Below are 56,479 nucleotides of genomic sequence, written 5' to 3' on the forward strand. Positions count from 1 at the left end.
AGGCGAAGTCGTGCTGGTCGAGATTTGCCTTCAACAGGTTGATGGCGCCGGCACGGTCGGTCGATTTCCCGGCATGCCCGCGGCCGAGCACACCCGACATCGTCCGGGCAGCGGCGGCGAGCTCTCCGACGCTGCCGGCGATATCGGCGGCAATCGCGCGAGCCTCCGTCTTGGCGCCGTCGAAGACTAGCGTCTCGACACGATCCTGGGTCTGCGAGATGAGAACGAAATTCGACGCGAGCAGCACGAGCCCGATTGTCCCGCCCGTGACGGCGATCAGCTTGGTGGCTAGCGATTTGGCATGGAAGTTGAACATGAAATCCTCACGCACGAGAGGTCCGCAGGTTTGTGCCTGCGGCATGACATTCCAAAATATGGGTGAAGCTCCCTCATGGAGCGCGTGATGCCGACCGGCACGAACGAAGCGGCCCGCTGCGCGTGGGTCGCTCGCAATCTGGATAGATCATCAAAGATTAAAATACGGCCAATATCCGGGCCAATTCCTGGCCCTCCAAAGTGGATTCTGCGCGGCAAGCATCGTTGCCGCGCCAAATCCTATCCAGATTGCGAAACGGGCAGAAATTGGCGGTCGCGGGTCAAAGACGCGCGGCGACCTCGGAGTCGAGCGGTATGGACGGCTGCGCTCCCGCTTTCAGGCAGGCGAGCGACCCGGCAACCGCGGCGCGGCGCAGCGCATCGGGGAAGGCGAGGCCCGCGTCCAGGCTGGCCGCGAGATAGCCGCAGAACGTATCGCCGGCCCCGACAGTGTCGACCGGCTCAATGGCCAGCCCCCTGGCGCGATGGATTTCGCCCTGATGGGCGGCGGCAACCCCTTCGGCGCCGAGCGTGACGATGACGGTTTGTCCGGTTTCATCGTGGAGGCCTTTTATCGCCGCTTCCCGTTCGGCGCCGGCGATCCCGCTTCTGCCCGCGAGCAGCTCAAACTCGGTCTCGTTGGCGATCACGATATCGGCCATGCGGCCGAGGCGGGCGGCCTCCGGCGTCAGCGGCGCGATATTAATGATCGAGCGGATGCCGCGGCGTTTTGCCTCTACGAGCGCCTTTTCCACCGAGGCAGCGGGAATTTCGAGCTGCAGCATCAGCGTGTCGCCGGCCGACATCTGCTCGACGGCGGAAACCGCGTCGCCCTCGCTCACCGTGGCATTGGCGCTGGCGACGACGACGATGACGTTCTCGCCATCGCCGCCGACCAGGATATGCGCGGTCCCGGTCGGTGCGCCGACGGTCTTGGTGAGGCCAAGGTCGGTGCCAGCAGCCTTGAGCAGGGCAAGCGCGCCTTCCGCGAAGCTGTCCGAGCCGACGGCGCCGGCCATGCGGACAGAAGCACCGGCGCGACGGGCTGCCAGCGCCTGGTTTGCGCCCTTGCCGCCGGCGGCGGTGGAAAAGCCCGTTCCGGCGACGGTTTCGCCGGGCTTCGGAAGGCGTGCGGTCGTGGCGATCAGGTCCACGTTGATGGACCCAAAGACAGTGATCATGTGAAGGTATCCCGTCGGGTTGCTGATTTTGCCGGAGAGTGCCCGAGCCTGTCAGTCCTCGTCAACCACCCGCAGCTTCAATTGCCCGATGCGGTTGTCGACCGTCCGGTCACCCCTGTCGCCCGCAGCCTTGTCGCCCGCAGCCTTGTCGCCCGTCGCCTTGTCTCCCGCCGCCTTGGCGTCCTGCGCGACCGGCGTGACCGCTTGCAGCTCGAGCGCCTCGATCTTGGCGCCGCGCCGCGTCAGCTTGTCCGAGGAGATCAAGATGTCTTCGACGTCCTTCTGCGTCATGGCGAAGTGCCCCTGCAGCTTTCTGACCCGTTCGTCGAGCCGCGACAAATCCTCCATGAGCCGCACCACCTCGCCCTGGATCAGATGCGCCTGCTCGCGCATGCGGGCATCCTTGAGGATCGCCTGGATCACCTGGATGGAGAGGAGCAGCAGCGACGGCGAGACGATGACGACACGCTGGCGATGGGCCTTCTGCACGATGGCTTCGAAATGCTCGTGGATTTCGGCGAAGATCGATTCGGACGGAACGAAGAGGAAGGCCGTGTCCTGCGTTTCGCCGGCGAGCAGGTATTTGCTGGCGACATCGCGAATGTGCACCTCCATGTCGCGCCGGAAGGACTGCGCCGCCTGTTGGCGCCGCTCGGCACTCGGCGCATCGCGCATGGCGTTCCAGGCTTCGAGCGGGAACTTCGCGTCGATGACGAGCGGCGGCTGGTCGTTCGGCATGCGGATGATGCAATCCGGCCGCGCGCCGTTCGAGAGCGTCGCCTGGAAGGTGAAGGCGCCCATGGGCAGGCCGTCGGCCACGATCGCCTCCATGCGCGACTGGCCGACGGCGCCGCGTGTCTGCTTGTTGGCAAGAATGCTCTGCAGCCCGGCCATGTCTTTCGCGAGCGACTGGATGTTGTTTTGGGCGCTGTCGATGACCGCCAGCCGCTCCTGCAGCCGCCGCAGGTTCTCATGCGTCGCCTTCGTCTGCTCGCTGATCGAGGCGCCGATCCGGTGCGTCATACCGTCGATGCGCTGGCTGAGCGTTTGATTGAGTTCTGTCTGCCGCGTGCCGAACACCTCCGCCATCGCGGCGATGCGTCCCTGCATCTCGGTCTGCGCCGCCAGGAGCGCCGATAGCTGCCGGTCCCGGTCGTCGGCGTCAAGCGCGCGCGCCCTGCGAGCGGATGCAATCGCTAGCAAAACGAACAGGAGAGCGGCAACGGTGACCAGGTGGCCAGCCGTTACGGGAAAGGTGCCGATGAGGAACAACGGCTGGTCGAAGGCAAAGGCATTGGGCTCCATGGCCGCAGCCTAAACAGATTCGCATCCAAAAACCAGATCAAACCAAGAACAAACTGTGGATGCTGTCGCTCGGCAATTTTCTTGCGCCCGCACTGAAAGATCGGCTATGGGAGCAGCATGACGATCAAGCCGCTCATCATTCTTCCCGATCCCGTTCTGCGCCAGGTATCCACGCCGGTAGAGACGATCGACGACGACATTCGCCGCCTTGCCGACGATATGCTCGAGACCATGTATGACGCCCCCGGCATCGGTCTCGCGGCGATCCAGATCGGCGTGCCGAGACGCCTGCTCGTCCTCGACGTCTCGAAAGAGGGCGAAGAGAAGAAGCCTTTGGTTTTCATCAATCCGAAGATCGTCCGGTCCTCCGAGGAGCGCTCGGTCTACGAGGAAGGCTGCCTGTCGATTCCGGACTACTATGCCGAGGTCGAGCGGCCGGCGGCGATCACCGTCGAATTTCGCGACCGCGACGGCAAGGAGCAATCGGTCGAGGCCGACGGTCTGCTCGCCACCTGCCTGCAGCACGAGATCGATCATCTGAACGGCGTTCTGTTCATCGACTATATCTCCAAGCTTAAGCGCGACATGGTGATCCGCAAGTTCACCAAGGCAGCCAAGACACGCGGCGCCAAGGCGATTTGATCGTCGCACACTGCGTCGAGCGACGCTTGAACCGGAGCCGCTGCCCTGTTTCGGGCGACTACTGCATGTCTCCTTAAATCGACTTCGATTTAAGGACAAAGACATGCAGCAATTCAAAGTGCTACAGCGACCTTTGCGCGCCTGATAAGGCGCGCGGCGCTGTAGAGAGACGGAGTTCACCGCCTTGCCGCTTCGCATCATCTTCATGGGCACGCCGGAATTCTCGGTGCCGACGCTCTCCGCCCTCGTCGAGGCCCGCCACGAGATCGCCGCCGTTTATACGCAGCCGCCGCGCCCCGGCGGCCGGCGCGGCCTGGATCTCAAGAAGTCGCCGGTGCATCAGGCGGCCGAACTTCTCGGCGTTCCGGTGTTGACGCCCGTCAACTTCAGGGACGCGGCGGATCGGCAGACCTTTCGCGATTTTGACGCCGATGTCGCGGTCGTCGTCGCCTATGGTCTGCTTTTGCCGGAGGAAATCCTCTCGGGCACCCGCCACGGCTGCTATAACGGTCACGCTTCGCTCCTGCCACGCTGGCGGGGTGCGGCACCGATCCAGCGGGCGATCATGGCCGGCGATCGCGAAACCGGCATGATGGTGATGAAGATGGACAAGGGGCTCGACACCGGCCCCGTCGCCCTCACAAAGACTGTGCCGATCGGCGAGACGATGACGGCCGGCGAACTGCACGACAAGCTGATGCATGTCGGGGCGGCGCTGATGAAGGAAGCGATGGCGAAGCTCGAGGCGGACGAACTGACGCTGACGCCGCAGCCCGAGGAAGGCGTCGTCTACGCCGCCAAGATCGCCAAGGACGAGACGCGCGTCGACTTCACGAGATCGGCGGCCGACGTACACAACCATATCCGCGGTCTGTCGCCTTTTCCGGGCACCTGGTTCGAACTCGAGATCGCCGGACGGATTGAGCGCATCAAGGTGCTGGGCTCGGAGCCTGCGGCAGCGGCCGGCTCGCCCGGCACGGTTCTGGACGATGCCTTGACGATCGCCTGCGGTGAGGGAGCAGTTCGGCCGACGCGCTTGCAGCGGGCGGGCGGCAAGTCGCTTGCCACGCCGGAGTTCCTGCGCGGCACGCCGATCGGCGTCGGCACGAGGATTGCCTGATGCCGCGCTATCGCCTGACCGTCGAATATGACGGGTCCGACTATGTCGGCTGGCAGCGGCAGGAGAACGGCCCCTCCGTCCAGGGGGCAATCGAGAAGGCGGTCCTGTCCTTGACCGGCGAAACCGTCTCGATCCGCGGCGCCGGCCGAACCGATTCCGGCGTTCACGCCATGGGCCAGGTGGCGCATCTCGACCTGACGCGCGAATGGGCGAGCCATACGCTGCGCAATGCGCTCAACGCCCACCTGGCGCTTGCCGCCGAGCGGGTCTCGATCCTCGACGCGGCGGAAGCGCCGCCGGAATTCGACGCGCGCTTCTCGGCCCGCCGCAGGCATTATCTCTATCGCATCATCTCCCGCCGCTCGCCGCTGGCGCTCGAGGCGCGGCGCGCCTGGTGGGTGCCGAAGACGCTCGACCACGAGGCGATGCACACGGCGGCGCAACACCTCGTCGGCCATCACGATTTCACCACGTTTCGGTCGGCCCATTGCCAGGCGACCAGCCCGCTGCGCACCATCGATCGGCTGGACGTGACACGCAGCGGCGAACTGATCGAGATCCGGGCGACGGCGCAGAGCTTCCTGCATAACCAGATCCGCTCCTTCGCCGGCTCGCTGAAGCTTGTCGGCGAGGGCAAGTGGACGCCCGACGACCTCAAGGCGGCACTCGAAGCGCGCGACCGCAAGGCTTGCGGACCCGTCGCCCCGCCGGAAGGTCTTTACTTCATGCAGGTCGATTACTGACCGTCCGGCGCTGATCTCACTCAGCCGGGCATCAACCCGAAGAAGTGCTGAAGATATTGTGCGAGCATCATCGACGGCAGCAGGTAAAGCGCCGTCAGCGCCGAGGCGAGCAGGTTCTGGTTGCCGGTTATCGTGCGCAGCAGCCGGAAGAGCAGGACGACGCCGGCAATAAGGACGATCAGCGAAAAAAGGGCCGTGAGCTGATGGCCTCCTCGAGCGAGAAGGAGGATCGCAGCCGGGATTGCCATGGCATAGGAAAGCGGCACCGAGAGCCAGTTCGTGGTGACGACCACAGGCACGACCAGTGCGCTAAATCCGAGGGGTCGCGAAAGGGCGGCGACCAGCACGATCGGCAGCAGCCAACTGACGAGATCGACGACGAGCAATTTTAGGAAAAAGGCGATGCCGACTGTCGTGCCGCTCGGCATCGCCGAAAGATAGTAGAGCCGCCAGGATGCCCAGGACACGGCCATGGCCGGCAGCGACCAGAGGATCGCCGAGAACGAGCGCCACAGGCCGCCTTCGCTGATGTCCAGCCATTGATAGCCTTCGCGGTTGCCCTGGACCAGCAGCCAGAGCCCCTTGATATAGGCAAGAACCTCATCGATCAGCGGCATGGCCGAACCAGCGGGCGACGAAGGTTTCGTAGATCTCGGTCAAGGTTTCGAGATCGGCGGTGGCGACGCGCTCGTCGACCATGTGCATCGTCTGGCCGACGAGGCCGAATTCGACCACCGGGCAATAGTCCTTGATGAAGCGGGCGTCCGACGTACCGCCGGTGGTGGAGAGCTTCGGCCGCCGCCCGGTCACGGCCTCGACCGCGCCGGAAAGCGAATCGATCAGCGCATTGCTGCGCGTCAAGAAGACGTGGCTCGGCCGCTCGTTCCAGACGATCTCGTATTTGACCGGATCGCGCCCTGGCCGGAGCGCGCCATCGCGCGCGGCGCGATCGAGCCGGGCGACGATCTCCGCCATCAGGCTCTCGGCTGTCCAGCGGTCGTTGAAGCGGATGTTGAAGGCGGCGCTCGCCTTGGCCGGGATGACGTTGACGGCGGCATTGCCGACGTCGATCGTCGTCACCTCCAGATTGGACGGCTGGAAGTTCTCGGTACCGTTGTCGAAGGGCGGATCCATCAGCGCTTGTGTGAGCTGCAGGACGCCGCGCACCGGATTGTCGGCGAGGTGCGGATAGGCCGCGTGGCCCTGCACGCCGCGGACGGTGATCCGGCCGGAAAGCGAACCGCGCCGGCCGATCTTGATCATGTCGCCGAGGCTCTCCGGATTGGTCGGCTCGCCGACGAGGCAGGCGTCCCAGCGCTCGCCTTTTCCAGCAGCCCATTCGAGGAGTTTCACGGTGCCGTTGATCGCCGGGCCTTCCTCGTCGCCGGTGATGAGGAAGGAGATCGAGCCGTTCGGACGGCCATGCTTTTCGATATGGCGGGCGACCGCCGCGACGAAGCAGGCAATGCCGCCCTTCATGTCGACGGCGCCCCGCCCGTACATTTTGCCGCCGGCGATCGCGGCAGAAAAGGGCGGTTGGGTCCAGGCGGCTTCGTCGCCGACCGGCACGACGTCCGTATGGCCGGCGAACATCAGATGCGGGCCCTCGGCGCCGAGCCTGGCATAGAGGTTCTCGATATCCGGCGTTCCCGCCGCCCTCGCGACGACCCGATCGACCGTGAAGCCGAGCGGCGCCAGCATCGTTTCGAGAGCCGTCAACGCGCCGCCTTCGGCCGGAGTGACCGAGGGGCAACGGATGAGAGCGGCGAGATTGGAAATCGGATCGGTCGGGAACATCGAGCGGAATGCCTGCGGAGCCGGTGGGCCAAGGAACTGAGATTGCTGGTTTATCCGATCGGTCCTCAACTGTCACGCCCGATGAGACAGGCGCGAGCCGTTGAAACGAGAGCGGGCCGGACGATCGTCCGGCCCGCTGGATGCCGATGCCGCAGAACGCTATTCGCCCGGGGCGAGATGCGGAGCTTCGATATGGGCGCCTGCGTGCTTCAGCGGACGCTCGCCTGAAAGCTTGCGGATCAGCACGTAGAAGACCGGCGTCATGAAGATGCCGAAGGCAGTGACGCCGATCATCCCGGCAAAGACCGCGACCCCCATCGCCGACCGCATTTCCGCACCGGCGCCGGTCGAGGTGACGAGCGGCACCACGCCCATGATGAACGCCATCGAGGTCATCAGGATCGGCCTGAGGCGCAGCCGGCTCGCCTCGATCGCGGCGCTGACGGCGCTCTTGCCGGAGAGCTCGAGCTCGCGGGCGAACTCGACGATCAGGATCGCGTTCTTCGCCGATAGACCGACGAGAACGATCAGTCCGATCTGCGTGAAGACGTTGTTGTCGCCGCCGGTCAGCCAAACCCCTGTGAGCGCCGCCATGATGCCCATCGGAACGATCAGGATGATCGAGATCGGCAGCAGCAGGCTCTCATACTGGGCCGCGAGGACCAGATAGACGAGCAGCAGCGCCAGCGGGAAGATCAGGATCCCCGAATTGCCCGCGAGGATCTGCTGGTAGGTGAGGTCCGTCCACTCGAAAGAGATGCCGGGCGGCAGCGTCTCGGCGGCGATCCGCTCGATGGCGGCCTGCGCCTGGCCGGAGGAGAAGCCCGGTGCCGGCCCGCCATTGATGTCGGCGGCGAGGAAGCCATTGTAGCGGATCGCCCGCTCGGCGCCGACCGTCTGCTCGACCTTCAACAAGGCCGACAGCGGGATCATTTCGCCCGATTGCGAACGGACCTTCAGCTTGCCGATATCGTCGGCATGGCTGCGATAGTTCGCATCGGCCTGGATGCGCACGCTGTAGGTGCGGCCGAAGGCGTTGAAGTCGTTGACATAGAGCGAGCCCAGATAAATTTGCAGCGTCTCGAACACGTCGGTGACGGCGACGCCGAGCTGGCGCGCCTTGGTACGGTCGAGGTCGGCATAGAGCTGCGGCACGTTGATCTGGTAGCTCGAATAGAGCCCGGCCAGTTCCGGCGTCTGCGCCGCCTGCGCCAGGAAGGCCTTGGCCGCATCGTCGAGCGCCCGGTAGCCGAGTCCGTTCTTGTCCTCGATCTGCAGCTTGAAGCCGCCGGTCGTGCCGAGACCCTGGACGGGCGGCGGCGGAAACATGGCGATGAAGGCATCCTGGATCGCGCCGAACTCCTGGTTCAGTTGCATGGCGATCGCGCCGCCCGAGAGTTCCGGCGTCGTGCGCTCCTCGAATGGCTTCAGCGACACGAAGACGATGCCGGAGTTCGAGGAATTGGTGAAGCCGTTGATCGACAGGCCCGGGAAGGCGATCGCGTGCTCCACGCCCGGATGCTTGAGGGCGATGTCGCTCATGCGCCGGATGACGTCCTCCGAGCGGTCGAGCGTTGCCGCATCCGGCAACTGCGCGAAACCGATCAGATATTGCTTGTCCTGGGCCGGCACGAAGCCGCCGGGGACGGCGCGGAAGAGCGCGAAGGTGACCCCGAGCAGGATGACGTAGACGCCCATGATCAGCGACTTGCGCGTCAGGATACCGCCGACGCCACGGCCATAGGCCTCCGAGCTCGCTCCGAAGAAGCGGTTGAAGCCGCGGAAGAACCAGCCGAACAGCGCATCCATGATGCGCGTCAGACGGTCCTTCGGCGCGTGATGGTCCTTAAGGAGCAGGGCGGCGAGCGCCGGCGACAGCGTCAGCGAGTTCAAGGCGGAGATCACCGTCGAGATCGCGATGGTGAGCGCGAACTGGCGGTAGAACTGCCCGGTCAACCCGGTGATGAAGGCGAGCGGCACGAAGACGGCGACCAGCACCAGCGCGATCGCGATGATCGGGCCGGAGACCTCCTGCATGGCGCGATAGGTCGCCTGCACCGGCGAGAGGCCCTGCGCGATGTTGCGCTCGACGTTCTCGACCACGACGATCGCATCGTCGACGACGATGCCAATCGCCAGCACCAGGCCGAAGAGGCTCAGCGCATTGATCGAGAAGCCGAAGACGTACATCACCGCGAAGGTGCCGACGATCGAGACGGGAACGGCGACGAGCGGGATGATCGAGGCCCGCCAGGTCTGCAGGAAGACGATGACGACGAGCACGACCAGGGCGATTGCTTCGAGCAGAGTGTGTACGACCGATTCGATCGACGCTCGGACGAACTGCGTCGTGTCGTAGACGATCTCGTAGTCGACGCCCTCCGGCATGGTCTGCTTCAGCTCGGCCATCGCCTTGTGGATGTTTTCGGATATCTGGATGGCATTCGAGCCGGGCGCCTGGAAGACGCCCATGCCGACGGCAGCCTTGTTGTCGAGCAGTGAGCGCAGCGAATAGTCCGCCGCCCCCATCTCGACACGCGCGACATCGCCGAGGCGGGTGATCTCGCCATTGGCGCCGGACTTGACGACGATATTGGCAAAATCCTCCGGTGTTTTCAGGCGGCCCTGGGCATTGACGGAGAGCTGCAGGTCGAGCCCCGCAACGGAGGGCGAGGCGCCGATGACGCCCGCGGCCGCCTGGACGTTCTGCCCGCGGACGGCATTGGCAATGTCGCTCGCGGCGAGACCGCGCTCGGCGGCCTTTTCCGGGTCGACCCAGACGCGCATCGAATAGTCGCCGCCGCCGAAGATCTGTACCTGGCCGACACCCTCGACGCGTGCCAGCCGGTCCTTGACGTTCAAGACTCCGTAGTTGCGCAGATAGTTGATGTCATATTGGCCGTTCGGCGAGATCAGGTGCACGACGAGCGTCAGGTCCGGAGAGCTCTTCACTGTCGTGACGCCGAGCCGACGCACCTCTTCCGGCATGCGCGGCTCGGCCTGCGAGACGCGGTTCTGCACCAGCTGCTGGGCCTGGTCGGGGTCGGTGCCGAGCTCGAAGGTGACCGTCAGCGTCATCAGGCCGTCTGCCGTCGCCTGGCTCTGCATGTAGAGCATGCCTTCGACGCCGTTGATCTGCTCTTCGAGCGGTGTGGCGACGGTTTCGGCAATGACCGCCGGGTTGGCGCCTGGATATTGGGCGCGCACGACGATCTGCGGCGGCACGACCTCCGGATATTCGGAGATCGGCAGGCCGGTCATGCCGATCAGACCGGCGACGAAGATCAGCACGGAGAGAACGCCCGCGAAGACCGGGCGGTCGACGAAAAAGCGTGAGAAGTTCATAATGATCCCCCTTGGGAACTTCAGGCAATCGGAAGACGTCAACGGCGGAAAACTCCGCCGCGCGCCGATGCATGCCGTTTGAATTGCTTTGCGCTGCCCTGCTTCTCAGAGAGGCGGGCGCTCTTACCTATGGTTTGGCGATCGAAGCCGTTGCCTGTTCGGCAGGCTGCGGGGCGACCACGACTCCGGGGCGCACGCGCTGCAGGCCGTTGACGACGATGCTTTCGCCGGGCTTCAGGCCGCTCTCGACGATCCGCATGCCGTCAGCGGTCGGCCCGAGGGTGACCTGCCGGTATTCGACCTTGTTGTCGGAACCGACGACCAGCACGAACTTCTTGTCCTGGTCGGAACCGATGGCGCGGTCGCTGATCACCAGCTTCTCGGCCGGTGCCGGATCGCCGATGCGGATACGGACGAACTGGCCCGGGATGAGCCGGCCGTCGGGGTTTTCGAGCGCCGCCCGTACGCGGATGGTGCCGGTCGCCGCATCCACCTCGTTGTTGATCAACTGGATATGGCCGCTGATCGGCGTGCCCTCGTCGGCGGCGGTGCCGATCTGCACCGGAATGCGTTCGATCGAATCGGTACCGGCCGAGGCGGAAAGCTTCGCCAGCGCGGCTGCGACCACTTCCTCGTTGACGTTGAAGCTCGCATAGATCGGGTCGATCGAGACGAGCGTCGTCAGGATCGGGGAGGCGGTACCGGCGGAAACAAGATTGCCGGCCGTCACCTCGAGCCTGCCGACGCGTCCGGCGATCGGCGCGCGCACTTCGGTATATTGCAGGTCGAGACGGGCGGAGCGCAGCGCCGCCTTTGCCGAGCGGACATTTGCCTGCGCCTCATCATAGGCGCTGAGCCGCTGGTCGACGCCGCTTTGCGGGATGGCGCTGGTGGTCACCAGCTTGCGGGCACGTTCGAGCTCGGTTCTCGCGAGTGCCACCCGAGCTTCGGCTGCTGCGACCTCCGCTTCAGCCCGCTCGACGGCCGCCGCAAAGGGATCTGGGTCGATGGTCACGAGCAGATCGCCCTTCTCGACGAGAGCACCCTCGCGGAAATGGGCGCTGAGGATTGCGCCGCCGACGCGGGGGCGAACCTCGACCCGCTCGATTGCCGCGAGCCGGCCCGAGAAGCTCTCCCAGGTGGTGATCCGGCGCGATTCCGCCTTGGCGACGGAAACCGGAACCGCGGCCGGTGCCGCCGTCGCCTCGGTGGCGGCGTCCGCTTCGAAGCGCGCCGGCAGGCCGAGAAGGACGGCTCCTCCGCCGGCGATCGACATTAGAATACTGAAGCCGGCGCCCCACAGGGCGCGGCGTGCAACGCTCGACGTCATGGTCTCTCCTTGCCGGTTGGGGGCCGGCTCTAAATGTCTGCTTTACGTCTGTGTGGCCTTCGCTCCCGCTTTCTCGAAGAAGCGGGAGAAAATGCCGGATATGGTTTCTTCCTGCGCGGGCCAGCTTTCCTGAGCCGAGACATTGGCCGGAATCCAGGCGGCGCGGCCGGGCAGAACGTGCATCTCCACCGGCACGCCGGCTCCACGCAGGCGCTCGGCATAGGCCTTGGCCTCGTCGCGCATCGGACATTCCTCGCTGGTAATGACCAGGGCCGGAACGAGGCCTCCAAGCCGGGTGCAATGGCTAGGCGCCGCGTAAGGGTGGGTCAGGCCGCTGCCTTCGCCCAGATATTGCTGCCAGCCGTCGGCGATCGACTGCACCGAGCTCTGCGGACAGAACTTGCGGAACGACGGCGTCGCCAGGCAAGGATCGAGGAGCGGCGACAGCAGGATCTGCCCCTTGAGGTCGGTCAGAAATTGGTCCCGCGCCATCAGCGCCAGGCCGGCGGCGAGGTTGCCGCCCGCCTCCTCACCGGCGACGAACAGCAGCGACTTCTTGTGCGCAAACTGCGGACAGCGGCTGCGCATCGAAGCCAGAATGGCATAGGCAGCGTCGAGCGCCGCCGGAAACGGATTGAGGCAGGCGGACGGATATTCCGGCGAGACGACGACTGCACCGGCAGCGGCGAGTGCACCGGCGACCTTCTCTCCGGCCGCGACCGAATCTCCCGTGAAGCCACCGCCGTGCAGATGCAAAACGACGGGCGGCGGCGTGAGCAACGACGCACCCTTGTAGACGCGCGCGCAGCACGAGCCTTGGCCCGTCTGCATCGTCTCTTCGGTAAAATGCGTTTCCATCACTTGCCTCGACAATGGGTGAATCCCTAGATGAGGGACAACCCGCGACGTTCACACCATACCATTGTCTTTTGTTTGGAATAGTCTGCGGTTTCTGATTACACTATTCGTCATTTCGAACAATTGGCTATTGAAAATGGACCAGCTCACGGCCATGCGCGTGTTCCTTCGAGTGGTGGAGACCGGCAATTTCACCCGGGCCTCCGTCTCGCTCAACATGCCGAAGGCGACCGTCACCAACTTGATCCAGGGTCTGGAGGCGCATCTTCGCACCAAGCTCCTGAACCGCACGACGCGGCGGGTTCTGGTGACGCCGGACGGCGCACTCTATTACGAACGTGCCGCGCGCCTGCTCTCCGACATCGACGAACTGGACGGCAGCCTTTCGAGCGCCCAGAGCCTGCCGAAAGGCCGGCTGCGCGTCGAAACCGCGAGCGCCTTCGCCAATCTGATCATCATTCCGGCACTCCCGGAGTTCCACAGGAAGTATCCCGATATCCAGATCGATCTCGGCGTGTCCGATCGCACGGTCGATTATCTGGCCGAAAACGTCGATTGCGCCATCCGCGGCGGCACGCTGACGGATCAGTCGCTGATTGCCCGTCGCATCACGGAAATGAAATTCGTCTCCTGCGCGTCGCCGGACTTCCTCGAACGGCACTCGATGCCGCAACATCCTTCGGATCTTGAGAAGAATTGCCAAGTCGTCGGCTATTTCCTGCCAACCGGCCGACAGATGCCCTTCTATTTCCGGCGCGGAAGCGAGGAGATCGAGATCAACGGCCGCTATGTCGTGGCTGCAAACGAATCGACGACCTATCTGGCCGCCGCGCGGGCAGGTCTCGGCGTGATCCAGGCGCCGTTCTTCATGGTGCGGGACGATCTTCGCGCCGGCACCATGGTTCCGGTCCTCCCCGACTGGGACGTCGATCCGACGCCGATCTACCTCGTCTACCCGCCAAACAGGCATTTGAGCAGCCGGTTGCGGGTCTTTGCCGACTGGGTGGTGAAGGTGGTCGCGCAGTCACAGCTCGACGGCGCGTAATACGACTCGCGCTTGACCCATGCAACGCCGTCGCCGGTGTCTGCAATCCGCCGAGGGAGCGGGGCGTTGGATGGGCGCCGCAGCGCCTCATTTCGCGCCTCGCTGCGAGATCAGGCCTGCCGGTTCTTGGCGTTGTTGCGCTTGGCTTTCGGCTTGAAGTCGCTGCCCGACTTCTTTGCCTCAGGCTTGCCCTGCTTCTTGCTCCAGGGCTTTTCGTCCCGCTTCTCCGGATGCGCGTCCTGCGTGAGGGGAGGCTTCTTTTCGAACTTGCGCTTCGGTTTGAAGTCTCTTTGGCCATGCTCCGACGCGGCCTCGGCCGGCCGCGGCCGCTTCTTCGCGAAGTCTGGCTTGTCCTGTCGCGGCTGCGAGCTATCCGGTGCACCCGGCAGCGTCTTGACGCGGATGCCCTTTTCCAGCGTCCGGTTCGGGCCGATCGCCGAGAGGAAACGCTCGGCGCCTTCGGCCGTCAGTTCGACATAGGTTTCCTCGGGCTGCATGCGGATCGCGCCGATATCGCGCTTCGTGAGCTTGCCATGGCGGCAGAGCATCGGGATCAGCCAGCGGGGCTCGGCATTCTGCTTGCGCCCGACCGAGAGCGAAACCCATTGGCCGTCGGTGAAGTCCGCACGCGGCGCGTCGATCTCGTCGCGCGGCGCGACCGGTCCGTCGCGCCGGGTCTTGCCACGATCGCCGCCCAGCGGGATGTCCGCCAGGTCCTCTGGCGCCGAGCGGCCAGCGCGAAACTGCCGCAGGAAGGCGGCGGCAAGCTTCTCTGCACCATGGCGCTCGATCAGCGCATGCACGATCGCCTGTTCGTCGTCGCGCGGTGGTTCATCGAAAGTCGGATCGGCGATGAGGCGCTCCTCGTCGCGGCGCGTTACTTCGTCCGCCGACGGCGGCTTTGCCCAGGTCGCAGTGATGCGAGCGCCATCCAGCAGTCGCTCCGCCTTGCGTCGCTGGTTGACCGGTACGATCAGCGCGCTGACGCCCTTCTGGCCGGCGCGGCCGGTGCGGCCGCTGCGATGCAGCAGGGTCTCCGAATTGTTTGGCAGGTCGGCATGGATGACGAGTTCGAGGCCCGGCAGATCGATGCCGCGTGCCGCCACATCGGTCGCAATGCAGACGCGGGCGCGGCCGTCGCGCATCGCCTGGAGCGCGTGAGTGCGCTCGTTCTGGCTGAGTTCGCCCGAAAGCGCCACGACCGAGAAACCGCGATTGTTGAAGCGGGCCGTCAGGTGGTTCACCGCGGCGCGGGTCGAGCAGAAGACGATCGCATTGCGGGCCTCGTAATAGCGAAGCACGTTGATGATGGCGTTTTCCCGGTCGCTCGGAGCGACGAGGAGGGACCGGTAGTCGATGTCGCCGTGCTGCTTCTGTTCGGAGGCGACCCCGATGCGGACGGCGTCGCGCTGGTAGCTCTTGGCAAGCGTCGCAATCGAGCGCGGCACGGTCGCCGAGAACATCAGCGTACGTCGTTCGGCCGGCGACGCCTCGAGGATGAATTCCAGATCCTCGCGGAAGCCGAGATCGAGCATCTCGTCCGCTTCGTCCAGCACCACCGCGCGCAACGCCGAGGTATCGAGCGAGTCGCGGCGGATGTGATCGCAAAGCCGGCCCGGCGTTCCGACGACGATATGAGCGCCGCGCTCGAGTGCACGCCGCTCGCTGCGGATATCCATGCCGCCGACGCAGGACGCGATCGTTGCCCCTGTGATCTCATAGAGCCATTCGAGCTCGCGCTTGACCTGCAGCGCCAGTTCGCGCGTCGGCGCAATGACAAGCGCCAGCGGCACGCCAGGGGCGTCGAATTGCCTTGCAGGGCCGAGCAGCGTCGGCCCGAGGGCCAGACCGAAGGCAACGGTCTTGCCGGAACCGGTCTGTGCCGAAACCAGCGCGTCGGCACCGTCGAGCGCCGGATCGAGCATCGCCTCTTGAACCGGTGTCAGGGTGGTGTATCCGCGTTTCGCCAACGCCTCGGCGATCGAGGGCGCGATCCCTTCGAACTCTGTCATTTCCTGTCTTTCGGATTTCGGTCGTCGCACCGGCAGACGAGCGGACCATGGATCGGGTCGTCATCAGGCGTCGATAGCCGCGGCCAACGTCGCGGCCTGTTCATTTGCGCGCTACATACGCGTTGGGAGAGGGAATGTACAGGGGCGGGCGGTCAGCGCCTGGGGCCATTGCGGCGCCCGCCGAATTCGTTGGCGCCTTGCGCGCCGGGCCAGAGGCAGAGTGCGATGAAGACGATGGGGCTTAAAACCGGGATGAACAGGCAGAGCGCCAGCGGTCCGGGATAGCCGATATCGTGCAGGCGCTTGATCGCCAGCATGGCAATGGAAACGGTCGACGCGACGCCGGAGCCGATCAGCGCCAGCGTCCAGAACACCAGTGCCACATCCTGATTTTCGTATTTCAGCATCTGCATCAGGATGACGCCGCCGACGACGAACCAGAAAAGCCAGGAGAGAAAGAAGGGCAGGCGACCAATCCGGCCGGAGGGGCTGAAGAACAGCCAGGTCATGCTCGGCGGCCGCCCCTCCTCGGCCATGGTCAGTCCCGGAGCAGCTCGTTGATGCCGGTCTTGGAACGGGTCTTCTCGTCGACCCGCTTGACGATAACGGCGCAGTAGAGGTTCGGCGCCGGCTGGCCGGTGGCCATTGTCGAGCCGGACGGCATGGAGCCGGCGACGACGACGGAATAGGGCGGCACTTCGCCATACATGACTTCGCCCGTCGCGCGGTCGACGATCTTCGTCGACTTGCCGATGAAGACGCCCATGCCGAGGACGGAACCCTCGCGGACAATGCAGCCCTCGACCACCTCGGAGCGGGCGCCGATGAAGCAATTGTCCTCGATGATGGTCGGGCCGGCCTGCATCGGCTCCAGCACGCCGCCGATGCCGACACCGCCGGAGAGATGCACGTTCTTGCCGATCTGCGCGCAAGAGCCGACGGTCGCCCAGGTGTCGACCATCGTTCCCTCGCCGACATAGGCGCCGAGATTGACGAAGGAGGGCATCAGGACCGCATTTGGGGCGATATAGGCCGAACGGCGCACGACGCAGTTCGGCACCGCCCGGAAGCCGGCCTTCTCGAATTCGTTGACGCTCCAGCCGTCGAACTTGGAGGCGACCTTGTCCCACCAGACGGATTCGCCGGGGCCGCCCCTGACGAGTTCCATCGGGTTCAGCCGGAAGGAGAGAAGCACGGCCTTCTTGAGCCACTGGTTGACGGTCCAGGTGCCGTCCGCACCGCGCTCGGCGACACGTACCTTGCCGCTGTCGAGCAGGTTCAGCGCCGCCTCAACCGCATCGCGAATCGCGCCGCGCGTGCCGGTGCTGACGGCCTCGCGATCATCGAAGGCGGTCTCGATCGTCTGCGACAGGGAGGCGAGGTCGTGGTTCGTCATCGGATTTCCTTAAAGTTCGCGTTGTCCAGCAAGCTCTACTGCATAATTCCTCGAATCGGAACCGATTAAAGGACGGATTCGACCGGCAATTCAGAGAGCTGCGGCGCCCGCTTGCAGCTGAAAGAAGTGTATCGCCGCGGTGCCTGGCTCTGAAAAGTTGAAGGGCCTTTCGGCCCGCTCTCCAAACGGGGGACTTGGCAAGCCCTCTCGTTTCCGGCAGAGAACGCACTTATGGCTGACGAGCACAGGAATGAACGTGTCCGGACGAGATGCCGGCTGTTCGGAACGCGACGGGACGGAGACATATGGGACGCATGAAGAAGCGCGGTTTGCGCAGCAAGGGCGGGGTCTGGGATCCGCTGGCAGACAGCTCGCAAAGCAGGCAGCGCGCTTCGACCGTTCCTGTGACGCCCCAATCGGCCTCTCCGACCTATCGGCTTGCCTATATCGACGACGATTTCCTGTGCCGCGAGGAATTGCGGCCGGTGCGCCTGCAGCTCGAACTCCTGAAGACGGAGATGATGCTCGAGGAGCGCGGCATCAACTCGACCGTCGTCATGTTCGGCGGCGCGCGCATTCCGGAGCCGGGCGGCGAAGCCTGGGCGGCCAAGAACGAGACGCAGCGCAAGAACCTGGAAGCGGCTTCGGTCTACTACGACGAAGCACGCAAGTTCGCGCGACTCTGTTCCGAGCAGTCCGCCAAGCTCGGTCACAAAGAATATGTGATCGTCACCGGCGGCGGTCCGGGCGTCATGGAGGCAGGAAATCGCGGCGCCGCGGATGTCGGCGCACCGTCGATCGGCCTCAATATCGTTCTGCCGCACGAGCAGGCGCCGAACAGCTACGTTACGCCGGAGCTGTCCTTCAATTTTCACTATTTCGCCATCCGCAAGATGCACTTCCTGCTGCGTGCCAAGGCGGTGGCGGTCTTCCCCGGCGGCTTCGGCACCCTGGACGAGCTGTTTGAGACCATGACGCTGATGCAGACCGGCCGACTGGCGCTGGTGCCGCTGGTCCTCTTCGGCGAGAAGTTCTGGCGCTCGATCATCAATTTCGAGGCGCTCGCCGAATTCGGCACGATCGCGCCGGACGACATCGATCTCGTGCATTTCGTCGAAACCGCCGAGGAGGCTTGGGAGATCATCGCCCGCTTCTACGAAACGGTAGATCCGCGCGCCGTACCGATGGCCACGGGCAGGCGATAGGCTAGTCGGGCGTGCCCGTTACACCGGGGCCACGATCCGCCGCAGGAAGCCGGCCAGATCTTCGGTGACGTAGTCGATCTGCTCGTCGGCGTCGCTGGAGGTCTCCCAGGCTTCCGCGAATTCATATTCGAGATTGCGCGGCACCAGCAGAATAGTCTTCATGCCGAGTGCTTTGGGCACCAGAAGATTGCGCGGCAGATCCTCGAACATCGCCGCGTGCTGCGTGTCGACGCGGTGAAGGCTCATGAACTTGTCGTAGGTATCACCGGCCGGCTTCGGCACGTAGCCGGCGGCGACGATGTCGAAGATGTCATCGAAATGGTCGAGAATGCCGAGCGCGCGCGCCGTCATCTCGGCATGGACGACGCTGCCATTGGTGAAGATGAACTTGCGGCCGGGCAGAGCCTTGATCGCTTCGCCGAGTTCAGGGTTCGCCGGCACCACGCTGTAGTCGATCGCATGCGCCCTTTCGAGAAAATCGTTCGGGTCGATGCCGTGGTGGATCATCAGGCCCTGCAGGGTGGTGCCGTGATCGCGGTAATATTCCTTCTGCAGTTTCTTCGCCTCGGTCGGTTCGAGCGACAGGATTTCGGCTACATAGGCCGTCATGTTGCGATCGATCTGCGCGAAGAGATTGACGTGGTGCGGGTAGAGCGTGTTGTCGAGATCGAAGACCCAGTCGGTGACATGGGCGAAATCGGCATGGGTCGGCAGGCGATCGAGTTTTTTCATGGCCGCCTTATGACATGGCGCGCCGGCGAGGAAAACGGATTTATTTGACGCCTCGTCCGCTTGCGGATGGATTGTCGCCCCCGCGCATGCTAGCCGGCGAAGATGGAAACCTGGGTTCTCATCACCGTCGCAGCAGCCTTCCTGCAGAATATCCGCTCCTCCATGCAGAAGCACCTGAAGGGCGCCATGGGCACGACCGGCGCCACCTTCGTGCGCTTTGGCTTCGGGCTGCCCTTCGCGCTCCTCTACCTCCTCGTGCTCTGGCGTGTCGCCGGTCAGCCGCTGCCGGTGCCGAACGGGACCTTTTTCCTCTGGGCTGTCGTCGGAGGCCTGGCGCAGATCGCCGCGACCTTCCTGCTGGTTCACCTCTTCTCCTTCCGTAACTTCGCGGTCGGCACCGCTTATTCCCGCACCGAGCCGGCCCAGGCGGCGCTTTTTGGGCTGATTTTCCTGGGTGAAAAAGCGAGCCATGGGACACTGGTGGCGATCGCCATCTCGGTCATCGGCGTCATGCTGATTTCCGTTGCCCGCACGACGCTCAGCGCCCGATCGCTGGTGACCTCGGTCTTCAGCCGCACGGCCGCGATCGGGCTGCTCTCCGGTACGTTCTTTGGGCTCTCCGCAGTTTCCTACCGCTCCGCCTCCCTGGTGCTGGCACCCAGCCTGCCCGCGCCGGACTACATGATGCAGGCGAGCTTCACGCTCGGTTTCGTCATCCTGCTGCAGACCATCGTCATGCTCCTTTGGATCGTCGCGCGCGAGCCGAATGAGCTGAAGCGCATCGCCGCCGCCTGGAAGCCCGCTTTCATCGTCGGCCTCGTCGGTTCGTCGGCGTCCTTCGGCTGGTTCATGGCGATGACGCTGCAGCAGGCGGCGATCGTCAAGGTGGTGGCGCAGGTCGAGATGCTGTTCACTTTCGCGACGTCTTTCTTCGTCTTCCGCGAGTGGATCAACCGCCTGGAACTCGTCGGCTGCCTGTTGATCGTCCTCGGCGTCGTGATGCTGCTTGTCCTGTAATCGGGCCCAGCCGATGAAATAGACGCCCGAATTTCGGCGGACGGCTAGATCGCCCGGTGCTACAAAGCGGTATGCTCTTCGATTTGCCGAACGACGATACTCTCTATGATGCGCTCCTGGCCCGCAGTTCCGACTATGAGGGCCAGGCCTTCGCCTGCGTGAAGAGCACCGGCATCTTCTGCCGCCTCTCATGCCCCGCCCGCAAGCCGAAGCGGGAGAACACCCTGTTTTTCGACAGCATCGCCGCTTGTATCAATTCCGGTTTCAGACCTTGCGAGCGATGCCGGCCGCTGGACCAGGCTGCCGGAAAGGAGCCGCTCGTCGATCAACTGCTGAAGCTCCTCGATCGCTCCCCTGACCGTCGCTGGACCGAGGACGATCTGGTGCGGCGCGGCTTTGATCCCTCGACCGTTCGCCGGGCCTTCAAACGGAGCCTCGGCGTTACCTTTCTCGACCTTGCCCGTCAGCGACGCATGGGAGAAGCCGCCCGTCAGCTTTCCGCCGGGGTGAGCGTCATTGAAGCGCAGGTCGATGCGGGATACGAATCGCCAAGCGGCTTCCGCGCCGCCTTCGCGAGGCTGATCGGCGAGGCGCCGGTGAAGGCGCAAGGCCGTGAACTGCTCTTTGCCGATTGGATCGATACGCCGCTCGGGTCGATGGTAGCCGTCGCCGACCAGACGCTTCTTCATTTGCTCGAATTTCACGATCGCAAGGCATTGCCGGCCGAGATGGAAAGGCTGAAGCGAACGGCGCGGTCCGCCGTCGTGCCGGGCAGGACCGCGCCCATCGAGCAGATCGCTACGGAACTCAATGCCTATTTCGCCGGCCAGTCGGGCGAATTTCGCACGCCGTTGGCTCTCGATGGCACTGCCTTCGAGCGCCGGGTATGGGCGAGGCTCATGCGAATCCCGATCGGCGAGACGCGATCCTATAGCGACATTGCCCGAGAAATCGCTACCATCGAGGCGGTGCGTGCCGTGGCGAGAGCAAATGGCGCCAACCGCATCGCGATCGTCGTCCCCTGTCATCGCTGCATCGGCGCGGATGGGTCGCTGACGGGATATGGCGGCGGCCTCGAGCGAAAGCAATGGCTGCTTCGGCACGAAGGCAAGATGAGACCTGTGGGCCTGTTTACGGAGGAGATTCGATGAACCAGGAGGAAAGGGCGCGCGCCTTTACGGCGCTGCACCGCAAGGGCGACCCGGTCGTTCTTTACAATATCTGGGATGCCGGCAGCGCCCGATGCGTGGCCGAGGCCGGCGGCAAGGCGCTTGCCACCGGAAGCTGGTCGGTGGCGGCGGCCCATGGCTTTGCCGACGGTCAGAAGATCCCGCTGCAGTTGCTGGTCGAAATCGCCCGCGAAATCGTTGCCGCGACCGACCTGCCATTGTCGGTCGACTTCGAGGGCGCCTATTCGGAGGACCCGGCGCAGGGAGCCGCCAATGTGGCGCAACTGATCGATGCCGGTGCGATCGGTATCAATTTCGAGGATCAGGTCGTGGGCAAAAGCGGGATCCATCCCATCGACAAGCAGGTGGCCCGCATACGGGCGATCCGCGAGATGGCGGAACGCCAGAACGTTCCGCTTTTCATCAATGCCCGTACCGACCTGTTCCTGCAGGAGAGCGACGCGGCGCGCCATGCCGGCTTGATGAACGAGGCGATCGCCCGCGCCAAAGCCTATGCGGGAGCGGGCGCCAGCGGGTTCTTCGCACCGGGGCTTGCCGACGCCGAACTCGTCGCCCGACTCTGCGCGGCATCACCTCTGCCGGTGAATGTCATGATGAAGCCGGGGGCACCGGATCTCCCCACTCTTGCCGCCGCCGGCGTCGGCCGCGTCAGTTACGGGCCGTTCCCCTACCGGGCGATGATCGCCTGGCTGCAGGGTGAGGCGGAGAAGGTTTACGGGAGCGCTGTGAAGTAGCTGCCAGTGGAGGCTGATCGGAATGCCTTTCCCTCTGGTCGGCCCCTCATCCGCCTGCCGGCACCTTCTCCCCCCGGGGGAGAAAGGACTCGCGGCGCGCACCTCAGTCCCCTCTCCCCGCCTGCCTGGAGAGGGTTAGGGTGAGAGGCAATTTTTCACAGCGGGTTGCCTTCATGGCACGATCAGCGTACCGGCGCCGCGCTCGGTGAAGATCTCGAGCAGCACCGAATGCGCGGTCTTGCCGTTGAGGATGACCACGCCCTGCACGCCCGCCTTGATCGCCTCCATGCAGGTCTCCACCTTGGGGATCATGCCGCCGGAAATGGTGCCGTCGGCGATCAGTGCGCGCGCCTGCGCGACCGAAAGCTCCTTGATGAGATTGCCTTCTTTGTCGAGAACGCCCGGAACATCGGTCAGGAACAACAGGCGCGTCGCGTTGAGCGCGCCGGCGATGGCGCCCGCGAAGGTATCGGCGTTGATGTTGTAGGTATGGCCGTCGCGGCCGGGGGCGACCGGGGCGATCACCGGGATCATCTCCGAGCGCGCCAACAGGTCGAGAAGCGTACGGTCCACTTCGACCACTTCGCCGACGAAGCCGAGATCGAGGATGCGCTCGATATTGGAATCCGGGTCCTTGATGGTCTTTCGCGCCTTTTCCGCGAAGACCATGTTGCCGTCCTTGCCGCAAAGGCCGATCGCCCATTCGCCGGTCTGGTTGATGAGCGCGACGATCTCCTTGTTGATCGAACCGGCGAGCACCATCTCGACGATCTCGACGGTCTTCTCGTCGGTGACGCGAAGCCCGCCCTCGAATTTCGATTCAATGCCCATCTTGTTGAGCATGGCGCCGATCTGCGGGCCGCCGCCATGCACAACGATCGGGTTGACGCCCGACTGTTTCAGCAGCGCGATATCGCTGGCGAAGGCGCGCCCAAGTTCGGGATTGCCCATCGCATGGCCGCCATATTTGACGACGATCGTCTTGTTCTCGTAGCGCTGCATGTAGGGCAGGGCCTGGGCGAGCAGGCGTGCCTGGATTTCACTCTCTGATGCGGACATGACGGACCCTCGAAAAATACCGGCTGCTGTTTAGCGCAAGTTTCCGCCGGATGGAATGATCCGGGCGCAACATAAGTCGTTCAAGGATGGCGTCGGTTGATGGCGAAAACGGGTCGCCTATACGATTGACGAGATTTGTGATTTGGCTGATCCTACTAAACCTACGGTGAAATCTCTCCAATCTGAGAGAGAATGAACGATGACGACTCAGAAGCCCGAGAGCGGGGATGCCCGTCGCGACGAGGTGATCGCGGGGGAATACGTGCTGGGCGTACTGTCCGCCGCAGACCGCCGTCAGGTCGAAGCGCGCATGGCGACGGACAGAGACTTCGCGGCGATGGTTCTCCGCTGGCGGAACAATCTCGCCGCCTTCGACTCCGCCGATGAAACGATTGCGCCGTTGCGCGCCTTGCCTTCCGTCGAACACCGGGCGTTCGAACTGCAGGCGGGCGTCGGCGACTCCGTCGGATTATGGAATTCCTTGTCCTTCTGGCGCAGTCTCGCCATTGCCTCCGTGGCCGCCGTCACGGTTCTTGTGATCGCCTTGGCGGGGTTGTTCGGCGGCGGATCGGGCGGCCGGCCGCTCGTGGCCGACCTGGCGGGGCAGGGCAATGCCATAGGTTTCGTTGCCCTGTTCGACGTCGGCTCCGGGCGTTTGCGCTTGACGCCGGTTGCGGCGCGCCAGGACGGGGAGAAATCCCTCGAATTCTGGCTGCTGCGGGGCAACGACCCTGCAATTTCGCTCGGCGTGCTGCCGCAGTCGGGCGAAGGCGAGTTCCGGGTTCCTCCCGCCATGCGGACGAAGATCACCGAAGGCTCGACCCTTGCCGTCAGCGTCGAACCGCGCGGCGGCTCACCGACCGGTTCGCCTAGCGGCCCGTACCTGGCGCGGGGCAGTGCCGGTTATCGCTGAAGTCGCGACCGACCTTCTCCCCGCAAGCCGGGAGAAGGTGTTGCTCTCAGGATGCACGGCAGCGGATCAAAAGGTCCCGGCCTGCGGCGAGGGCGTCTGCGCTTCGGAGAGGGCGGCCTGCAGCTTCTGTTCCTGTTCCGGCGAAAGCGAGGTCTTCAGCACACGGCCGCGGAGCCCGGTGAGTTCGGCCAGAACCTTTTCCGGCTGCACCTTGCGCACCAGGATGAACAGCGCCGAGGAGTTGTTCGGGATCGTGTTGCCGAGCGACTTGATGAAATCGTCGTCGATGCCGTAATCGGCAAGCGAACCGGAAAGAGCTCCGGCCCCCGCGCCGAGCGCGCCGCCGATCGCGAAGCCGGCGAGCGGATTCAGGAAAAGCAACCCGACCAGGCCGCCCCAGAGCGAGCCTGACAGGAGGCCCGAGGCTGCGCCGACTGAGGTAAGGTTGATGCTCTGTTTCAGATGCGCCTTGCCTTCGGTGTCGCGAACCACGACGACCGCGTCTTCCAGATCGATCAGATATTCCTTCTTCAGGCTGTGGAGCTTCAGGAGGACCCGGTCGGCCTCCTCCGGCGCGTCGAAACCGATGACGATCAAGTCGGACATCTCTCTCTCCTCTGACCCTTAAGGCGACGCGCACCCGCCGTCGCCCAGCCAGAAATAGAGCGGCGGGAGCGGCCGGGTAGAGCAGGGCTCAAAGAGTTGCGACAGACTCTTTTCGAAGAGCCTCCGGGGCTGCATAAGCCGGCTTCAGCGCACAACGGCGTGTTCGATCGCAGCGCGCAGTTCTTCGATGCCGTCGCCCTTTTCCGAGGACGTCGACAACACCTCGGGATAGGCAGCCGGCCGCTTCTTGATCTTGTCGAGCGTTTCGGCGATCAGCCGCGGTACACCGGCGGCCTTGATCTTGTCGGTCTTGGTCAGCACGATCTGATAGGAGACCGCCGCCTTGTCGAGGAGCGACAGCACCTCCTCGTCGTTCTTCTTGATGCCGTGGCGGGCGTCGATCAGCACATAGACGCGCTTCAGCGTCGAGCGGCCGCGCAGATAGTCGAAGACGAGCTTCGTCCAGGCATCGACCTGTTCTTTCGGCGCCTGGGCGTAGCCGTAGCCCGGCATGTCGACGAGCGCCATCGGCGGCAGGTCGTCCGCCTCGCCGGAATAGCCGTCCGGCACGAAATAGTTGAGTTCCTGGGTGCGTCCGGGCGTGTTGGAGGTGCGGGCGAGGCCCCTGTGGCCGACGAGCGCATTGATCAGCGACGACTTGCCGACATTGGAGCGTCCGGCGAAGGCGATCTCCGTCGGCCCCTCCGGCGGCAGGAACTTCATCGCCGGCACGCCGCGGATGAAGATCCACGGCCGGCCGAAGACACTGGAGGCGTTCTGATTGTTGTTACCGGACATGTCCTGACGTTCCTTTTTGCCGGGCCGGCATCAGGCTTTTAGGCCCGCTTGTCAAGCGCGGCCGCGCCTGGTGGCGTCCCTGCTAGTTGCCGTTCCATCAAAAGGAAAGGCCCCGGATCACCTTTGATCCGGGGCCCCAATGGCTGCGGAAGGAGCGAAGGTGCGAGCTATTCCGCCGGCTTCGGTCTCTTCGCGAAGAGCGACTTCAAATTGTCGAAAAGCTCGATCCTTACGCCCTGGCGCTTCATGATGATCGACTGCTGGGCGATCGACAGGGTGTTGTTCCAGGCCCAGTAGATCACCAGACCCGCCGGGAACGACGCCAGCATGAAGGTGAAGACCAGCGGCATCCAGGTGAACAGCATCGCCTGGGTCGGATCCGGCGGCGTCGGGTTCATGCGCATCTGCAGGAACATGGTGATGCCCATGACGATCGGCCAGACGCCGAGATGCAGGAAGGCCGGTCCGTCGAACGGCAGCAGGCCGAAGAGGTTGACGATCGTCGTCGGATCGGGAGCGGAAAGGTCCCTGATCCAGCCGAAGAACGGCGCGTGGCGCATCTCGATGGTGACGTAGATCACCTTGTAGAGCGCGAAGAAAACCGGAATCTGGATCACGATCGGCCAGCAGCCGGCCAGCGGGTTGATCTTCTCGTCCTTGTAGAGCTGCATCATCGCCTGCTGTAGCCCCATGCGGTCGTCGCCGAACTTCTTCTTCAGCTCCTCCATCTTGGGCTGGACCTTTTTCATGTTCGCCATCGAGGCATATTGCTTGTTGGCGAGGGGGAAGAAGATCAGCTTGACGACGATCGTGGTGATCAGGATCGCGATGCCGAAATTGCCGAACAGACGGAAGAAGAAATCCATCATTTTGAACATCGGCTTGGTGATGAAGTAGAACCAGCCCCAGTCGATCAGCTTGTCGAAGTTCGGGATCGCGTAGGCCACTTCGTAATTATCGACGACCGGCACTTCCTTGGCGCCGGCGAAGACGAGGTTCTTGACCTCCGCGGATTGGCCCGGCGCGACCGTGATGGCATCGCTCTTGTAATCGCTCTGGTAACGTGGGCGGCCGTCGGCGAAATGCGAGAAGCGGATATCGAAGGGCGTCTCCTGCGGCGGGACGATCGTCGCGGCCCAGTACTTGTCGGTGATACCCAGCCAGCCGCCCGTCGACTTGCCCGGTTCGACCGGCTGGTCGTCTTCAACTTTCGAGTAGCCGACCTCCTGCAGGCCGTTGTCGCCTGCGACCCCGATGAAGCCTTCGTGAAGCACATAGATGCTCGGCGTCGTCGGCTTGTTGAAGCGCGTGACGCGGCCGTAGGAGGAAAGCGAGACCGGAGCGGAGGTCCCGTTCTTGATGCTGTCGACGATCTGGAACATGTAATGCTCGTCGACGGAGATCGTCCGGGCGAAGGTGATGCCCTTGTCGTTCGTGTAGGTGAGGGTGACCGGCGTTGCAGGCGTCAGCTTGTCGCCGCCCGAAAGCGTCCAGACGGTCTGCGGGCCGGGTACGGAGCCGGTCGCGTCGCCGCCGATATAGCCGATCTCGGTAAAATAACCGTCCGCGGTTTCCGCTGGGCTGAAGAGCGTGATGACCGGGCTCTTCGGATCGACCGTCTCGCGGTAATCCTTGAGCTTCAGGTCGTCGAAGCGTGCACCGGTCAGGTTGATGGAACCGGAAAGCGCCGGCGTGTCGATCGCGACACGCGCAGACTTGGCGACGGCCTGGTCGCGGTTTTCGCCGGGGACCACGCCACCGGGCAGCCCCTGGCCGGGCGTGGCCTGCTGGCCGCCCTGCTGGGGCTGTGCCTGCTGTGTCTGCTGGGCTTTTTCCGCAGCAATCCGGTCCTTTTCCATCCTTGGATTGACATAGAAGAACTGCCAAGCGACGAGGATCAGCACCGAGAGCGCTATCGCCACGAAATAATTGCGGTTGTTTTCCATCATGGTTTCCTGGAACCGGCCGGCGGCCGCTTCGGTTTCGGCTTGTTTTCGATGCGATCCTGCAAGGCGCGGGTCAATGCGTCAAAAGGCACGTTCAGGAGATCGCGTCGGGCGACAATCACATAGTCGTGTCCGGGTTTCATTGCAAACCCGGCGGAAAGCCGCACGGCTTCTTTGAGGCGTCGGCGCATCCGGTTTCGCTCGACGGCATTGCCGTGTTTCTTGGTAACGGTGAAGCCAACGCGGGCTTCGCCTTCCGGATCGTTGCGGTCAAGCACTTCAAGGAGGAAGTGCGGCCCTTTTCGGGCTTCTCCGGCCCTGACGGCCAAAAACTGCGGACGGCTTTTCAGCCGTCCGACAGTGATCTTGTCTTTTTCTGACGTCATGTGCCCAAACAATGCTTTCGGGCAGCTTCAGCTCAGGCCGAAAGACGCTTGCGGCCACGAGCCCGGCGGGCTGCGAGAACCTTCTGGCCACCCTTGGTGGACATGCGTGCACGGAAGCCGTGACGGCGCTTGCGAACAAGCTTGGACGGTTGGTAGGTACGCTTCATTTATTTAATACCGCGGTGTGCGGCCCTTCTTGGGTTTGCAAATTGCAAGAGCGTTTACGTTACCGGGCACAGCTCCGCCTTTCGGGCAGCTTGACCGGACGTGCGCGGCTTATAAGGACAAATGCCCAAGAAAGTCAATTCCCGCCGCGTTCTTGCAGGGGGCCGACCAAAGACGCGGCTCCGGGGAGGCCGGTATCGCGCTCAGCCAAATTTCAGCGAAGTCATGAGCCCTTTTTTAACCACACGCATTTTAGAATTAACTAATGAGTGTATACCGTGCGCCTGTGCCCGCCAAGCGCGAGCAACAGGGAGGGGAGCAGGAAAAATGAGAATTCGCGGAAAGATTTATCTGATCGTCGGCATCATGAGCCTGTTGGCAATCGCCATCACCGGCATGTCCCTGCTGATCGTATCCAAGTACAACGACGAGCTCGGGCAATTCCAGAACGCCTCCGAACGAAGCTTCAAGGGCGAGCGCCTCAATCGTCTGGTTACCGCCGTCGTCATGGAATCGCGCGGGGTTTACGCCGCGTCGACGATCGAGAAGGCCACGCCCTTCGCCGAGGGCATCATCAAGAACCTCGACAAGATCGACGCGCTTTTGAAGGAATGGCGCCCGCTGGTCCCGGCCGACAGGCTTGCGGCCTTCGACGCTGTGGCCAAACGCGCCGATGAATTCAAGGCGTTCCGAACGGAAACCGCTCGCCTCGGCCGCGAGGTGTCGCCGCAGGCAGCCAACGAGCAGGGCAACAATGAGGCCAATCGTGCCAACCGCAAGGCGTTCCAGGCGGAGATCGACGTCGTCGTCGATGCCGACCGCGAATCCCTTCAAGCCATCACCAACGGCATCGCCGCCTTCGAAAGCGCAGTCGTCCTCATCGTCCTCGGCATTGCCGGCCTCGGCATGGCTGCCGGTATCGGCGCAGCCTTCTACATCGGCACCAACCATCTCAGCCAGCCGATCGTCGACCTGACCGGCAGGATGAAGCTGTTGGCCGGCGGCGAGCTCTCGGTCGACGTGCCCTTTGCCGGGCGCAAGGACGAGATCGGCGACATGGCGGCGGCCGTCGAAGTCTTCAAGCGGAACGGGCTTGCGGTGCGCGAGCTCAATGCCCAGGAAACGGCGCTGCGCGAAAAGAGCGCTGACCTGCAGTCGAGCATCGGCATCGTCGTCGCGGCCGCCGCCGCCGGCGACTTCACCCAGCGGATCGGCAAGGATTACGACAACGACGATCTGAACCGCTTCGCCGCGAGCGTCAACGAGCTCGTCGGCAGCGTCGACAGTGGCATCGCCGAAACGCGGCGGGTGGTCGCGAGCCTTGCGGCAGGCGATCTGACGCAGAGCATGGAAGGCCACTTCCAGGGCGCCTTCGCCGAACTGCAGGAGAATGTCAACGAGACGTTCTCGACCCTGCAGAAGACCATGCGCGAAGTGCGCTCGACGACCGATTCGATCAACGGCAACGCATCCGAATTGCGCTCGGCCGCCGACGACCTGTCGAAGCGTACCGAGCAGCAGGCCGCCGCGCTCGAGCAAACCTCCGCCGCCCTCGACGAGATCACCGCCGCGGTGCGCAGCTCGACCGAGCGGGCGCACGAAGCGACTCTGATGGTGACGGAAGCGAAGGAAAATGCCGCCGAATCCGCCTCCGTCGTCCGCAACGCCATCGACGCGATGGGTCGCATCGAGCAGGCCTCGAGCGAGATCGGTCAGATCACCAACGTCATCGACGAGATTGCCTTCCAGACGAACCTGCTGGCGCTGAACGCGGGCGTCGAGGCGGCGCGCGCCGGTGACGCCGGCAAGGGTTTCGCCGTCGTCGCGCAGGAGGTCCGTGAACTCGCCCAGCGCGCCGCCAGCGCCGCCAAGGACATCAAGGCGCTCATCTCGAAATCCGGCAGCGAGGTGGCGACCGGCGTCAAGCTGGTGCAGGCGACTGGAGCCGCCCTCGACGAGATCGAGACGCGCGTGCTGAAGATCAACGACCACATCCATTCGATCGCCACCGCCGCGCGCGAGCAGTCGACGGGGCTGGGCGAGGTGAGCACCGCCATCAACCAGATGGATCAGGTGACCCAGCGCAATGCCGCCATGGTCGAAGAAGCGAATGCAGCGACGCACAAGCTCTCCGCCGAAGCCAACGGTCTTGCCACCCTCATCACCTATTTCAAGGTCGATCGCGAGCCGGCCCGGGCAATCACGCCTGCAAGGGAGATGAGCCGCCCGGTCGCATCGCCCGCCCGCCGCATGATGGGAACGGTTGCCCGCGCCTTCGGCGGCGGTTCGGCCGCCGCGGCCCGCAGCGATTGGGAAGAGTTCTGAGCCGCCAGAGCGGCTAGAGCCAATCGACGCCAAGGAGCCCGCCGGCAGCCGCCGGCGGGCTTTCCTGTCTCACGGCAACGTGAGTTGTCATTGCCGTCCGTTCACGCTGTCGTTTAAGGGCGCGACCATTCTTTACTGGTCGGCGGCCCGGAGTCCTTCTAAATCAAGGAGTAAGTCACGCCGAAAGCAAAGTTCATGAGCCATGGTGTCAGCAACAGGGCGGAAGAAGAAACGGCCCTGCGCGCCCGTCTGGGCCAGAAGGATGGCACATCGGGAGAGAGCCGGTCGCTCTGGCGGGCCGTGCCGCTTGCGCTGCTGATCGCGGGCGGAGTTGCGTGCTACGCCCTCGGGCTGCAGAACCATGTTTCGCTGTCGGCGCTCGTCCATCATCAGGAGGCGCTGAGCATTCATGTCGATGCCTATCCCGTCCGCTCCGGCCTGGCTTTCTTTTTGTCTATGTCGCGGCGGTGGTCCTCTCGATCCCCGCGGCATCGGTTCTGACGATTGCTGCCGGATTTCTGTTCGGCCCCTTCCTTGGCGGCACGATCACGGTGCTTGCCGCTACCTTGGGCTCGAGCCTGTTGTTTGTCGCTGCGCGCGGCGTGCTCGGCGATCTCTTGCGTCGGCGTGCCGGACGCTTCGTGGAGCGTCTCGCGGAAGGGTTTCGGCGCAATGCGTTCCTTTATTTGTTGGTCTTGCGGCTGGCGCCGATCTTTCCATTCTTCATCGTCAATATCGCGCCCGCTTTCTTCGACGTGAAGCTGCGCACCTTCGTCGCCGCCACTCTTCTCGGCATCGTTCCAGCAACCTTTGCCTATGCGTGGCTGGGCTGCGAACTCGATGACGTGATCGCGCGCGCCGGCGAGAGCGGTCACGCACTGTCGCTTTCGGATTTTGCCACCAAGGAAATTTCGCTGGCTCTTCTCGCGCTGGCAGTGATTGCGACATTGCCTCTGGCCTACAGGGTAATAAAGTCACGTCGACAAGGCTGACGGCGAAAAGGGCGGTGGCGTGGGGAACATACTCAAACCGGACATCTGCGTGATCGGCGGCGGTGCGGCCGGCCTGTCGGCTGCCGCCGGTGCGGCCGCTTTCGGTGTATCCGTCGTTCTTGTCGAACAGGGTAAGATGGGCGGCGATTGCCTGAACTATGGCTGCGTGCCGTCGAAGGCCCTGATCGCGGCGGCCAGGCAGGCACAGGCGATGCGCCAGGCCGGCGAGTTCGGCCTGGTGGCGGCGGAACCCTTCATCGACGGCGAAAGGCTGCAGGCTCGCATCCGCTCGGTGATCGAGGGTATCGCGCCGCATGATTCCATCGAGCGCTTCTTGGGGCTCGGCGTAGAGGTCATCCAGGGATCAGCCCGTTTCGTCGATGACCGGACCGTCGCCGCTGGCGATCATCTCATACGGGCCCGGCGTTTCGTCATCGCCACGGGTTCCTCACCCGCCATTCCGCCGATCGCGGGATTGGCGGAGACGCCTTACCTTACCAACGAATCGCTGTTCGAGGTCATGCCCGTGCCACGACATCTCGTCGTCGTCGGCGGTGGACCATTCGGGCTCGAAATGGCCCAGGCCCATTGCCGATTGGGAGCCCGCGTCACGGTCGTCGAGAGGGCGTCTGCGCTTTCGAAGGAGGATCCGGAACTGAAAGCGGTCGTCCTCGATGCGGTGCGGTCCGAAGGCACCGTCCTTCACGAAGGCACCGTCATTCGCTCGGTCGAGCGTGATGACGATGGGGTCCGGCTGCACTGCGAACATCAAAGCGGGCGGTTCGATATCGAGGGCAGCGAGCTGTTGCTGGCTACAGGCCGCGTTGCCAATTATGGCGCGCTCGACCTCGGCGCGGCCGGCATTCGTCACGATGCGGAGCGGATCCACGTCGGCGCGGACCTGCGTACGAGCAACCGCCGCGTCTATGTGATCGGCGATGCGGCCGGGGGTCTGCAGTTCACACATGCGGCGAGTTACCACGCCCGGCTCGTCCTGCAGCAGATCCTCTTCCGTCTGCCGTCGCGCGAGGTCCGGGCCATCGTGCCGCGGGTCACCTTCACGGACCCGGAAATTGCCCAGGTCGGCCCGACCGAAGACGAGGCACGCGCAAGCTTCGACGCAATCGAACTGGTTCGCTGGGACCTGTCGGGAAACGATCGGGCCCGAACCGATGGCCTGGGGCGGGGAATGGTCAAGATCGTGGTCGGCCGAGGCGGGCGGATTCTTGGTGCCGGTATCGCCGGTGCCGGCGCAGGCGAGATGATCAATCTCTGGTCCTTTGCCATTGCCAACCGGCTGACGCTCAAGAATTTTCGCGACTATGTCGCGCCCTATCCCACCCTATCCGAGATTGGAAAACAGGCGGCGATCTCCTATTATTCTCCAATGGCGCGAAATCGTTTCGTTCGCTCTGCGATCCGCTTATTGCGGTGTTTCGGCTGAGGGCAAGGAATAGTCACTGGTGATGGTAGAAGACGCACGTCCGGCCAATGAAGGTGCGCCGCCGCGAGCGGCCGTCGGATTTCTGCGCGGGCTCTCCGGCAAGCTCCTGCTGCTGACGATCGCTTTCGTCATGCTGGCGGAGGTGCTGATCTTCGTACCGTCCGTCGCCAATATGCGGCTCCGCTGGCTAGAGGACCGGCTGAACACCGTGGCTGCCGCTGCGGTCGTCGTCGACGGGCTGCAGAATATAGAGCTGCCGCGCCCCGTGCAGCGCGAGACCCTGATGGCAACCGGCACCAAGGCGATCGTCATCCGCCGCAAGGACGCCTCGCGGATGATCGCGACCGTCGACATGCCTCCGGCGATCGACGGCGAGTACGACATTGCCAATTTCAGCGCCCTCGGCGCGATCCGCGACGCTTTCGATACGCTGCTTTTCGGCGGCAACCGCATCATGCGCGTCTATGGGCCGCTCGGCGAGAGCGATGCGACGATCGAGCTGGTGATGAAGGATGCGAGCCTGCGCAAGGCCATGCTCGTCTACTCGCGTAACGTCTTCCTGCTGTCGATCGTCATTTCGCTGATCACCGCGGCACTGATCTTCCTCGCCATCAACCGCATGCTGATCGTGCCGATCAAGCGCTTGACGGCGAGCATGCAGGAATTTTCCGACGAGCCCTCCAGTCCGGAACGCGTCCTTGTGCCGCCGGACGGCGGGGACGAACTCGCGGTCGCCGGTCAGCACCTCGCCAGTATGCAGCGCGAATTGCAGAAGACCTTGAAGCAGCAGAAGAGCCTCGCCGAGCTCGGCCTCGCCGTTTCGAAGATCAACCACGACATGCGCAACATCCTGTCCTCGGCGCAGCTCATTTCGGACCGGCTGGCCGATGTCGACGATCCGGTGGTCAAGCGCTTCGCGCCGACGCTGCTCAGAACCATCGACCGCGCCGTCGGTTACACGCAGGAGGTGCTCTCTTATGGGCGCACAGCCGAGGCCGAACCGCACCGCCGCTTCGTGGCACTCCGCCCGCTTGTCCAGGATGTCGGCGAACTCTTGGCAGTCGATCGCCAGAGCGGCATTGAATTCGATGTCCAGATCCGCGACGAGATCATGGTCGATGCGGACAGCGAGCAGCTTTTCCGCGTCGTTCACAATATCTGCCGCAATGCCGTTCAGGCGCTGGCGAACCATCAGCCCGAGGACGGCCGCTCGAGGATGATTTCCGTCTCCGCTGTCCGCACGGGCAGCGTCGTGACGATCTCGATCGAAGATACCGGCCCCGGCATGCCGGCCAAAGCGCGAGAAAACCTTTTCGCCGCCTTCCGCGGTTCGGCACGCTCCGGCGGCACCGGGCTCGGCCTGGCGATCGCCCGCGAACTGGTGCTCGCCCATGGCGGCACCATCGCGCTCGTCGAAAAACCGACCCCCGGCACGCTGTTTCGCATCGAGCTGCCGGACCGCCCGGTGCGGCTCGACGCCTTCCGCGCCAAAGGGCGCTCCTGAATTCTCCGTTGCGGCGGGGGTGCTGCCGCACGGCGTTTGCGGCCCATCCGCCGCCGTTGCAAAAATGAAGTTTTTTGCCGAAAGGCGCTTGCAATCCCCGAAAGGACCCTTTAGAGGATCGCCACGCAAGCGGTGGTCACCGCTTCAGGCACGCACCCGTAGCTCAGCTGGATAGAGCACCAGACTACGAATCTGGGGGTCAGGAGTTCGAATCTCTTCGGGTGCGCCATTTCCAAGTGTTATTGCCACGCTATTTTGCCTCCTTGGCTATTACGTTGCCTTTGAGGCAGTTTTATTGACCTATCTGCCATGCCTACAGCGCCGTGCGTCTCTTCAGACGCACAAAGGTCGCTGTACTTTGAGGCGGGCCTCCTCCCTGCGTAAGGATCGAACGAAAAGCGCTCATAACTTAAGCCTAACGAGGTATCGCAGTCAGGTGATGGCGGCGAGTTAATCAAAATTGGGGATAGGCCCTAGCCTCATTTGAAGCTCACCGCTGCGGACTGGCTTTGGTAATCTGAACGTTATGCTTGAGAATCATCAGCGCTGCGCACGTATAGCTTTCGTGCCAGTGGCGCATGACCGGAGGGGTATACGATGGCTCTTGCAAAAACGTCCGAGGCGACGGGCGAGAGCGCTACATCCCCCTGTGGCGACGGACGAACCACGGCAGCTCCATGCTATCGCGCTCGGGAGGCCTCCTTTAGGGCTACGCTCCGTTTGATCCCGTTCTGCCTCTTTATGCTGCTTGGAACTCCCGCAAAAGATCAAACAGCAACTGACGACAGGCTCGCCCCGCAAGACATGGTCGAAATACGCGTTTCGGGATGGCATGCCTTGCTTGGCGGTGTCGTCGAGGCGACGCTGCTTAACGACACTTTTACGATCGGGACAGCCGGAACGCTGGAACTTCCGGAAATCGGGCGTCTGCCAGCGGCGGGTCTACGAGCGAGTGAACTGGCGAAGCTGATAGCCGATCGCTTGCAAGCCAGAAGCGGCAGCCAAGAACGCCCAGTCACGACTGTCCACCGACGAACGCCGGCTTCCGACGTGCAGTCATCGCGCGCGACCAAACGTGTCGAGGGGCGCCCGCCAGCGGAACAACAGCGCAGGGTAGAGCCGGCGACGGAGCTATTGCAAGCTCTGGAACGAGAACGGTTCAGGGCAGACGCTCTACTTCGTAACCTGGCGGCCGGGCGCAAGGATCTCGAAGCTGCTCGCGCAGAATCACGCGCCGCGCGGCAGGCCGCACAAAACGATGCATTCCAATACAAGCGGGATCACGCTGCGGAGCGTCAACTGCGTGCCACCCTGACGCAGGAACTCAGTGCCGCGCGGGCCGATCTCAAAGCGATGAGCATTCAACGCGAGCAGGCAGCGAATGCGGTGGTGCGAGCGAGGGAGGCCGCGGAAGCTGCGGTCAACGAGGCTCATGAGATGGCTGCGCGCGAACGCGCCAAGGGCGCCGCGCTGGAGCAGAAGCTCCTCGCGGCGCGCGGGGAAGTCGCCGCAATCAAGAACGCTGCGCAAACGGTTGCTGATGACCGTGAGGAAACGCTCCGCCGGGATCTGGCCGCGGCCAGGAGAGACCTTGATGCGATGCGGCGCACCGCCGCCGAGGCCGGCTCTCAGGCGCGAAGAGCGGCCGATCTGACGGCTGAACAAGGGCGAGCTCTTGAAGGGCAGCGCCAACGAGCCGAAGGGCTTGCGCGCGATCTGACGGCGGCATTGCGCGAGATGCAGGATTGGCGGGCCAAAGCCGCTGGAGCAATTCGATCGAAGGCTGCCGCGCTCAGAGCGCGACACGCTGCGGAGGTATCCTTGGCTGATGCGAGACGCGCGGTCGATGAGGAACGGCAAAAGCTTGCAACCTACGAAGCCGATCTTGCCGCCGCCCGCCAGTCGATCGCCGCCCTGGACGCCAGCGCCAAGCTGGCCGCGACAGAGCGGGCCACCGCGGCTGAGGCTCAAAAGGCTGCCGAGGCCGCCGCAACGCGGGCTGGCGAAGCACTCGCCTTCGGAGGTCGAGAAGGTAAGGGAGATCGCGCGTGATCTTCATGCCGCTCGCCAGGAACGCGACGCGGCAAGGGAGGAATTGAGCCGGGTCTCAGCGGCTCAGAACAAGACGTTAGAGGACGAGCGCGTAGTGCGCCAATCGACCGCCGCCCTGGAGGCCCGCGCTAATCTGGCTGCGACAGAGCGGGCCGCCGCGGCTGAGGCTCAGAAGGCTGCCGAGGCTGCGGCAAGGCGTGCTGGCGAAGCGCTCGCCTTGGAGGTCGAGAAGGGAAGGAAGTTCGTGCGCGATATCGACACTGCTCGCCGGGAACGCGACGCTGCAAGGGAAGCGTTGAGCCGGGCTTCAGCGGCTCAGAACGAGGCATTGGAGGACGAGCGCGTGGTGCGCCAATCGGCCGCTGCCCTGGAGGCCCGCGCCAAGCTGGCCGTGTCAGAGCGGGCCGCCGCGGCTGAGGCTCAGAAGGCTGCCGAGGCGGCGGCAAGGCGGGCTGGCGAAGCGCTCGCATTGGAGGTCGAGAAGGGAAGGAAGCTCGCGCGCGATCTCGATACTGCTCGCCGGGAACGCGATGCGGCAAAGGACGAACTGAGCCGGATCCCATCGGAGCGGCGGGAGGCGTTGGACGACGAGCGGGATCGGACGAAGAATCGCGATCTGCCAGCGGCAGGGAGGGAAAATGAACGCCGGATGACGGCTATCGAGCGTGTACCGAAGGTGGGCGCCGGTAATCGCGCCAGTCACGGCGCAAAGGCCATTGCACGGACGGCCGCCCGATCGGTCCGCGAACCGGAATCGCGGGGAATCCGCAGGGTGGAGGTCCGCAAGCCAAGGCGATCGATGACGGTCGCGCTCCCCGACGAGTTGCTTCCTAAGCGGTCGCCGATGCCTGGGCGCTGGTAGAGAAGTAGAATGCATTTCAGAGGGCTGCTTAGGCCCAGATGAGGAACCTGGTGATGCGCAAGTACTTAGCAGCCACATTCTTGATCGCAGTTGCAATCGGCCCCGCTTCGGCTCTTGACATCCGTGGCGGCGCCAAAGTCGGCCCCGTCGGGGTCAGCACCAGTGTGGGGCTTGGCAAGAAGGGCGCCTCGGCAGGGATCGGCGCGGACGTCGACAAAGTGGGCGGAGCAAAAGCCGGAGCCTCGGCCGGCAAAAAGGGGACCTCGGCCGGGATCGGTGCGGATGTCAACGGAGTAGGTGGAGCAAAGGCTGGAGCCGCGATCGGCAGCAAAGGCATCTCGGCAGGGTTTGGAGCGAATGTCAACGGAGTGGGCGGTGCGAAAGCTGGGGCTTCGCTCGGTACGAACGGGGGATCGAGCGCTGGCGTGGCCGGCAATGTCGGGCGTGCCAATGGCGGAGTTTCGGCCGGTGCCGGTTCGACAGGCGGGTTGTCCAGCGTTGGGGGAGCGTCCGCTGCTCGGGGGAATGCTTCAGGTGGTTGGGCCGCAGGGACCTCGGGGCGTGGCAGTGCCACTACGATCATCCGCTTCGCTCCCGCAACGAGCGCACGACCCATCGTCCTGCCGCGGATCCTTTGGCCGTTGAAGGCGAAGCGCGCCCAACACGAGCGAGGCGAATGGGGTTACCCCTTGCGATTCCCGTTGTCGCTTGCAGCGATTCCGGGTACCCCACCTGCCGTGGTCCGCGTCTGCCGTCGGGCAATCGCGTCGGCTGCGTCGCCGCTTGGCGCCCTGCAGGTGCGTGCGGCAAGCGCCGGTTCCCTGCTGCGGCATCGGAGCGGTGCGCTCACGGCTCCGCTTGCGGTGAGCATAGACTATCGAGGTCAACACGGCGTCGAAGTCCGCCAGGCGCGAATCCGGTGCCGCCTCGATCCGTCTGGCAGGGTCACCGCCGTGATTGCTCCATGACTCGGCCGCTTAGAGTCTTTCCTGTACCTGCAGGAAGTGCAGCGTCGCGTCACGAGACACCGCGGCAACATTTGCCCGCGATGCCTCGGAGAACCCGTAAACTCGACCCACTTCAGCCGGGATGGCTGAAGCGGGCCACCTGCGCATCTCTCGTCAGATTGCGGAAGCTGGTGCCGCTCATGTGCACCAGCGTTCTATGGTCGCCACCCTCGAAATAGACGTCGTTGGCCTTGTCGAGGCTCTCGTCGAGGATGACAGGGACGCCATAGGCCGATCCGATGGGCGGTACCGCGCCGATCTCGCAATCGTTAAAGAGCGTGCTGACCTCCTCCTCCGAGGCGAGGCCCAGACGCCGGTTCATGACATCCTGCAGCGTCGAGAGCTCGACCCGGTGCGTGGCCGGTACGACGGCGAGCACATAGCCCATCTCGTGGTGTACGACCACGGATTTGGCCAACCTGTTGCCAGGAACATGGGCGGCCTCAGCCGTCTGGCTGGTCGTTGCGGTACGGTTGTGAGGGACGGTGTCGTAGTCGATGCCCTCGGTCTCGATATAGTTCTGGAGTTTCCTTGCGATCGTCATCGTAGGCGTCCCTTCTGTAAAGTGGTGACGCAGAAAGGAATTATTCTGCCCTGATCGTCTGCGGAGTCAACGATGAATGGGCGCGGCGGGTCCTGGCGACTTGCGGACGGGAACGTTCCTGACGTTCGTCACCACACGAACGGAATGAGCCGATAGCGCACCCGTTCCGCATATTCGTCGTATCCCGCAAGGCCGGCGCGGAGCGCCTTTTCCTCGATGCCGACGCGGATGGCGAGCAGGGCCGCGAGCCCCAATGCAGCCAGCAGCCCCCACCAGGAGCCGAGCAACAGCGACGTGCCGGCGACGAAAAGCAGGCTGCCGCTGTAGAGAGGATGGCGGACATAACGATAGGGGCCGGTGGTGATCACCCTCTGTCCACGCTCGCTCTGCACCTTCACCACCGGTGCGGCGAAGCTGTTTTCGCGCAGAACCCGATAGTTGAAGCCGATGGAAAGAACGAGCAGCAGCGCCCCGGCGGCCTGTGCCCATGGTGGTACCGCCGACCACTCGAATCGAGCGGCATCGAGCGCCATGAAGGCGAAGGCGCCGAACAGGAAGAGGAGAAGCACGGTGAGGAGCACCTTGTCGGCCTTCGGCTGGTCCTTCTGGATGGGCGCCGACAATCGCTCCTTGAGCAGTGCCGGATCGTGCCAGGCCAGCAGCAGCCCGGTGACCAGCGAAAGTGCCAGCATGATGGCGAGGTAAATCCACGCGGCCGGCCAGGCGAAGGTTCCGGCCGAGGCGAAGAGAACGGCTCCCATGATCCCGAACCAGATGAGGGTCTGGACGATCAATCTGGCGACCATCAGTGAGCTCCTTGCAATGCCTATACGCCCCGACCGAGTGTTCTCAAACTAGCGTCGCAGTGGGGCACGTTTGCGGCAAGCCCCGGTGCCCATTCTCGGCGCGTTCACGATGTTGTGCATGAGACGCGTCTCAAAACCCCTGCGTCGGATTCCCACATGATTCCCGTTGGTAAGCCATCCAGGAGAAAGGAGGGGCTTGAGTGTATCGCTATATGATGAAGGAGTTGATGCTGATCATCGCTGGTCTGATGGCCTGTGCCCTTCTGATGCTGCTCGTCACGCAGATCTCGGTCGCATCGCTTTGAGCTTGGCCGGCATTCAGATCCTGCCGAGAATTTCCCTCGTTCGAGGATCCCTGGCACCATTGTAATAATGGTCGAGCGCCCTTGCGAAAGCGCCGACGGTCGGGTCGGCGGCCTCGAAGAGCGTCATCGACGAGCGGAACTTGAGATCGTCCGGCCGGCCGAAGATGTCCAGTGCGCTGCGCCCGGTTACTGCATTCACGGCTTCCGTGCATTCGAGAAGGCGCCGGCCGAGGAGTGGGTGCCTGAGATAGACCCGCGCCTCATCGACATTCGAGATCGCGTAGCGCTGCGCCATCGGGGAATGGCCGAGGCCCTGGATCTGCGGGAAGATGAACCACATCCAATGGGTCCGCTTGGCGCCGGCGCGAAGCTCCGCCAGCGCGGTCTCATAGACGCATTGCTGCGCCTTGACGAAACGCTCGAGATCGGAGGCTTCGCTCATCATGGCCTTGCCTTGGGCCGGAATGCCGGGAAGGCGGCGCCTTCGCCACCTTACCACCGCTGATGAACATGAACCTTGATCAGCCGCTCGTAAAGTGCGGCGATCGCGTCCATGGCCGCTCCGTCGATCGGTGCAAGGGCGCTTGCTGCCGCATTCGATTGAGCCTGGACGGCGTTGCGGGCGCCGGGAATGACGACGGAAACGGCCTCCTGCGCGAGGATCCAGCGAAGCGCGAACTGCGCCATCGGCACATTCGCCGGCACCAGAGCACGCAACTGTTCAACCGCTTCCAGCGCTGCCTCGAACGGCACGCCGGCGAAGGTCTCGCCGACGTCGAATACTTCGCCGTGACGGTTGAAGTTGCGGTGGTCGTCCGCGGCGAAGACCGTGTCCCTGCCGATCTTGCCGGAAAGCAGGCCGGAGGCGAGCGGCACGCGAACGATGATGCCGACATTCTTCTTCTTCGCTTCGGCGAAGAAGAGATCGTGCGGCCGCTGACGGAAGATGTTGTAGATGATCTGCACCGTGGCGATGCCCGGATATTCGATCGCCTTCAGGGCCTCCTCGACCCTCTCGACCGAGACGCCGTAATGGCGGATCTTGCCCTTGGTCACCAGCTGGTCGAGTGCGCCGAAGAGCTCCGGGCGGTAGTAGACGTCCGTCGGCGGGCAGTGGAGCTGGACGAGATCCAGCGCCTCGACGCCGAGATTCTTGAGGCTGCGGTCGATGAAGGCCTCGATATTGCCGCCCGTATAGCCGTCGGCGACATGCGGGTTGAGCCGCCGCCCGGCCTTGGTGGCAACGAGGGGCTTCTCGCCGCCGCGTTCCTTCAGCACCGCGGCGATGATCTTTTCCGAGCGCCCGTCGCCATAGACGTCAGCCGTGTCGATGAAGGTGACGCCGTTGTCGAGCGCGGCGTGAAGGGCGCGCCTGCCGTCCTCCTCGCTGACGTCGCCCCAGGAGCCGCCGATCTGCCAGGCGCCGAATCCGATCTCCGAAATCCTTGCGCCCGTCCGTCCCAAAATCCTCGTCTTCATCTGAAGGCCTCCTCGATCACTTGTCGTCGTGGCGGCGCCACGCCGGTTTATCGATCATTTGTATGATGATTGTGAGGCCGAGGAAAAGAGCGCTCAGCTTTGAAGCGTTACGATCGCCCTGCCGCGACTGAGATCACTCACGAGCGCGAGGGTTGCTTCCGCCACGTCCTTGCGCAGGTCGATTGCCAGCACCGCACCGGTGTCGGTGAAACTTTCGCTGGCGATCGCGACGCCGCGGGCGGTGAGCCGGGCCTTGATCAGGGCGAGATCGGCGAAGTCGCAGGCGATCGTGACACGCAGCGTCTCGACGAGCTCGACCTTTTCCGCCGTCCTGAGGCAGAGTGCGGCGGTGCCGCCATAGGCGCGGATCAGCCCGCCGCTGCCCAGCAGGACGCCGCCGAACCAGCGCGTCACCGCGACCACGACCCGGTCGAGCGACTGACCGTCGATCGCCGCGAGGATCGGCTTGCCCGCCGTGCCGCTCGGCTCGCCGTCGTCATTGAAGCGGTAGGTCTGGCCGATGCGCCAGGCCCAGCAATTGTGATTGGCGCCCGGAGCGGAATGTGCTGCGAGGAAAGCCTTGGCCGATTGCTCGTCGTCGATCGGACCGGCGATCGCCAGAAAGCGGCTCTTCTTGATTTCCTGTGTGGAGGTCTCGATGCGCTGGAGCGTGAACATCCGCTTCTTCCGTTTGGAATGCTGATAACGGAATGACGGCGCTTGGTCATCTGTCGTCGATTGGCGGGGCGCAACGGGGGCGTTGAGACATCGCCCTCCCCACCCCCCCCACGAGGGGAGGGGCTTGGTGTCCGCTGCGGCCGACTGCCATGCTCGAAAAATCGAGCCTGCTGCAACGCCCAGAACAGTGGAGAGTGTGCGGCAGGTTAAACCCTCCCCTTGTGGGGAGGGCAAAGCCAGAGGCTCAGCCGATCGCCATCAGGCTGGCATTGCCGCCGGCGGCGGCGGTGTTGATCGAGGTGGAAACCTCCTCGACCAGCCAGTTCAGGCAATAGGCATCCGGATTGCGGGCGATTTCCTCGCCCGATGCGGCCTGGACCAGCAGGAGCGGACCCGGCAAGGCGGCGATCGCCTTGTTAACCTCGCGGATGCGTTCGGCATCGCCTTCGACGAGCGCGCCGGCAAAGGGGCCGTCGGCCGTCCAGTCCTTCGACCAGGAGACGCGCAGCGCGACGCTGTGCGGCAGGTTTTTCAGCGTGGCCTGCAGGCCGGAGGCCGCATCGACGACGACGCTGTTGCCGGTTGCGAGCGCCGCGGCGAGCTGGTGGTAGAGCCCGCTCTCTGTCGCCGGCACCGCGAGGATGCGGCCGCGCGGATGCAGCGCATAGAGATTGCGCTCGCCGACGGGCCCGGGGAGTTCCAGATCCATTCCGAGCGCCGAGGTGCTGCCGGCATTGCGTGCGGCTTCCGCCTCCGCCGTGGCGCCCTTGCCGTCGAGCCACTTGGCGAAATCGAGCAGCGTCGGGTCGGTATGCACCGAGCTGTGCTGCGGCGGCACCGGGGCGGTCGTTACCAGCCGGCCGAGATAGAGCGGCCCGCCGGCCTTCGGTCCGGTGCCGGAAAGGCCGCGGCCGCCGAAGGGCTGCACGCCCACCACCGCGCCGATGATGTTGCGGTTGACATAGAGGTTGCCGGCCTTGATGCGGCTCGTCACATGGGCGATCGTCTCGTCGAGGCGCGTGTGCAAGCCGAAGGTCAGCCCATAACCGGTGGCGTTGATGTCGTCGACCAGTCGGTCGAGAGCGTCGCGGCGGTAGCGGATGACGTGCAGCACCGGCCCGAAGACCTCGCGCTGCAGATCGGAGAGCTTCTCCAGCTCGATGATCGTCGGCGGCACGAAGGTGCCCTTTTCCGTCTCGGCGGCAAGGCCGATCTGCTCCACCTTGCGGCCAAGTCCGCGCATCCGCTCGATGTGTTTCTCGATGATGTCCTTCGCCTCGGCCGAAATGACCGGGCCGACATCCACTGAAAGACGGTCAGTGCGACCGATATCCAATTCGTGCAACGCGCCCTTCAGCATTGTCAGGGTACGATCGGCGATATCCTCCTGCAGACAGAGCACCCGCAGCGCCGAGCAGCGCTGGCCGGCGCTGTCGAAGGCGGAAGCGATGACGTCGCCGACGACCTGTTCGGCAAGCGCCGAGGAATCGACGATCATCGCGTTCTGGCCGCCGGTTTCGGCAATCAGCGGGATCGGCCGGCCGGCGGGCGAGAGCCGCTCGGCGAGCTGTGCCTGAATGTGCCGCGCCACCTCCGTAGAGCCGGTGAACATCACGCCCGCCGTCTCGGGCGCCGCAACCAGTGCGGCGCCGACCCGGCCCTCGCCCGGCAGGAACTGCAGCGCACTTGCCGGAACACCGGCCTCGTGCAGGAGGCGCACGCCTTCGGCGGCGATCAGCGGCGTTTCTTCGGCCGGCTTGGCAAGCACAGGATTGCCGGCGACAAGGGCGGCGGCGACCTGGCCGGTGAAGATGGCCAGCGGGAAGTTCCACGGGCTGATGCAGACGACGGGGCCGAGCGCCTTATGGCCCGGACCGAGGGTGCGGCGCGTCTGTTCGGCGTAGTAGCGCAGGAAATCGATCGCCTCGCGCACCTCGGCAATGGCGTTCAGCAACGACTTGCCCGCCTCGCGGACGATCAGCCCGAGAAGCGTCGGCATGCGCGCCTGCATCAGATCGGCGGCGCGGTCAAGGCAGGCGGCCCGTTCGGCCGGGGGAACGGCAGCCCAGCTCGGGACCGCTTCGGCGGCAAGGCGAGCGGCCCGTCGAGCATCCTCTTCAGAAGTCTCGGCGACCGAGCCGACGACGTCGCGATGGTCGCCCGGGTTCGCGACGGGGCGCGTTTCGCCGTCAGCCGAGCCGGCGGCGAGTTGCGGTGCTGCCGTCCAGGCGATGGTGGCGCTTGCCTTGAGCGTCTCGGTCAGGGAGGCGAGCGCCGCCTCGTTGGAAAGATCGAGGCCGGCGGAATTCGTGCGCGCAGCGCCGAAGAGCTCGGCCGGCAGCGCTATTTTCTCGTGCTTCGCGCCGACGACCGGCATGGCGCGGACGATTTCCACCGGATCGGTGACCAGTTCGTCGATCGAGACGTTAGGATCGGCGATGCGATGCACGAAGGAGGAATTGGCACCGTTCTCGAGCAGGCGGCGGACGAGATAAGCAAGCAGCGTTTCGTGCGTGCCGACCGGCGCATAGATACGGCAGGGGCGGCCGAGATTCTCGCGACCGACCACTTCTTCATAGAGCGGCTCGCCCATGCCGTGCAGGCACTGGAACTCGTATTTGCCGACGTGAAAGTCCTTGCCGGCCATGTGGTAGATGGTGGCAAGCGTCTGGGCATTGTGGGTGGCGAATTGCGGGAAGACCACGTCGGTCGCCGAAAGCAGCTTGCGGGCACAGGCGACATAGGAGACGTCGGTGTGGATCTTGCGGGTGAAGACAGGAAAGTCCTCCAGCCCGTCGAGCTGCGCGCGTTTGATCTCGGCGTCCCAATAGGCGCCCTTGACGAGCCTGACCATGATGCGCCGGCCGGCCCGCCGAGCCAGATCGATGAGGAAGTCGAGCACGAAGGGGCAGCGCTTGCCATAGGCCTGCACGACGAATCCCAAGCCGTTCCAGTCGGCGAGATCCTTGTCGAGGCAGAGGTCCTCCAGAAGATCGAGCGACAGTTCCAGCCGGTCGGCCTCTTCGGCGTCGATGTTGAGACCGATATCGTATGTCTTGGCGATGAAGGCGAGGGCCTTCACCTTTGGCAGCAGTTCGCTCATCACCCGCCCTGCCTGCGAACGCGAATAGCGCGGGTGCAGGGCCGAGAGCTTGATGGAGATGCCGGGGCCTTCATAGATGCCACGCCCGTCCGAAGCCTTGCCGATGGCGTGAATGGCGTTCTCATAGTCCTTGTAGTAGCGCTTCGCGTCGGCGGCGGTTGTCGCCGCTTCGCCAAGCATGTCGTAGGAATAGCGAAAGCCCTTCTGTTCGAGTGCGCGCGAGCGACGCAGCGCCTCGTCGATCGTCTCGCCGGTGACGAACTGTTCGCCCATCATCCGCATCGCCATATCGACGCCGCGGCGGATCACCGGCTCGCCGCAGCGGGAGATCAGCCGCGTCAGTGCCGCGGCGAGGCTGCGGTCGTTGACTGTTGAGGTCAGCTTGCCGGTGACCACCAGGCCCCAGGTGGCGGCGTTGACGAAGAGCGAGCGGCCGCCGCCGAGATGCGACTTCCAATTGCCGTCGGCAATCTTGTCGCGGATCAGTGCGTCACGGGTTGCCGTGTCCGGAATGCGCAAGAGCGCTTCGGCAAGGCACATCAGCGCCACGCCTTCCTGGCTCGAAAGCGAGTATTCCTGCACCAATCCTTCAACGCCTGAACCTGAATGCTTGGCACGCAGCGCCTCGACCAGCTTGCGGGCGGTCCTAGCGGCGGCGTCCTGCGTTTCCCGGGGCAGCGCTGCGGCCTCGACGAGCGGCGGCAGGCATTCCGTCTCGGGCCGGCGATAGGCGGCCGTGATCGCCTGGCGTAGCGTGCTCGGGGGCCGAATCGGCGGCGCGAAGTCGGTAAACGGCACAGGGGCGGCGTCGGTTGTGACGGTTGGTTTTTGAAGCTGGGTCTGGCTCATCGAACGCGGTCCTCCACGCGGGGTAGCAGGCGCCTTGCGCCCTAAAATTCGTGGCCGAAAATACGCTTTCATTCGCCGAACATCCATCCGGCAAATTCGCCCTGCTGCAGGATGTTTCTCTATGTAGATCGGCCTGGCGGGTGAAACATGCGGGTGACGCAGAAATGACCCGGATGTTCCCATGTTCAAGCCGCCGCGCCGAAATGGCGTTGGCGGGCCATCAGGCATTCGTCGTCTCCCGGCATGCAGGTCCGGCAGACGATCGGTCGCATGGCGTAGACCTTGCAGGCGACGAATTTGCCGAGCGTGCCTTCGAGCGCCGTGCAGCGCTCGTTTTCGCAGCGCATACCGCCAAGGTCGGCTGCGACGTAGTCCGCCGGTATTCGCTCGAGCTCCTCTTCCGTTTCCATCGAGAAACGCGGCCACTCGGCCGAATAGGCGCAACAGGCGCCGCAGCTCTGACAATCGAAGTCCTGGATGGGAGAAATAGTCATGGGCCTAGCCTAGCACGAAGCCGTAAGCGTCGAAATGGCCAAGCCGGTTCTCACGCCTCTACCGCATCGCGCCTGGCGATCTCATAGTCCTCGGTATGCACCAGCACGCCGTCGGCGGTGATCACGGCGATGCCGTAGGCCGCCGGCTCGTCGACGGACAGCGAGGCGTCCGGTATGTCGAACGGCATTGGCTGCTGGTGGACCGGACTCTTGAAGATCGAGAACGGAATGCCGCGGCTGGAACCGCTGATGGTGCGATGCACGTGGCCGGCGAAGATGTGGCGGACATTGCCGTGCCGTTTCACGAGCCCGTAGAATTGCTCCTCGTTGATGAGTCGGATCATGTCGATACCCGCAAATCCGCTGGCATGCGGCGGGTGGTGCATGAAGATCAGAACCGGCCGGTCGCCGGCGCTGCCGAGCTGTCTGTCGAGCCAGACGAGGCGCCTTTCGCACAGATGGCCGGCATGGCTCATCGGGTAGTCGTAGGGTGGCGCAAACAGCGTATCGAGCAAAACGGCACGGCAATCGGCAAAATCGATCACCTGCTGCACGAAGCCATTTTCGTCTGTCGCAGCCTCCGGGAACACCTCCAGGAAAACCTCGCGCCGATCATGATTGCCGAGCATGATGGCTGCAGGAGGGATCAGTTCGGAGAACAGGTCTTTCAACCGTTCATAGGACGCGCGGTCCGCCTGGTGCGTGAGGTCGCCTGCAAAAACCACCCGATCCGCATCCGCATGGTAGCGGTTGACATGGGTGATGCCGTTGGCGAGCCGCCGATAGGGGTCGATCCCGATGATCGTCGTGCCGTCGGGAACCATATGAAGGTCGGTAAAGACGATGAATTTTGTCATGGGCGGGCGTCGCAATAATGCATAAGCCACGCTCCTCCGCTTGCGTTCGACGGTCAAGCGGCATCTTTGGGCTGGTCGCGGTGATGCTGTTGCGCCCAGAGCCGACAGGCGATCTCTTGCGGCTCGAGCATGAACGCGCTATGGGTCAGCTTACGGCTCTGATATATCAGTTTGCCCTTTTGACGCGATATCCGGAGATACGGTGATGAGATGGAAGCGCACGATCCAGTTGCTGGACGTTCACTGCGAGGGCGAGATCGGCAAGGTGGCGATCGGCGGCGTGCCGAAGATCCCGGGCAACACGATCGCCGAGCAGCTGAACCACATCAACACGGTGGATGACAGCCTGCGCCGCTTCCTCTGCCTAGAGCCGCGCTCCGGATCGATCGGTTCCGTCAACCTGCTGGTGCCGCCGAAGCGGCCGGAGGCGGATGCCGGCTTCATCATCCTGCAGGCCGACCAGGCCCATGCCATGTCTGGTTCCAATTCGATCTGCGTGACGACGGCGCTGCTCGAATCCGGAATGATCGAGATGAAGGAGCCCGAAACCGTGGTGATGCTCGATACGGCGGCGGGCCTCGTGAAGGCGACAGCCACCTGCCGCGACGGACGCTGTGAGCGGGTAAAACTCACCATGGTGCCGTCCTTCGTCCAGGAACTGGATGTCGAGGTGGACACGCCAGAATGGGGCCGCATCAAGCTCGATCTCTGCTTCGGCGGCGTGTTCTACGCGCTGGTCGATGTCCGCCAGATCGGCACCACGATCGACAAGGCGAATGCCCGCCGGATCGTCGAAGCGGGTATGGCTCTGAAGGACATCGTCAACCGCGCGCTGCCGGTGGTGCATCCGGAAATCCCCGAGATCAAGGGCGTTGCCTATGTGATGTTCCGCGATACAGAAGCTGACGGAACCGTCAGAACCTGCACGACCATGTGGCCGGGCCGCGTCGACCGTTCGCCCTGCGGCACCGGCAGTTCGGCCAATCTCGCCACGCTCCATGCGCGCGGCAAGGTCAAGCCGGGGGACGTGCTGAAATCCCGCTCCATTATCGGCTCGGAATTCGAAGTGGGCCTCGAAGCCGTAACGACGGTCGCCGGGCGGGAAGCGATCATCCCGACCATTTCCGGCCGGGGCTGGACCTTCGGTCTGCATCAGGTGGCGCTCGATCCGTTCGATCCGCTCGCCGATGGCTTTGCACTGACCGATACCTGGGGCCCCCAGGCGGGCGAGATCCGGTAAAACCAGGCTGTGCGCGCTCACTGGAGCTCGTTCGTCTGCGCCCGTTCGAACCACTGCGCCGCCAAGGCGCCGTCGGCTCGCGTGCCGACGCCGTCCCGATAGGCGGCGGCGAGATTGTGGGCGGCGACGACATTGCCCGCTGCCGCGGCGCGCTGGTAAAGATCGAAAGCCGCTTCCGCCTCGCCCCGCTCGACGAGCCGCGTTCCGTACATAGCCATCGCCAGCGCATGGCCGTTTTGCGCGGCCTCGCCGAGAACTCGAAGCGACTTCAGCTTCTCGCCGGCCCGGTCGAGAACGCGGGCAAGCTGGAACTGCGTCCGCGCACCGCCATTCTGGTTGTAGGCCTCGCGGCAGGCAGACAGCGCAACACCGATGCGGATATCGTGCGTTGCCACGGCCGGAAAGGCCCTGTTGCGCTCGAGATCGAGGTCGCTGCCGGCTTCCCGGTCGCACTGTTCGGCGGCCGAGAGCTCGGCGGCGCTTGCCGATCGAGCCGCGATCGTGGCGAAGGACAGAAGCATCGCAGCTGCAAGCAGTGACGCGCTTGCGATGCGAATGGGCGGCTTGATATGGCTATCCATGGTACTCTCCCTTATCCGTCCACTATCCTAGAACTGGCGTGAGGCGGTGCCTGTTCCGCGCGAAACAGCCAGGGCCAGGAGCGACTTTCGAACCTGGCACGGAGCAAGGGGCGTCTTGCATCCTCGATGCGTCGGTCTATCCTCGAACGAAGGCTCGAACAGGGAGCGCTGCAACAGCAGCGGGGAGAAGCCGATGCCGCAGCTACAGATGAAAAGAAGGATGGTGCTTGGCGGCCTGATCATGGCCGTCATCGGCGGCCGAGCGGCCGCGGCCGCGAGCGGTTCAGTCGTCGGCAAGGCGGCGAAGATCCGCGGCAATGTGCGCCGCCGGCAGGGTGAGGCGGAGGAGCGGCTCACTGCAGGCGGCTCCGTTCTCGACCGGGACTACGTCATGACGAGCACCAACAGCTTTGCCGATCTGGCCCTCAGCGAAACGCGCATCCTTCTCGGCCCCCAGACGGAGCTCTTGATCGACAGCTTCATTGCCGGCGAGGGAGGCACGCTCGAGCTCGGCGTTGGCCGGATGGTCTTCGACAGGCCGCGGGGACTGCCGAAGGTCGACGTCGCGATCCGCACGGCTTTCGGGATGATCGGCGTCCGCGGCACGAAATTCTTCTGCGGCCCCAGCCGCACTGCTGCCTTCGCCGTCTTCGTCGAGCACGGCGCCGTCAGCGTCGAAGGCGGCGGCGTCACCCGGATGCTTGCCGCCGGCCAGGGCGTGGATATCGACCGTCCCGGTGCGGCGCCGAGCGAGCAGACGAATTGGGGACAGGCGCGGATCCGGGAAGCCTATGCGAGCGTCGGTCTGGGGTGAGGGCTCTCGCCGTCGGCGACGGTGAACAACTCCATCGAGCCGAAGCCGCGGATTTCGTGCCGGCCGAGCGGCCGAAGCCTGGCGCTGCTTTGCGCGGCGGCGGCCGGGCCGATGCAGATCGCCGTGCCGAGGAACTTGTTCGCCTCCTGAAGCCGGGCGGCGAGGTTCACCGCATCGCCATGGGCCGTGTAGTCGAGCTTGCCGCCGGCGCCGACCTCGCCGAGCACCGCCGGCCCCGTCTCGATGCCGATCCTGGTTCGGCCAAAGCCCTGTTCGGCGAATTGCGGCCGCGCGCGCATTTCCTCGGCCAGTGCGTGGATCGCGATAGCACAATCGATCGCCTTGTCGACATGGTCGGCGAGGTCCTCCGGCGCGTTGAAGAGGGCGTGGACCGCATCGCCCACCACCTTGTCGACCATGCCGCCGTGACGGGAGACGAGCGCGTTGACCTCCGCGAAATAGATGTCGAGCAGGGCCACGAGCTCCCGGGGGCTGAGCTTGTGTGATAGCGTCGAGAAGCCTTCGATATCGGTGAAAACAGCCGTCACGGGTCGCTCTTCACCGGCCACACGGCCGCGGTCCGGATCGTCTATGTAGCGGGCCACCACCGACTGCGGCAGATACTGCGAGAATTTCTGCCGGGCGATCGCTTCGGCGCGGCGCACCCGGGCGAGCTGCAACGCGCTCGTCACGACGAGGATCGTCACCATCGCGACCGAGATGCTGACGGCATCGAAGAGCCAGCCGGTCGCGGCGTAGATAACGCCGGCGAAAGCACTGACGGCAAGCACCGCCGCGCCGCCGAGCGTCAGCGTCATCATGGGACGGAGTTTGGTCGCGCCATAGGCGGCCACCACGCCGGCGGCGACGCTGAACAGCGCCTCCATGACGGGCAGATCGCCGTCCCGATAGGGCACGAAGCCGGTCATGATCGCGTTGGCTATGTCGGCATGGATCTGCACCGAGGGCTCGAGCGGCATGGAGGCGGTCGGCCTCAGCCCGCCGAGGCTCGGCATGCTGCTGCCGACGAATACCAGTTTGCCGGCGATCCGGCTCTCGTCGATCCTGTCTGCCATGACGTCGGCAGCCGAAACCGTCCGGGCGGCAATTTCCGCCTGCGAACTCGCCACGAAACGAAGGTTGCCGTCCGCGTCGAGCGGAATGATGGCGTGGTCGAGCCTCAGCCAGGCTGGCTCTCCGCCAAGCACCGGCGTGCTGCTTGCTGCGCCGAGCCGGCCCGCTTCGATGCCCAGGGCCGGAAAGGCGTCGTTGTCGATAACGGCGAAGGCTTGCGCGCGGCGGACACGGGCATCCTTGTCTCCGACCAGGAACGCCGCCGTCGCCGCTTTCGCCCGGTCCATGAACATGGGGCAGGCCGTCTCCGCGCCGTGGATGAACCATTGCTCAGGGACGGCAAGCTGGCGCCGCAACGCCAGCGGTGGAACGGGACGCGGGTGCTCCAGGACGCGCTCGGCAGCCAGAAAGCCAAGGACGACGGGCGCTTCGCCGATCGCCGAAGCGAGCGCGGCGTTTACCGGCGCGGCCGGACCGCAGTCGGAACTGAAGACGAAGTCGACGGCGATCGCTTTGGCGCCGGCGGCTGCAAGCCGCGATATCAGTTCGGCCGTCGCACCCCTGTCCCAGCTTTCGGACCTCGCCTCGACGGCCAGCCGGTCGATGTCAACCACAAGAATGTCCGTCGACCGCGGCGAGGGGGCCCATTGGGTGAGATTGTCGAAGAACAGTTCACGCGGCGTGCGGAACACTGTTTCGGCGTAAAGGTAGAGAACGAACGCCGCGGCCAGAGTAGCAACGATCCCGCCGGCAAGCGGGCTGATGCGGCGATGGGGCCATGGTGGCAGGATCGGCCTAGTCCTCCGGTGGATCGGCTATCATCAGCAGGCGTCCCACGTTACACGAGACGATGCCGTCCGTCCGCTTGAGAGCGCCGCTTTCCTCCAGCGAGAGAATGGCACGGTTCACCTTCGGCCGGCTGGCGCCGAGAATGGCGGCGATATCGGTCTGGCTCAGCGTCAGGCGAAGATTGGCGCTTGCCGGCAGTTCGTTGCCGTGGATCTGCCGGAGCGTCGCCAGGAAGAAGCGTGCGACGCGGGCGTGGAGATCGTAGAGCGCGATCGTCTCCAGCCGGTCCGTCGTGTCGCGCAGCTGCGCGCAGAGGAAGCGGATGACCGCCTCGGCGATTCTCGGCTTCTGGGTGATGAGATCGAGAAAGGCCTTCTTGCCGATCACATAGCCCTCGGCGGCAGTGACCGCGGTTGCGTCGGCCGAGCGCGGCTGGTCGTCGAGCACCGCCATTTCGCCGAACAGCGCCCCCGCCTCGTGCTGGCGGAGCATCAGCTCGCGGCCCTGCGGCGTGAACAGCGAAAGCTTGATGCGCCCGGAAACCACGACGATCATGTAGTTGCCCTCGTCGCCGCGCTGGAAAATGACCGTGCCCGCGGGCCATTTCCGGTAGCTGGCGATGTCGGCAAGTTCGCAGAGGGTTTCCTTGTCGAAGTCTTCGAAAATCGGAAAGGACCGCCAGAAGGCGGGACTCCGGTTGATTTCAGTCATGAGATTTCCCCGCGTGCCCTACGCGCGGGAATTCTTCACGCAGTCGCTGTCTGTTGCAACAGAAAAGAGCTTGGCGGCCAGGGCATGGCCGGAAAGTGTTGACGACGTCACGCCGTCGTCTCGTAAATGTAAACGATCTGTTTCCGCCAGGGCGGCTGGTCAATTCGGAAAATGCTGATATTCCTGTCGCCAAATCCGTTTCCAACAGGAGCCTCGCGCATGCCTCAGAATGTCATCGTCCTCATCGGACGCGTTCTACTCTCGATCATTTTCATCGTCTCGGGCTTCGGCAAGCTCACCGATCCGGCGGGTACGGCCGGCATGATCACCAATGCCGGATGGCCGGCGGCAACCGCGCTCGCCTATCTCGCCGGTCTCTTCGAACTGGTCTCGGGTCTTGCCATTCTGGTCGGCTTCCAGACGCGCATCGCTTCCTATCTGCTCGCCGCCTTCTGCCTCGTCACGGCTTTCGTCTTCCATAGCGGCCCGATCAACATTCCCGATTTTCCGGAGGCGGCAAACGGCCTTCTGTCGATGTTCAACCAGATCATGATGATGAAGAACATCACCCTTGCCGGCGCCTTCCTGGTGCTTGCCGGCTTCGGCCCCGGAGCGCTATCGCTTGACGCCCGCCTCGGCAGAACCGTCGCTGCCTGAGGCGACGGAACGTCACTTCACGTAAGGAACCCGCCGGCACGACCGGCGGGTTCCTTGCATTATAGGATGGCTCAGGGGTAGATCACGCCCTTGCGCAGGATGACATTGCCGTAAAGGCGCGGTTCGCTGGTCTGCACGACCGTATGGGCGGCTTTCACCCGCGGGTAGAATTCCGCGCCGAGAAGCGGAACGACCGACTGCCCCGGCTCGTGCTTGCGGCAGCATTCGACGATGTCCCGGTGCACCGGATCGAGCGCGTCCTTGTCCTGCTTGACCGTCGCGCGGAAGATCGCCTCCGGCACGAAATCGTCGATCGGCAGCACGCTGAGGATGGCATCGAGGACCGGAACCAGATGATGGCCGTCGAGCCGCACCAGCCGCCGGGCATGTTCCTGGCCGGGATAGTTCCCGTCGACAAGGGCGATCTCGTCGCCGTGCCCCATTGCCCTGAGCGCGGCGAGCAGTTCCGGGCTCAGGATCGGGTCTATTCCTTTCAGCATCAGGTAAGCTCCTTGAAGAGTACATTGGTATCGAGCAGATAGCGCGAAAACAGCGGCAGGCTCGCTCCGCCGATCGCCCGGGCGTGGCTTCCGACCGCGCCCTCGACAAGGTCCGGAACGGTGACGCCCTGGAGGTCGAGCGTCTGTAGCGCCTTGCGCGTCGCGGCGAGAAGGCGCGAGCGCACCCAGGGCGGAAAGCCGCCGTCGATCACGGCGGCGGAAAAATCGACGATCGAGACGGCCGAGACGACGGCCTGGGCTAGTGCTGCCGCCGAATCCTGGATCCAGATTTCGAGGGGCTCGCCGAAATCGATCCAGTCGTCGGCTGAATACCAAAGCGGCTTCGGATCCACGCCGCGGTCGCGCAGCAGCTTTTCGAGGACGAAGACCGAGGCAATCTTCAGCAATTGCGTCGTCCTGCCATCCTTGCCCGACACCGGCAACGGACCGATGGCGCCGGCGGTGCCGGTCCGGCCGGAGAAGAGGGCGGAGTTGAGCACGACGCCGCCGCCGATGAACGAGCCGATATAGAAATAGACGAAATCCGGATAGTTGGCGCCGACGCCGAAGGCGAGCTCCGCGCCGCAGGCACTGGTGCCGTCGTTCTGGAGGAAGACGGGGTGCGGCGTCCGCGCCGTGACCGCCGCCTGCAGGTCGAATTTGCGCCACCTGTCCATTTCCTCGCGTGGCGCGCCGACTTCTTCGGCCCAGTTCCACAGTTCGAAAGGCGTCGCGATGCCGACGCCGGCGATGCGCTTGCGATCTTCGGAGCTGAGCTGCCGCTCGAGCTTTTCGATGCCCTCGACGATGAAGGTGACGAGGTCGTCGGGCAGCGGGTAGGTATGGATCTGGTGGAGATGCAGGCGGATGTTGCCGAGGAAATCCATCAGCACCAGGTCGGCGCTGCGACGGCCGATCTTGACCCCGAAAGAATAGACCGCATCCGGGTTGAGCCGCATCGGGATCGACGGTTGACCGACGCGGCCGCGCACCGGGTCGCCGCGGACGAGCAGCCCGTCGGCCTCGAGCGCGCGCATGATGACCGAGACGGTCTGTGCGGAAAGTCCGGAGCGGCGGGCGATCTCCGCCTTGGACAGGCTGCCGTGGCGACGCACCAGCGACATGACCAGCCGCTCATTATAGGCGCGCACGCGCGTCTGGTTCGCCCCGCCGCTCGGGTCGATCACATCGGGTTGCGCCGATCCCCCATGGGGATCTTGTATCAGTGACATGCCACCGCTCCTCCCGTTGGCATCCCTTCATGCGAGATCTGCCGATTCCTTCTCGCCGCCTCCGTCGATTTGGCAGCGGTGGCTCGCGCCGGACCTGCTGCACGCAGAATGCCATATCCAGATAATAATTCAATTTGATTTATTTATTGACACCTTGGAATTTTGGTGTTTGATTTACGCTCGGAAGCGCCGCCCGCAGGAGGAGAATGCTGCGGGGGTGAAGCCTGAAGGCCGGTTCCGGCATTATTTAAACCTTGGGAGGGTTTGATGAAGAAAACTGTTCTTTCCACCGCATTCGGCGCGCTCGCTCTCGGCGTCGCCTTCGCTTCGCCGTCACAGGCGGCCGACGTCTCTGCCTGCCTCATCACCAAGACCGACACCAACCCCTTCTTCGTGAAGATGAAGGAAGGCGCGACCGCCAAGGCCCAGGAACTCGGCGTCACGCTGAAGGCCTATGCCGGCAAGGTCGACGGTGATCACGACAGTCAGGTTGCCGCCATCGAATCCTGCATCGCCGATGGCGCGAAGGGCATTCTCATCGCTGCATCCGACACCAAGGCGATCGTTGATCAGGTGAAGAAGGCGCAGGCCGCCGGCGTTCTCGTGATCGCGCTCGATACCCCCCTCGATCCGGCGACCGCTGCCGACGCGACATTCGCGACCGACAACCTGCTCGCGGGCAAGCTGATCGGCCAGTGGGCGGCCGCAACGATGGGTGAAAACGCCAAGACCGCAAAGGTCGGGTTCCTCGATCTGACCCCGTCGCAGCCGACCGTCGACGTGCTGCGCGACCAGGGCTTCATGATCGGCTTCGGCATCGATCCCAAGGATCCGAACAAGATCGGCGACGAGGACGATCCGCGCATCGTCGGCCATGACGTGACGAACGGCAACGAGGAAGGCGGCCGCACGGCGATGGAAAACCTTCTGCAGAAGGATCCGGAAATCAACGTCATTCACACCATCAACGAGCCCGCTGCCGTCGGCGCTTATCAGGCACTGAAAGCCGTCGGCAAGGAGAAGGACGTGCTGATCGTGTCGGTCGACGGTGGTTGCCCGGGCGTCAAGTCTGTGGCCGAAGGTGTCATCGGTGCCACGTCGCAGCAATATCCGCTGATGATGGCCGCGCTCGGCATCGAGGCGATCAAGAAATTCGCCGAGACTGGCGAGAAGCCGAAGCCGACCGAAGGCAAGGACTTCTTCGACACGGGCGTCGCGCTCGTCACCGACAAGCCGGCCGCCGGCGTCGAATCGATCGACACCAAGGTCGGCACGGAGAAGTGCTGGGGCTGATCGCCCGCTTGTTCGAACCGAAACCGACAGGGAAGGGCGGCCCCGGCCGCCCTTCGCGTAAGCGCCGGGGTCTTTGACAAGGCGCGAAACCTGCGCGACCTTTAGAGCGGGATTAAGGAAAGCCACGATGCGCTTCCGCGCGCGTCTCGCTCTGGCTTCTCGGAACTGATCACGGTTGCGGCCTGGATGGCCGTCCGCACTTGCCGTGATCAAACCTGGAAGTCGCCGCGACCACGGCGGGGCCGCGCATCCGGCAGCAATGCACCCCCTTTGAGAGTGGGGTTACGGGAGGAGTCTCCATGGGCGAGCCAAACACAGCCGCACAACCATCCCAGGAGTTCGAAAAGGTCCTGGTCAACAGTTCGACGGATGTGGCGTCCTTCGACACGCATGACAAGACGCCGCTTCAGAAGATTCAGCACTTCCTGCATTCGACGCCGGCGGCCG

General features: G+C 64.2%; 52 protein-coding genes, 1 tRNA gene and 2 pseudogenes (2 of these 55 only partly in view). 23 read left to right on the forward strand and 32 right to left on the reverse strand.

Going from position 1 to position 56,479, the window contains the following annotated elements; translation table 11 throughout:
* From USDA257_RS00265 to USDA257_RS00275, 3 genes are all read right to left on the reverse strand, one after another.
* Positions 1-316: the 5' portion of a methyl-accepting chemotaxis protein gene (locus tag USDA257_RS00265; RefSeq protein ID WP_014760860.1), read on the reverse strand. The gene continues 2,045 nt to the left of window position 1, outside the view; 316 of the gene's 2,361 nt are visible here — the first part of the coding sequence; the start codon lies at positions 314-316; its stop codon lies off the left edge, out of view.
* Positions 317-596: 280 nt separating this feature from the next.
* A complete protein-coding gene (locus USDA257_RS00270; RefSeq protein WP_014760861.1) occupies positions 597-1,496 on the reverse strand; it encodes a ribokinase in 900 nt (299 codons plus the stop codon).
* Between the two features lie 51 nt (positions 1,497-1,547).
* Positions 1,548-2,801, reverse strand: coding sequence for a DNA recombination protein RmuC (locus USDA257_RS00275; RefSeq protein WP_014760862.1), 1,254 nt, complete (start codon positions 2,799-2,801; stop codon positions 1,548-1,550).
* A 117-nt stretch (positions 2,802-2,918) separates the two neighbouring features.
* On the opposite strand from USDA257_RS00275, the gene def reads away from it, so the two are divergent.
* The 3 genes from def (at position 2,919) to truA (ending at position 5,306) form a co-directional block, all read left to right on the forward strand.
* On the forward strand, positions 2,919-3,443 hold the full coding sequence (gene def, locus USDA257_RS00280; protein ID WP_014760863.1) for a peptide deformylase: 525 nt from the start codon (positions 2,919-2,921) through the stop codon (positions 3,441-3,443).
* A gap of 184 nt (positions 3,444-3,627) precedes the next feature.
* Positions 3,628-4,563 carry a methionyl-tRNA formyltransferase gene (gene fmt / locus USDA257_RS00285; RefSeq protein WP_014760864.1) on the forward strand — a complete coding sequence of 312 codons (936 nt, stop codon included), beginning with the start codon at positions 3,628-3,630 and terminating at the stop codon, positions 4,561-4,563.
* The gene (gene truA / locus USDA257_RS00290) at positions 4,563-5,306 is read left to right on the forward strand and encodes a tRNA pseudouridine(38-40) synthase TruA (protein ID WP_014760865.1); all 744 of its coding nucleotides are present in this window, start codon (positions 4,563-4,565) and stop codon (positions 5,304-5,306) included. Before fmt ends, truA begins: the two co-directional genes overlap by 1 nt.
* Positions 5,307-5,326: 20 nt before the next feature.
* Here the strand turns inward: truA and USDA257_RS00295 are convergent, their stop codons facing one another.
* The 5 genes from USDA257_RS00295 to USDA257_RS00315 form a co-directional block, all read right to left on the reverse strand.
* Complete coding sequence (locus USDA257_RS00295) at positions 5,327-5,923, reverse strand: hypothetical protein (RefSeq protein WP_014760866.1); 597 nt, start codon at positions 5,921-5,923, stop codon at positions 5,327-5,329.
* Positions 5,907-7,103 carry a succinyl-diaminopimelate desuccinylase gene (gene dapE, locus USDA257_RS00300; protein ID WP_014760867.1) on the reverse strand — a complete coding sequence of 399 codons (1,197 nt, stop codon included), beginning with the start codon at positions 7,101-7,103 and terminating at the stop codon, positions 5,907-5,909. Before dapE ends, USDA257_RS00295 begins: the two co-directional genes overlap by 17 nt.
* 159 nt (positions 7,104-7,262) lie before the next feature.
* Positions 7,263-10,448, reverse strand: coding sequence for an efflux RND transporter permease subunit (locus tag USDA257_RS00305; RefSeq protein WP_014760868.1), 3,186 nt, complete (start codon positions 10,446-10,448; stop codon positions 7,263-7,265).
* A 127-nt stretch (positions 10,449-10,575) separates the two neighbouring features.
* The gene (locus USDA257_RS00310; protein ID WP_014760869.1) at positions 10,576-11,778 is read right to left on the reverse strand and encodes an efflux RND transporter periplasmic adaptor subunit; all 1,203 of its coding nucleotides are present in this window, start codon (positions 11,776-11,778) and stop codon (positions 10,576-10,578) included.
* 42 nt (positions 11,779-11,820) lie between these two features.
* A complete protein-coding gene (locus USDA257_RS00315; protein WP_014760870.1) occupies positions 11,821-12,636 on the reverse strand; it encodes an alpha/beta hydrolase in 816 nt (271 codons plus the stop codon).
* Between the two features lie 136 nt (positions 12,637-12,772).
* Between USDA257_RS00315 and USDA257_RS00320 the strand changes: the two genes are divergently transcribed.
* Positions 12,773-13,681 (forward strand): LysR family transcriptional regulator, encoded by a 909-nt coding sequence (locus USDA257_RS00320; protein ID WP_014760871.1) that lies wholly within the window; start codon positions 12,773-12,775, stop codon positions 13,679-13,681.
* Positions 13,682-13,791: 110 nt separating this feature from the next.
* Here the strand turns inward: USDA257_RS00320 and USDA257_RS00325 are convergent, their stop codons facing one another.
* The 3 genes from USDA257_RS00325 to dapD all read right to left on the reverse strand — a co-directional run bounded on the left by USDA257_RS00325 (position 13,792) and on the right by dapD (position 17,089).
* On the reverse strand, positions 13,792-15,693 hold the full coding sequence (locus USDA257_RS00325) for a DEAD/DEAH box helicase (RefSeq protein ID WP_014760872.1): 1,902 nt from the start codon (positions 15,691-15,693) through the stop codon (positions 13,792-13,794).
* A 152-nt stretch (positions 15,694-15,845) separates the two neighbouring features.
* A complete protein-coding gene (locus USDA257_RS00330; protein WP_014760873.1) occupies positions 15,846-16,229 on the reverse strand; it encodes a DUF805 domain-containing protein in 384 nt (127 codons plus the stop codon).
* 2 nt (positions 16,230-16,231) lie between these two features.
* Positions 16,232-17,089: a 2,3,4,5-tetrahydropyridine-2,6-dicarboxylate N-succinyltransferase gene (gene dapD / locus USDA257_RS00335; RefSeq protein WP_014760874.1), complete on the reverse strand. Its 858-nt coding sequence runs from the start codon at positions 17,087-17,089 to the stop codon at positions 16,232-16,234.
* A gap of 305 nt (positions 17,090-17,394) precedes the next feature.
* Here dapD and USDA257_RS00340 point away from each other — a divergent pair, with 305 nt between their 5' ends.
* Positions 17,395-18,294 carry an LOG family protein gene (locus USDA257_RS00340; RefSeq protein WP_014760875.1) on the forward strand — a complete coding sequence of 300 codons (900 nt, stop codon included), beginning with the start codon at positions 17,395-17,397 and terminating at the stop codon, positions 18,292-18,294.
* 18 nt (positions 18,295-18,312) lie between these two features.
* On the opposite strand, the gene USDA257_RS00345 is transcribed toward USDA257_RS00340, so the two are convergent.
* Entirely contained in the window at positions 18,313-19,026 is a 714-nt protein-coding gene (locus USDA257_RS00345) for a pyrimidine 5'-nucleotidase (RefSeq protein WP_014760876.1), read from the reverse strand.
* Between the two features lie 102 nt (positions 19,027-19,128).
* Between USDA257_RS00345 and USDA257_RS00350 the strand changes: the two genes are divergently transcribed.
* The 3 genes from USDA257_RS00350 (at position 19,129) to USDA257_RS00360 (ending at position 21,967) form a co-directional block, all read left to right on the forward strand.
* Positions 19,129-20,043 (forward strand): DMT family transporter, encoded by a 915-nt coding sequence (locus USDA257_RS00350; RefSeq protein WP_014760877.1) that lies wholly within the window; start codon positions 19,129-19,131, stop codon positions 20,041-20,043.
* A 71-nt stretch (positions 20,044-20,114) separates the two neighbouring features.
* Positions 20,115-21,194 (forward strand): bifunctional transcriptional activator/DNA repair enzyme AdaA, encoded by a 1,080-nt coding sequence (locus tag USDA257_RS00355; RefSeq protein ID WP_014760878.1) that lies wholly within the window; start codon positions 20,115-20,117, stop codon positions 21,192-21,194.
* Complete coding sequence (locus tag USDA257_RS00360; RefSeq protein WP_014760879.1) at positions 21,191-21,967, forward strand: isocitrate lyase/PEP mutase family protein; 777 nt, start codon at positions 21,191-21,193, stop codon at positions 21,965-21,967. The genes USDA257_RS00355 and USDA257_RS00360 overlap by 4 nt, the downstream gene beginning before the upstream one ends.
* Before the next feature lie 171 nt (positions 21,968-22,138).
* Here the strand turns inward: USDA257_RS00360 and argB are convergent, their stop codons facing one another.
* Complete coding sequence (argB, locus tag USDA257_RS00365; RefSeq protein WP_014327106.1) at positions 22,139-23,026, reverse strand: acetylglutamate kinase; 888 nt, start codon at positions 23,024-23,026, stop codon at positions 22,139-22,141.
* Between the two features lie 199 nt (positions 23,027-23,225).
* Here argB and USDA257_RS00370 point away from each other — a divergent pair, with 199 nt between their 5' ends.
* Complete coding sequence (locus USDA257_RS00370; RefSeq protein ID WP_014760880.1) at positions 23,226-23,939, forward strand: anti-sigma factor; 714 nt, start codon at positions 23,226-23,228, stop codon at positions 23,937-23,939.
* Positions 23,940-24,005: 66 nt separating this feature from the next.
* On the opposite strand, the gene USDA257_RS00375 is transcribed toward USDA257_RS00370, so the two are convergent.
* From USDA257_RS00375 to rpmH, 5 genes are all read right to left on the reverse strand, one after another.
* A complete protein-coding gene (locus USDA257_RS00375) occupies positions 24,006-24,545 on the reverse strand; it encodes a DUF1269 domain-containing protein (protein WP_014760881.1) in 540 nt (179 codons plus the stop codon).
* Positions 24,546-24,689: 144 nt separating this feature from the next.
* Complete coding sequence (gene yihA / locus USDA257_RS00380) at positions 24,690-25,343, reverse strand: ribosome biogenesis GTP-binding protein YihA/YsxC (RefSeq protein ID WP_014760882.1); 654 nt, start codon at positions 25,341-25,343, stop codon at positions 24,690-24,692.
* A gap of 167 nt (positions 25,344-25,510) precedes the next feature.
* Entirely contained in the window at positions 25,511-27,289 is a 1,779-nt protein-coding gene (gene yidC, locus USDA257_RS00385) for a membrane protein insertase YidC (RefSeq protein WP_174900811.1), read from the reverse strand.
* The gene (gene rnpA / locus USDA257_RS00390) at positions 27,289-27,687 is read right to left on the reverse strand and encodes a ribonuclease P protein component (RefSeq protein ID WP_041413699.1); all 399 of its coding nucleotides are present in this window, start codon (positions 27,685-27,687) and stop codon (positions 27,289-27,291) included. The genes yidC and rnpA overlap by 1 nt, the downstream gene beginning before the upstream one ends.
* Before the next feature lie 20 nt (positions 27,688-27,707).
* A complete protein-coding gene (gene rpmH / locus USDA257_RS33305) occupies positions 27,708-27,842 on the reverse strand; it encodes a 50S ribosomal protein L34 (RefSeq protein WP_012706673.1) in 135 nt (44 codons plus the stop codon).
* Positions 27,843-28,167: 325 nt separating this feature from the next.
* On the opposite strand from rpmH, the gene USDA257_RS00395 reads away from it, so the two are divergent.
* From USDA257_RS00395 to USDA257_RS38260, 6 genes and pseudogenes are all read left to right on the forward strand, one after another.
* On the forward strand, positions 28,168-30,165 hold the full coding sequence (locus USDA257_RS00395) for a methyl-accepting chemotaxis protein (protein ID WP_014760885.1): 1,998 nt from the start codon (positions 28,168-28,170) through the stop codon (positions 30,163-30,165).
* A gap of 195 nt (positions 30,166-30,360) precedes the next feature.
* Positions 30,361-31,157 (forward strand): annotated as a pseudogene (locus tag USDA257_RS00400) (TVP38/TMEM64 family protein).
* A 19-nt stretch (positions 31,158-31,176) separates the two neighbouring features.
* Positions 31,177-32,601 (forward strand): dihydrolipoyl dehydrogenase family protein, encoded by a 1,425-nt coding sequence (locus tag USDA257_RS00405; protein ID WP_014760887.1) that lies wholly within the window; start codon positions 31,177-31,179, stop codon positions 32,599-32,601.
* A gap of 22 nt (positions 32,602-32,623) precedes the next feature.
* On the forward strand, positions 32,624-34,105 hold the full coding sequence (locus USDA257_RS00410; RefSeq protein ID WP_041413701.1) for a sensor histidine kinase: 1,482 nt from the start codon (positions 32,624-32,626) through the stop codon (positions 34,103-34,105).
* Positions 34,106-34,257: 152 nt separating this feature from the next.
* Positions 34,258-34,334, forward strand: a tRNA-Arg gene (locus tag USDA257_RS00415).
* Between the two features lie 575 nt (positions 34,335-34,909).
* Positions 34,910-35,071: pseudogene (locus USDA257_RS38260) on the forward strand (polysaccharide biosynthesis/export family protein); the annotation flags it as partial.
* Positions 35,072-35,332: 261 nt separating this feature from the next.
* On the opposite strand, the gene USDA257_RS37535 reads toward USDA257_RS38260, so the two are convergent.
* Entirely contained in the window at positions 35,333-35,770 is a 438-nt protein-coding gene (locus USDA257_RS37535) for a hypothetical protein (RefSeq protein ID WP_223843479.1), read from the reverse strand.
* Positions 35,771-35,926: 156 nt separating this feature from the next.
* On the opposite strand from USDA257_RS37535, the gene USDA257_RS37540 reads away from it, so the two are divergent.
* The 3 genes from USDA257_RS37540 to USDA257_RS00425 all read left to right on the forward strand — a co-directional run bounded on the left by USDA257_RS37540 (position 35,927) and on the right by USDA257_RS00425 (position 37,987).
* Complete coding sequence (locus USDA257_RS37540) at positions 35,927-36,157, forward strand: hypothetical protein (protein WP_223843480.1); 231 nt, start codon at positions 35,927-35,929, stop codon at positions 36,155-36,157.
* Between the two features lie 94 nt (positions 36,158-36,251).
* The gene (locus USDA257_RS33155; protein ID WP_144051880.1) at positions 36,252-37,019 is read left to right on the forward strand and encodes a hypothetical protein; all 768 of its coding nucleotides are present in this window, start codon (positions 36,252-36,254) and stop codon (positions 37,017-37,019) included.
* Between the two features lie 53 nt (positions 37,020-37,072).
* Positions 37,073-37,987: a hypothetical protein gene (locus USDA257_RS00425; protein WP_041413703.1), complete on the forward strand. Its 915-nt coding sequence runs from the start codon at positions 37,073-37,075 to the stop codon at positions 37,985-37,987.
* A 112-nt stretch (positions 37,988-38,099) separates the two neighbouring features.
* On the opposite strand, the gene USDA257_RS00430 is transcribed toward USDA257_RS00425, so the two are convergent.
* The 8 genes from USDA257_RS00430 to spdA form a co-directional block, all read right to left on the reverse strand.
* Positions 38,100-38,570, reverse strand: a complete 471-nt coding sequence (locus tag USDA257_RS00430) for an aminoacyl-tRNA deacylase (protein ID WP_014760890.1) — start codon at positions 38,568-38,570, stop codon at positions 38,100-38,102.
* 128 nt (positions 38,571-38,698) lie between these two features.
* A complete protein-coding gene (locus tag USDA257_RS00435) occupies positions 38,699-39,376 on the reverse strand; it encodes a methyltransferase family protein (RefSeq protein ID WP_014760891.1) in 678 nt (225 codons plus the stop codon).
* Between the two features lie 318 nt (positions 39,377-39,694).
* Positions 39,695-40,126 (reverse strand): DUF1810 domain-containing protein, encoded by a 432-nt coding sequence (locus USDA257_RS00445; RefSeq protein WP_161623520.1) that lies wholly within the window; start codon positions 40,124-40,126, stop codon positions 39,695-39,697.
* A gap of 47 nt (positions 40,127-40,173) precedes the next feature.
* A complete protein-coding gene (locus USDA257_RS00450; RefSeq protein ID WP_014760893.1) occupies positions 40,174-41,160 on the reverse strand; it encodes an aldo/keto reductase in 987 nt (328 codons plus the stop codon).
* A gap of 93 nt (positions 41,161-41,253) precedes the next feature.
* Positions 41,254-41,838: an IMPACT family protein gene (locus USDA257_RS00455; RefSeq protein WP_014760894.1), complete on the reverse strand. Its 585-nt coding sequence runs from the start codon at positions 41,836-41,838 to the stop codon at positions 41,254-41,256.
* 244 nt (positions 41,839-42,082) lie between these two features.
* Entirely contained in the window at positions 42,083-45,790 is a 3,708-nt protein-coding gene (gene putA / locus USDA257_RS00460; RefSeq protein ID WP_041413708.1) for a trifunctional transcriptional regulator/proline dehydrogenase/L-glutamate gamma-semialdehyde dehydrogenase, read from the reverse strand.
* A 185-nt stretch (positions 45,791-45,975) separates the two neighbouring features.
* Positions 45,976-46,284, reverse strand: coding sequence for a YkgJ family cysteine cluster protein (locus USDA257_RS00465; RefSeq protein ID WP_014760896.1), 309 nt, complete (start codon positions 46,282-46,284; stop codon positions 45,976-45,978).
* 50 nt (positions 46,285-46,334) lie between these two features.
* Positions 46,335-47,141, reverse strand: coding sequence for a 2', 3'cyclic nucleotide phosphodiesterase SpdA (gene spdA / locus USDA257_RS00470; RefSeq protein ID WP_014760897.1), 807 nt, complete (start codon positions 47,139-47,141; stop codon positions 46,335-46,337).
* Positions 47,142-47,346: 205 nt separating this feature from the next.
* Here spdA and USDA257_RS00475 point away from each other — a divergent pair, with 205 nt between their 5' ends.
* Entirely contained in the window at positions 47,347-48,381 is a 1,035-nt protein-coding gene (locus USDA257_RS00475; protein WP_014760899.1) for a proline racemase family protein, read from the forward strand.
* Between the two features lie 17 nt (positions 48,382-48,398).
* Here the strand turns inward: USDA257_RS00475 and USDA257_RS00480 are convergent, their stop codons facing one another.
* Entirely contained in the window at positions 48,399-48,962 is a 564-nt protein-coding gene (locus USDA257_RS00480) for a sel1 repeat family protein (RefSeq protein ID WP_014760900.1), read from the reverse strand.
* 193 nt (positions 48,963-49,155) lie between these two features.
* Between USDA257_RS00480 and USDA257_RS00485 the strand changes: the two genes are divergently transcribed.
* The gene (locus tag USDA257_RS00485) at positions 49,156-49,776 is read left to right on the forward strand and encodes a FecR domain-containing protein (RefSeq protein WP_014760901.1); all 621 of its coding nucleotides are present in this window, start codon (positions 49,156-49,158) and stop codon (positions 49,774-49,776) included.
* Here USDA257_RS00485 and USDA257_RS00490 read toward each other — a convergent pair.
* The gene (locus USDA257_RS00490) at positions 49,752-51,638 is read right to left on the reverse strand and encodes a CHASE2 domain-containing protein (RefSeq protein WP_041413711.1); all 1,887 of its coding nucleotides are present in this window, start codon (positions 51,636-51,638) and stop codon (positions 49,752-49,754) included. The two genes, USDA257_RS00485 and USDA257_RS00490, sit on opposite strands and share 25 nt — an antisense overlap.
* Positions 51,639-51,645: 7 nt before the next feature.
* Entirely contained in the window at positions 51,646-52,350 is a 705-nt protein-coding gene (locus tag USDA257_RS00495) for a Crp/Fnr family transcriptional regulator (protein ID WP_014760903.1), read from the reverse strand.
* Positions 52,351-52,569: 219 nt separating this feature from the next.
* On the opposite strand from USDA257_RS00495, the gene USDA257_RS00500 reads away from it, so the two are divergent.
* The gene (locus tag USDA257_RS00500; RefSeq protein ID WP_014760904.1) at positions 52,570-53,007 is read left to right on the forward strand and encodes a DoxX family protein; all 438 of its coding nucleotides are present in this window, start codon (positions 52,570-52,572) and stop codon (positions 53,005-53,007) included.
* A 71-nt stretch (positions 53,008-53,078) separates the two neighbouring features.
* Here USDA257_RS00500 and USDA257_RS00505 read toward each other — a convergent pair whose 3' ends face one another.
* Positions 53,079-53,507: an RbsD/FucU family protein gene (locus USDA257_RS00505; protein WP_014760905.1), complete on the reverse strand. Its 429-nt coding sequence runs from the start codon at positions 53,505-53,507 to the stop codon at positions 53,079-53,081.
* Positions 53,507-54,739: an ROK family transcriptional regulator gene (locus tag USDA257_RS00510; protein ID WP_014760906.1), complete on the reverse strand. Its 1,233-nt coding sequence runs from the start codon at positions 54,737-54,739 to the stop codon at positions 53,507-53,509. The genes USDA257_RS00505 and USDA257_RS00510 overlap by 1 nt, the downstream gene beginning before the upstream one ends.
* Before the next feature lie 267 nt (positions 54,740-55,006).
* On the opposite strand from USDA257_RS00510, the gene USDA257_RS00515 reads away from it, so the two are divergent.
* Together USDA257_RS00515 and USDA257_RS00520 are read left to right on the forward strand one after the other, a co-directional pair.
* The gene (locus USDA257_RS00515; RefSeq protein ID WP_014760907.1) at positions 55,007-56,032 is read left to right on the forward strand and encodes a sugar ABC transporter substrate-binding protein; all 1,026 of its coding nucleotides are present in this window, start codon (positions 55,007-55,009) and stop codon (positions 56,030-56,032) included.
* 299 nt (positions 56,033-56,331) lie between these two features.
* Positions 56,332-56,479, forward strand: the beginning of a protein-coding gene (locus USDA257_RS00520) for an ABC transporter permease (RefSeq protein WP_014760908.1). It continues 938 nt past the right edge of the window; the window shows 148 of its 1,086 coding nt (coding positions 1-148); the start codon lies at positions 56,332-56,334; its stop codon lies beyond the right edge, outside the window.

The sequence above is a fragment of the Sinorhizobium fredii USDA 257 genome (assembly GCF_000265205.3).
In the GTDB taxonomy this organism is placed as follows: Bacteria; Pseudomonadota; Alphaproteobacteria; order Rhizobiales; family Rhizobiaceae; genus Sinorhizobium; species Sinorhizobium fredii_B.

Coding starts and splice junctions, on each gene's coding strand:
- USDA257_RS00370 (WP_014760880.1), top strand. CDS start 23,226: ATGACGACTCAGAAGCCCGAGAGCGGGGATGCCCGTCGCGACGAGGTG.
- USDA257_RS00360 (WP_014760879.1), top strand. CDS start 21,191: ATGAACCAGGAGGAAAGGGCGCGCGCCTTTACGGCGCTGCACCGCAAG.
- USDA257_RS00330 (WP_014760873.1), bottom strand. CDS start 16,229: ATGGCCGAGGAGGGGCGGCCGCCGAGCATGACCTGGCTGTTCTTCAGC.
- USDA257_RS00455 (WP_014760894.1), bottom strand. CDS start 41,838: ATGTTCACGCTCCAGCGCATCGAGACCTCCACACAGGAAATCAAGAAG.
- def (WP_014760863.1), top strand. CDS start 2,919: ATGACGATCAAGCCGCTCATCATTCTTCCCGATCCCGTTCTGCGCCAG.
- USDA257_RS00355 (WP_014760878.1), top strand. CDS start 20,115: ATGCTCTTCGATTTGCCGAACGACGATACTCTCTATGATGCGCTCCTG.
- USDA257_RS00270 (WP_014760861.1), bottom strand. CDS start 1,496: ATGATCACTGTCTTTGGGTCCATCAACGTGGACCTGATCGCCACGACC.
- USDA257_RS00325 (WP_014760872.1), bottom strand. CDS start 15,693: ATGACAGAGTTCGAAGGGATCGCGCCCTCGATCGCCGAGGCGTTGGCG.
- rpmH (WP_012706673.1), bottom strand. CDS start 27,842: ATGAAGCGTACCTACCAACCGTCCAAGCTTGTTCGCAAGCGCCGTCAC.
- USDA257_RS00510 (WP_014760906.1), bottom strand. CDS start 54,739: ATGTCACTGATACAAGATCCCCATGGGGGATCGGCGCAACCCGATGTG.
- putA (WP_041413708.1), bottom strand. CDS start 45,790: ATGAGCCAGACCCAGCTTCAAAAACCAACCGTCACAACCGACGCCGCC.
- USDA257_RS00410 (WP_041413701.1), top strand. CDS start 32,624: ATGGTAGAAGACGCACGTCCGGCCAATGAAGGTGCGCCGCCGCGAGCG.
- USDA257_RS00425 (WP_041413703.1), top strand. CDS start 37,073: ATGCGCAAGTACTTAGCAGCCACATTCTTGATCGCAGTTGCAATCGGC.
- USDA257_RS00345 (WP_014760876.1), bottom strand. CDS start 19,026: ATGAAAAAACTCGATCGCCTGCCGACCCATGCCGATTTCGCCCATGTC.
- USDA257_RS00465 (WP_014760896.1), bottom strand. CDS start 46,284: ATGACTATTTCTCCCATCCAGGACTTCGATTGTCAGAGCTGCGGCGCC.
- USDA257_RS00275 (WP_014760862.1), bottom strand. CDS start 2,801: ATGGAGCCCAATGCCTTTGCCTTCGACCAGCCGTTGTTCCTCATCGGC.
- USDA257_RS00375 (WP_014760881.1), bottom strand. CDS start 24,545: ATGTCCGACTTGATCGTCATCGGTTTCGACGCGCCGGAGGAGGCCGAC.
- USDA257_RS00315 (WP_014760870.1), bottom strand. CDS start 12,636: ATGGAAACGCATTTTACCGAAGAGACGATGCAGACGGGCCAAGGCTCG.
- USDA257_RS00430 (WP_014760890.1), bottom strand. CDS start 38,570: ATGACGATCGCAAGGAAACTCCAGAACTATATCGAGACCGAGGGCATC.
- dapD (WP_014760874.1), bottom strand. CDS start 17,089: ATGACGAACCACGACCTCGCCTCCCTGTCGCAGACGATCGAGACCGCC.
- USDA257_RS00500 (WP_014760904.1), top strand. CDS start 52,570: ATGCCTCAGAATGTCATCGTCCTCATCGGACGCGTTCTACTCTCGATC.
- truA (WP_014760865.1), top strand. CDS start 4,563: ATGCCGCGCTATCGCCTGACCGTCGAATATGACGGGTCCGACTATGTC.
- yidC (WP_174900811.1), bottom strand. CDS start 27,289: ATGGAAAACAACCGCAATTATTTCGTGGCGATAGCGCTCTCGGTGCTG.
- dapE (WP_014760867.1), bottom strand. CDS start 7,103: ATGTTCCCGACCGATCCGATTTCCAATCTCGCCGCTCTCATCCGTTGC.
- USDA257_RS00515 (WP_014760907.1), top strand. CDS start 55,007: ATGAAGAAAACTGTTCTTTCCACCGCATTCGGCGCGCTCGCTCTCGGC.
- USDA257_RS00295 (WP_014760866.1), bottom strand. CDS start 5,923: ATGCCGCTGATCGATGAGGTTCTTGCCTATATCAAGGGGCTCTGGCTG.
- USDA257_RS00340 (WP_014760875.1), top strand. CDS start 17,395: ATGGGACGCATGAAGAAGCGCGGTTTGCGCAGCAAGGGCGGGGTCTGG.
- USDA257_RS00450 (WP_014760893.1), bottom strand. CDS start 41,160: ATGAAGACGAGGATTTTGGGACGGACGGGCGCAAGGATTTCGGAGATC.
- USDA257_RS00320 (WP_014760871.1), top strand. CDS start 12,773: ATGGACCAGCTCACGGCCATGCGCGTGTTCCTTCGAGTGGTGGAGACC.
- USDA257_RS00495 (WP_014760903.1), bottom strand. CDS start 52,350: ATGACTGAAATCAACCGGAGTCCCGCCTTCTGGCGGTCCTTTCCGATT.
- USDA257_RS00445 (WP_161623520.1), bottom strand. CDS start 40,126: ATGATGAGCGAAGCCTCCGATCTCGAGCGTTTCGTCAAGGCGCAGCAA.
- spdA (WP_014760897.1), bottom strand. CDS start 47,141: ATGACAAAATTCATCGTCTTTACCGACCTTCATATGGTTCCCGACGGC.
- USDA257_RS00480 (WP_014760900.1), bottom strand. CDS start 48,962: ATGGATAGCCATATCAAGCCGCCCATTCGCATCGCAAGCGCGTCACTG.
- yihA (WP_014760882.1), bottom strand. CDS start 25,343: ATGTCCGGTAACAACAATCAGAACGCCTCCAGTGTCTTCGGCCGGCCG.
- USDA257_RS00350 (WP_014760877.1), top strand. CDS start 19,129: ATGGAAACCTGGGTTCTCATCACCGTCGCAGCAGCCTTCCTGCAGAAT.
- USDA257_RS00305 (WP_014760868.1), bottom strand. CDS start 10,448: ATGAACTTCTCACGCTTTTTCGTCGACCGCCCGGTCTTCGCGGGCGTT.
- USDA257_RS00435 (WP_014760891.1), bottom strand. CDS start 39,376: ATGGTCGCCAGATTGATCGTCCAGACCCTCATCTGGTTCGGGATCATG.
- USDA257_RS00485 (WP_014760901.1), top strand. CDS start 49,156: ATGCCGCAGCTACAGATGAAAAGAAGGATGGTGCTTGGCGGCCTGATC.
- USDA257_RS00310 (WP_014760869.1), bottom strand. CDS start 11,778: ATGACGTCGAGCGTTGCACGCCGCGCCCTGTGGGGCGCCGGCTTCAGT.
- argB (WP_014327106.1), bottom strand. CDS start 23,026: ATGTCCGCATCAGAGAGTGAAATCCAGGCACGCCTGCTCGCCCAGGCC.
- USDA257_RS00395 (WP_014760885.1), top strand. CDS start 28,168: ATGAGAATTCGCGGAAAGATTTATCTGATCGTCGGCATCATGAGCCTG.
- USDA257_RS00505 (WP_014760905.1), bottom strand. CDS start 53,507: ATGCTGAAAGGAATAGACCCGATCCTGAGCCCGGAACTGCTCGCCGCG.
- USDA257_RS00475 (WP_014760899.1), top strand. CDS start 47,347: ATGAGATGGAAGCGCACGATCCAGTTGCTGGACGTTCACTGCGAGGGC.